This window comes from Microbacterium testaceum, assembly GCF_003075375.1.
In the GTDB taxonomy this organism is placed as follows: Bacteria; Actinomycetota; Actinomycetes; order Actinomycetales; family Microbacteriaceae; genus Microbacterium; species Microbacterium testaceum_E.
Genome location: NZ_QDFT01000002.1, coordinates 1 through 56,114 on the forward strand (window position 1 = coordinate 1; position 56,114 = coordinate 56,114).

55 protein-coding genes and 1 tRNA gene are annotated in these 56,114 nt (G+C 71.7%); 38 read left to right on the forward strand and 18 right to left on the reverse strand.

The genetic code is table 11. The annotated features are described in order from the left end of the window. From DC432_RS00770 to DC432_RS00790, 5 genes are all read right to left on the reverse strand, one after another. On the reverse strand, positions 1–547 hold a 547-nt coding region (locus DC432_RS00770), incomplete at its 3' end, for a TetR/AcrR family transcriptional regulator (protein ID WP_133177861.1). A 12-nt stretch (positions 548–559) separates the two neighbouring features. Further along, complete coding sequence (locus DC432_RS00775) at positions 560–1,969, reverse strand: dihydrolipoyl dehydrogenase family protein (RefSeq protein ID WP_116536270.1); 1,410 nt, start codon at positions 1,967–1,969, stop codon at positions 560–562. 76 nt (positions 1,970–2,045) lie between these two features. After that, on the reverse strand, positions 2,046–2,336 hold the full coding sequence (locus DC432_RS00780; RefSeq protein WP_108320266.1) for a hypothetical protein: 291 nt from the start codon (positions 2,334–2,336) through the stop codon (positions 2,046–2,048). A 34-nt stretch (positions 2,337–2,370) separates the two neighbouring features. Then, entirely contained in the window at positions 2,371–3,213 is an 843-nt protein-coding gene (locus DC432_RS00785) for an NAD-dependent epimerase/dehydratase family protein (RefSeq protein WP_116536271.1), read from the reverse strand. Positions 3,214–3,345: 132 nt separating this feature from the next. Next, the gene (locus tag DC432_RS00790) at positions 3,346–3,759 is read right to left on the reverse strand and encodes an Asp23/Gls24 family envelope stress response protein (RefSeq protein ID WP_116536272.1); all 414 of its coding nucleotides are present in this window, start codon (positions 3,757–3,759) and stop codon (positions 3,346–3,348) included. Between the two features lie 121 nt (positions 3,760–3,880). Here DC432_RS00790 and DC432_RS00795 point away from each other — a divergent pair, with 121 nt between their 5' ends. From DC432_RS00795 to DC432_RS00820, 6 genes are all read left to right on the forward strand, one after another. Next, entirely contained in the window at positions 3,881–4,423 is a 543-nt protein-coding gene (locus tag DC432_RS00795) for an RNA polymerase sigma factor (protein WP_116536273.1), read from the forward strand. Continuing rightward, positions 4,420–5,001 (forward strand): Asp23/Gls24 family envelope stress response protein, encoded by a 582-nt coding sequence (locus DC432_RS00800; RefSeq protein WP_133177862.1) that lies wholly within the window; start codon positions 4,420–4,422, stop codon positions 4,999–5,001. Before DC432_RS00795 ends, DC432_RS00800 begins: the two co-directional genes overlap by 4 nt. After that, on the forward strand, positions 4,998–5,318 hold the full coding sequence (locus DC432_RS00805; RefSeq protein WP_116536275.1) for a hypothetical protein: 321 nt from the start codon (positions 4,998–5,000) through the stop codon (positions 5,316–5,318). Before DC432_RS00800 ends, DC432_RS00805 begins: the two co-directional genes overlap by 4 nt. A 69-nt stretch (positions 5,319–5,387) precedes the next feature. Next, positions 5,388–6,236 (forward strand): SDR family oxidoreductase, encoded by an 849-nt coding sequence (locus tag DC432_RS00810; protein ID WP_116536276.1) that lies wholly within the window; start codon positions 5,388–5,390, stop codon positions 6,234–6,236. A 147-nt stretch (positions 6,237–6,383) separates the two neighbouring features. Beyond that, positions 6,384–7,388, forward strand: coding sequence for a pyridoxal-phosphate dependent enzyme (locus DC432_RS00815; RefSeq protein ID WP_116536277.1), 1,005 nt, complete (start codon positions 6,384–6,386; stop codon positions 7,386–7,388). Beyond that, a complete protein-coding gene (locus tag DC432_RS00820; protein ID WP_116536278.1) occupies positions 7,385–8,545 on the forward strand; it encodes a cystathionine gamma-synthase in 1,161 nt (386 codons plus the stop codon). Before DC432_RS00815 ends, DC432_RS00820 begins: the two co-directional genes overlap by 4 nt. A 742-nt stretch (positions 8,546–9,287) precedes the next feature. On the opposite strand, the gene DC432_RS00830 is transcribed toward DC432_RS00820, so the two are convergent. Next, entirely contained in the window at positions 9,288–9,923 is a 636-nt protein-coding gene (locus DC432_RS00830) for an NADPH-dependent F420 reductase (protein WP_108318899.1), read from the reverse strand. A gap of 343 nt (positions 9,924–10,266) precedes the next feature. On the opposite strand from DC432_RS00830, the gene DC432_RS00835 reads away from it, so the two are divergent. The 4 genes from DC432_RS00835 (at position 10,267) to DC432_RS00850 (ending at position 13,135) form a co-directional block, all read left to right on the forward strand. Further along, positions 10,267–11,064, forward strand: a complete 798-nt coding sequence (locus tag DC432_RS00835) for a sulfite exporter TauE/SafE family protein (protein WP_116536280.1) — start codon at positions 10,267–10,269, stop codon at positions 11,062–11,064. 84 nt (positions 11,065–11,148) lie between these two features. Next, entirely contained in the window at positions 11,149–11,598 is a 450-nt protein-coding gene (locus DC432_RS00840; protein WP_116536281.1) for an FAS1-like dehydratase domain-containing protein, read from the forward strand. Then, entirely contained in the window at positions 11,595–11,999 is a 405-nt protein-coding gene (locus DC432_RS00845; protein ID WP_116536282.1) for a MaoC/PaaZ C-terminal domain-containing protein, read from the forward strand. Before DC432_RS00840 ends, DC432_RS00845 begins: the two co-directional genes overlap by 4 nt. Beyond that, entirely contained in the window at positions 11,999–13,135 is a 1,137-nt protein-coding gene (locus DC432_RS00850; protein WP_116536283.1) for a UDP-N-acetylmuramate dehydrogenase, read from the forward strand. Before DC432_RS00845 ends, DC432_RS00850 begins: the two co-directional genes overlap by 1 nt. A gap of 75 nt (positions 13,136–13,210) precedes the next feature. Here DC432_RS00850 and DC432_RS00855 read toward each other — a convergent pair whose 3' ends face one another. Beyond that, positions 13,211–14,410, reverse strand: a complete 1,200-nt coding sequence (locus DC432_RS00855) for a pyridoxal phosphate-dependent aminotransferase (RefSeq protein WP_116536284.1) — start codon at positions 14,408–14,410, stop codon at positions 13,211–13,213. Between the two features lie 79 nt (positions 14,411–14,489). Between DC432_RS00855 and DC432_RS00860 the strand changes: the two genes are divergently transcribed. From DC432_RS00860 to DC432_RS00895, 8 genes are read left to right on the forward strand one after another with little or no spacing between them, the layout of a single operon-like run. Further along, the gene (locus tag DC432_RS00860; protein WP_116536285.1) at positions 14,490–15,785 is read left to right on the forward strand and encodes a chloride channel protein; all 1,296 of its coding nucleotides are present in this window, start codon (positions 14,490–14,492) and stop codon (positions 15,783–15,785) included. Between the two features lie 47 nt (positions 15,786–15,832). Continuing rightward, a complete protein-coding gene (pnuC, locus tag DC432_RS00865; RefSeq protein ID WP_108318915.1) occupies positions 15,833–16,441 on the forward strand; it encodes a nicotinamide riboside transporter PnuC in 609 nt (202 codons plus the stop codon). Further along, complete coding sequence (locus tag DC432_RS00870; protein ID WP_116536401.1) at positions 16,434–17,504, forward strand: AAA family ATPase; 1,071 nt, start codon at positions 16,434–16,436, stop codon at positions 17,502–17,504. The genes pnuC and DC432_RS00870 overlap by 8 nt, the downstream gene beginning before the upstream one ends. Positions 17,505–17,513: 9 nt before the next feature. Further along, positions 17,514–19,085, forward strand: a complete 1,572-nt coding sequence (locus DC432_RS00875) for an AAA family ATPase (RefSeq protein WP_116536286.1) — start codon at positions 17,514–17,516, stop codon at positions 19,083–19,085. Then, positions 19,082–19,735 (forward strand): potassium transporter Kef, encoded by a 654-nt coding sequence (locus DC432_RS00880; RefSeq protein ID WP_116536287.1) that lies wholly within the window; start codon positions 19,082–19,084, stop codon positions 19,733–19,735. Before DC432_RS00875 ends, DC432_RS00880 begins: the two co-directional genes overlap by 4 nt. Before the next feature lie 5 nt (positions 19,736–19,740). After that, a complete protein-coding gene (locus DC432_RS00885) occupies positions 19,741–21,549 on the forward strand; it encodes a VWA domain-containing protein (RefSeq protein WP_243392978.1) in 1,809 nt (602 codons plus the stop codon). Further along, on the forward strand, positions 21,542–22,150 hold the full coding sequence (locus DC432_RS00890; protein WP_116536289.1) for a phosphohydrolase: 609 nt from the start codon (positions 21,542–21,544) through the stop codon (positions 22,148–22,150). The genes DC432_RS00885 and DC432_RS00890 overlap by 8 nt, the downstream gene beginning before the upstream one ends. Next, positions 22,143–23,555, forward strand: coding sequence for an AMP-binding protein (locus DC432_RS00895; RefSeq protein WP_243392970.1), 1,413 nt, complete (start codon positions 22,143–22,145; stop codon positions 23,553–23,555). The genes DC432_RS00890 and DC432_RS00895 overlap by 8 nt, the downstream gene beginning before the upstream one ends. A 46-nt stretch (positions 23,556–23,601) precedes the next feature. On the opposite strand, the gene aceB is transcribed toward DC432_RS00895, so the two are convergent. Together aceB and aceA are read right to left on the reverse strand one after the other, a co-directional pair. Next, positions 23,602–25,215 carry a malate synthase A gene (gene aceB / locus DC432_RS00900; protein ID WP_116536403.1) on the reverse strand — a complete coding sequence of 538 codons (1,614 nt, stop codon included), beginning with the start codon at positions 25,213–25,215 and terminating at the stop codon, positions 23,602–23,604. Between the two features lie 262 nt (positions 25,216–25,477). After that, complete coding sequence (aceA, locus tag DC432_RS00905; protein WP_116536290.1) at positions 25,478–26,794, reverse strand: isocitrate lyase; 1,317 nt, start codon at positions 26,792–26,794, stop codon at positions 25,478–25,480. 129 nt (positions 26,795–26,923) lie between these two features. Here aceA and DC432_RS00910 point away from each other — a divergent pair, with 129 nt between their 5' ends. Beyond that, positions 26,924–28,399, forward strand: a complete 1,476-nt coding sequence (locus DC432_RS00910; RefSeq protein WP_243392971.1) for an XRE family transcriptional regulator — start codon at positions 26,924–26,926, stop codon at positions 28,397–28,399. A 225-nt stretch (positions 28,400–28,624) separates the two neighbouring features. Here DC432_RS00910 and DC432_RS00915 read toward each other — a convergent pair whose 3' ends face one another. After that, positions 28,625–29,452, reverse strand: a complete 828-nt coding sequence (locus tag DC432_RS00915; RefSeq protein WP_116536291.1) for a type IV toxin-antitoxin system AbiEi family antitoxin domain-containing protein — start codon at positions 29,450–29,452, stop codon at positions 28,625–28,627. Between the two features lie 651 nt (positions 29,453–30,103). Next, on the reverse strand, positions 30,104–31,633 hold the full coding sequence (locus DC432_RS00925; RefSeq protein ID WP_116536293.1) for a PucR family transcriptional regulator: 1,530 nt from the start codon (positions 31,631–31,633) through the stop codon (positions 30,104–30,106). Positions 31,634–31,725: 92 nt separating this feature from the next. Here DC432_RS00925 and gabT point away from each other — a divergent pair, with 92 nt between their 5' ends. The 8 genes from gabT to nusG all read left to right on the forward strand — a co-directional run bounded on the left by gabT (position 31,726) and on the right by nusG (position 40,186). Beyond that, the gene (gene gabT, locus DC432_RS00930) at positions 31,726–33,075 is read left to right on the forward strand and encodes a 4-aminobutyrate--2-oxoglutarate transaminase (protein WP_207770719.1); all 1,350 of its coding nucleotides are present in this window, start codon (positions 31,726–31,728) and stop codon (positions 33,073–33,075) included. A 91-nt stretch (positions 33,076–33,166) separates the two neighbouring features. Beyond that, positions 33,167–34,627, forward strand: a complete 1,461-nt coding sequence (locus DC432_RS00935) for a flavin monoamine oxidase family protein (protein WP_116536295.1) — start codon at positions 33,167–33,169, stop codon at positions 34,625–34,627. Beyond that, complete coding sequence (locus DC432_RS00940) at positions 34,624–35,496, forward strand: universal stress protein (protein ID WP_116536296.1); 873 nt, start codon at positions 34,624–34,626, stop codon at positions 35,494–35,496. Before DC432_RS00935 ends, DC432_RS00940 begins: the two co-directional genes overlap by 4 nt. Then, the gene (locus tag DC432_RS00945; protein WP_116536297.1) at positions 35,493–37,058 is read left to right on the forward strand and encodes an APC family permease; all 1,566 of its coding nucleotides are present in this window, start codon (positions 35,493–35,495) and stop codon (positions 37,056–37,058) included. Before DC432_RS00940 ends, DC432_RS00945 begins: the two co-directional genes overlap by 4 nt. A 22-nt stretch (positions 37,059–37,080) precedes the next feature. Beyond that, on the forward strand, positions 37,081–38,442 hold the full coding sequence (locus DC432_RS00950; RefSeq protein WP_116536298.1) for an NAD-dependent succinate-semialdehyde dehydrogenase: 1,362 nt from the start codon (positions 37,081–37,083) through the stop codon (positions 38,440–38,442). Positions 38,443–38,613: 171 nt separating this feature from the next. Further along, positions 38,614–38,686: transfer RNA gene (locus tag DC432_RS00955), tRNA-Trp, on the forward strand. A gap of 42 nt (positions 38,687–38,728) precedes the next feature. Continuing rightward, entirely contained in the window at positions 38,729–39,004 is a 276-nt protein-coding gene (gene secE, locus DC432_RS00960) for a preprotein translocase subunit SecE (RefSeq protein WP_108319121.1), read from the forward strand. Positions 39,005–39,064: 60 nt separating this feature from the next. After that, complete coding sequence (gene nusG, locus DC432_RS00965) at positions 39,065–40,186, forward strand: transcription termination/antitermination protein NusG (protein ID WP_116536299.1); 1,122 nt, start codon at positions 39,065–39,067, stop codon at positions 40,184–40,186. Between the two features lie 666 nt (positions 40,187–40,852). Here the strand turns inward: nusG and DC432_RS00970 are convergent. Then, entirely contained in the window at positions 40,853–41,812 is a 960-nt protein-coding gene (locus tag DC432_RS00970) for a hypothetical protein (RefSeq protein WP_116536300.1), read from the reverse strand. 331 nt (positions 41,813–42,143) lie between these two features. Between DC432_RS00970 and rplK the strand changes: the two genes are divergently transcribed. The 6 genes from rplK to DC432_RS01000 all read left to right on the forward strand — a co-directional run bounded on the left by rplK (position 42,144) and on the right by DC432_RS01000 (position 46,881). Next, positions 42,144–42,575 (forward strand): 50S ribosomal protein L11, encoded by a 432-nt coding sequence (rplK, locus tag DC432_RS00975; RefSeq protein ID WP_058232721.1) that lies wholly within the window; start codon positions 42,144–42,146, stop codon positions 42,573–42,575. 11 nt (positions 42,576–42,586) lie between these two features. Continuing rightward, positions 42,587–43,279, forward strand: a complete 693-nt coding sequence (rplA, locus tag DC432_RS00980) for a 50S ribosomal protein L1 (RefSeq protein ID WP_108319386.1) — start codon at positions 42,587–42,589, stop codon at positions 43,277–43,279. Positions 43,280–43,473: 194 nt separating this feature from the next. After that, the gene (locus DC432_RS00985; RefSeq protein ID WP_108319388.1) at positions 43,474–44,280 is read left to right on the forward strand and encodes an amino acid ABC transporter substrate-binding protein; all 807 of its coding nucleotides are present in this window, start codon (positions 43,474–43,476) and stop codon (positions 44,278–44,280) included. A 108-nt stretch (positions 44,281–44,388) separates the two neighbouring features. Then, positions 44,389–45,054: an amino acid ABC transporter permease gene (locus DC432_RS00990; RefSeq protein WP_108319390.1), complete on the forward strand. Its 666-nt coding sequence runs from the start codon at positions 44,389–44,391 to the stop codon at positions 45,052–45,054. Next, on the forward strand, positions 45,041–45,832 hold the full coding sequence (locus tag DC432_RS00995) for an amino acid ABC transporter ATP-binding protein (protein ID WP_116536301.1): 792 nt from the start codon (positions 45,041–45,043) through the stop codon (positions 45,830–45,832). Before DC432_RS00990 ends, DC432_RS00995 begins: the two co-directional genes overlap by 14 nt. A gap of 14 nt (positions 45,833–45,846) precedes the next feature. Then, positions 45,847–46,881: an NAD(P)H-dependent flavin oxidoreductase gene (locus DC432_RS01000; protein WP_116536405.1), complete on the forward strand. Its 1,035-nt coding sequence runs from the start codon at positions 45,847–45,849 to the stop codon at positions 46,879–46,881. Here the strand turns inward: DC432_RS01000 and DC432_RS01005 are convergent. Both DC432_RS01005 and DC432_RS01010 read right to left on the reverse strand, forming a co-directional pair. Further along, positions 46,878–47,153, reverse strand: coding sequence for an acylphosphatase (locus DC432_RS01005; RefSeq protein ID WP_116536302.1), 276 nt, complete (start codon positions 47,151–47,153; stop codon positions 46,878–46,880). The two genes, DC432_RS01000 and DC432_RS01005, sit on opposite strands and share 4 nt — an antisense overlap. Positions 47,154–47,181: 28 nt before the next feature. After that, the gene (locus DC432_RS01010; RefSeq protein WP_116536303.1) at positions 47,182–47,826 is read right to left on the reverse strand and encodes a LysE/ArgO family amino acid transporter; all 645 of its coding nucleotides are present in this window, start codon (positions 47,824–47,826) and stop codon (positions 47,182–47,184) included. Positions 47,827–47,896: 70 nt separating this feature from the next. Between DC432_RS01010 and DC432_RS01015 the strand changes: the two genes are divergently transcribed. Further along, positions 47,897–48,781, forward strand: coding sequence for an ArgP/LysG family DNA-binding transcriptional regulator (locus DC432_RS01015; RefSeq protein ID WP_116536304.1), 885 nt, complete (start codon positions 47,897–47,899; stop codon positions 48,779–48,781). On the opposite strand, the gene DC432_RS01020 is transcribed toward DC432_RS01015, so the two are convergent. The 4 genes from DC432_RS01020 to DC432_RS01035 all read right to left on the reverse strand — a co-directional run bounded on the left by DC432_RS01020 (position 48,782) and on the right by DC432_RS01035 (position 52,877). Then, a complete protein-coding gene (locus DC432_RS01020; RefSeq protein WP_116536305.1) occupies positions 48,782–49,801 on the reverse strand; it encodes an NADP-dependent oxidoreductase in 1,020 nt (339 codons plus the stop codon). 144 nt (positions 49,802–49,945) lie between these two features. Then, entirely contained in the window at positions 49,946–50,407 is a 462-nt protein-coding gene (locus DC432_RS01025; protein ID WP_165801155.1) for a MarR family winged helix-turn-helix transcriptional regulator, read from the reverse strand. Positions 50,408–50,411: 4 nt separating this feature from the next. Further along, a complete protein-coding gene (locus DC432_RS01030; protein ID WP_116536306.1) occupies positions 50,412–52,106 on the reverse strand; it encodes an MDR family MFS transporter in 1,695 nt (564 codons plus the stop codon). Between the two features lie 96 nt (positions 52,107–52,202). Next, a complete protein-coding gene (locus DC432_RS01035; RefSeq protein WP_116536307.1) occupies positions 52,203–52,877 on the reverse strand; it encodes a YqaJ viral recombinase family protein in 675 nt (224 codons plus the stop codon). A 102-nt stretch (positions 52,878–52,979) separates the two neighbouring features. Here DC432_RS01035 and DC432_RS01040 point away from each other — a divergent pair, with 102 nt between their 5' ends. The 4 genes from DC432_RS01040 to rplL all read left to right on the forward strand — a co-directional run bounded on the left by DC432_RS01040 (position 52,980) and on the right by rplL (position 56,057). Beyond that, entirely contained in the window at positions 52,980–53,381 is a 402-nt protein-coding gene (locus DC432_RS01040; protein WP_116536308.1) for a hypothetical protein, read from the forward strand. 292 nt (positions 53,382–53,673) lie between these two features. Beyond that, positions 53,674–54,666, forward strand: a complete 993-nt coding sequence (locus DC432_RS01045; RefSeq protein WP_133177863.1) for a type IV toxin-antitoxin system AbiEi family antitoxin domain-containing protein — start codon at positions 53,674–53,676, stop codon at positions 54,664–54,666. A 450-nt stretch (positions 54,667–55,116) separates the two neighbouring features. Beyond that, on the forward strand, positions 55,117–55,632 hold the full coding sequence (gene rplJ / locus DC432_RS01055) for a 50S ribosomal protein L10 (protein WP_108317208.1): 516 nt from the start codon (positions 55,117–55,119) through the stop codon (positions 55,630–55,632). 38 nt (positions 55,633–55,670) lie between these two features. Continuing rightward, positions 55,671–56,057, forward strand: a complete 387-nt coding sequence (gene rplL / locus DC432_RS01060; RefSeq protein ID WP_108317207.1) for a 50S ribosomal protein L7/L12 — start codon at positions 55,671–55,673, stop codon at positions 56,055–56,057. Positions 56,058–56,114 lie beyond the last annotated feature (57 nt).

Sequence of the window (56,114 nt, forward strand, 5' to 3'; positions counted from 1 at the left end):
ACCACTCCACGACCGAGTTGATCATGCCGAACAGCAGGCGCGCGGCGACGGCGGCGTCGACGTCGTCGCGGACCTCGCCCTCGGCCTGCGCCGCGGCGACGAGGGCCGTGACGCGATGGTCGAAGACGCGCCGGCGCTCGAGCGCAGCCTGCTCGACCGCGCTGTTGCCGCGCACGCGCAGCAGCAGGGTCACCGCGGGCAGCTGCGCGACCAGGACGTCGGTCGCGCCGGTGAGGACGAACCGCAGGCGGTCGGATGCCGCTCCGGTACGGGCCGCGGGCTGGTCCAGCACCGCCTCGAGACCGCCCAGGGCCGCCTCGAGCGCAACCGAGAGCAGCTCCTCCTTCGAGGAGAAGTGGTGGTAAAGCGCGGACTTGGTCAGGCCGAGACGGCGGGCCAGGTCCGACACGCTCGTGGCGTCGTACCCTTGCTCATTGAACAGCTGGACGGCCACGTCCAGGATGCCGTCGCGGTCGTACCCGGGGCGTCCCCGCTTGGCGGGGGAGCCGGCGGGCGCGGTCGTCGGGACGGGATCGGCGGCGGTCACGGTCTCAGTGTGTCACTCCAGCAGCGCGGGGGCGTCGGCGTGCAGGAGCGCCCGCGCCGCGTTGCCGATCACCGCGCTGTAGGTCGGGTACGCGAAGCGGACCCCCGCGAGCGTCGCCACGTCGATGCCGGCGGCCATCGCCGTGGTGACCGACTGGATCACCTCGACCGCGTTCTCGCCGACGGCGTGCGCGCCGAGGACGAGTTCGCGACGCCGGTCGGCGATCAGCATGAGGAAGCCGTTCTCGCGATCGTCGATGACCGCGCGATCCAGCGCGGCGAACCGCACGGTCGCGACGACGCACGAGGGGTCGCGGTCGCGCGCCTGCTCCTCGGTCAGGCCGACTCCGGCGTAGTCGGGGTCGGTGAACCCGCCGGCGGGCAGCAGGTGATGGGGCGTGCGCCGGTTGGCGCCGAGGACGGCGTTCTCGGCCGCCGCCTCGCCCTCGAACTGGGCCGCCTGCACGAGCATGTCGCGGCCGTTCGCGTCGCCGACCGCCAGGATGTGCGGCACGATCGTGCGGAAGTACCGGTCGACGGGGATCGCCGAGCGCTCCACCTCGACGCCCGCGTTCTCGAGGCCCAGGTCCTCGACGTCGGCGGGCCACCCGGTCGCCATGACGACGACGTCGACATCGACCGTGCGGGCGTCCCCGCCCTCGCGCCAGGTGAGTCGGATCGACCCGTCGTCCTGCCGGTCGAGACGCTCGACCGTGTCGATACCGGTGCGCACGTCGACGCCGTGACCCGTGAGGGCCTCGGCGATCGCCCGCGAGATGGAGGCATCGGATGCCATGAGCACCCGCGGAGCCACGTCGAGCAGCGTGACCTCGGAGCCGAAGGAGCGGAACACCGTCACGAGCTGCGCCCCGGTGTTGCCCGCGCCGATCACGGCGACGCGGTCCGGCAGCTCGGACAGTGACAGGACGTCCTCGGGGACGGTGGCCAGCTCCGCGCCGGGGATCGGCAGGCGGCGCGAGTGTCCGCCGACGCACACGAGGATCGACTCGGCGCGCACGCGGCGGCCGCTGTCGAGGACGAGCGTGTGGTCGTCGGCGAAGCGCGCGCGGCCCTCGTGCACCAGGTCGACGCCGGCTGCCGCGAAACGCTCGGCCTCGCGCTTGATGGAGCGCACGGCATCCACCCGTTCGTGCACGCGCGCGACGACGGCCGTCCAGTCCACGCGCGGTTCGTCCACGACGATGCCGTAGTCATCGGCGGAGCGGGTCTCGCGCATCAGACGCGCGGCCTTGGCGAGCACCCGCGTGGGGACGCACCCGGTGTTGACACACGTGCCGCCCACGCGCCCGGCCTCGAGGACCACCACCGACGCGCCGAGTTCGGCGGCGCGCAGGGCGGCGGCGGTTCCGGCCGGGCCCGCGCCGATCACGGCGATGTCGTAGGTGTCGGCGTCGTGGCTCACGGTGGTCCTCCCGGCAAGTCGAGGACCCCAGTCAAACCGGGGCGACCCGGCTGACGGCGGGGCTTGCGCGCGCGGGTCAGAACCGTTCGTACAGATCGGTGGCGGTCAGACCCGTGCCGCCGATCGCGTGCACGCCGGGTGCCGGGTGCAGCGCGAATGTCTCGCCGTCGAAGAGCAGCACGGCGGTGTAGTCGCCGCGGGTGTCGAGCTTGACCTCGAAGCGGCCCGTGTCGATCAGACGCAGGGTCACCACCGCACCGCTGCGGGCGAGGTAGCTGACCTCTTTCTCGTGCGCGGTGGGCAGCGGGATCACGGGCTCGTCGTCGTGCGGTGCCGGAGGGGGCGTGGTGGGGTTCTCGGCATCCATCCGCCGAGTCTGTCACGCCCCCGCCGGGCCGGGGTCAGCGCTCGTCGCGCCAGGAGTGCTGCGGGTCGTAGCCCAGCAGGCGTCGCGCCTTGTCGATCGACAGCAGGGTCGTGTTCTCGCCGAGGTCGCCGTGCACGGGGGTGTCGGGGAACACCTCGGCCACCAGCTCGGCGTTGGGCCGGGTCATCACGGTGTCGGCCGCGGCGATGATGAAGGTGTCGAAGCCCGCCGGAGCGGTCTGCAGGGCGCGCTCGATCGCCTGGGCCCCGTCGCGGGCGTCGATGTAGCCCCACAGGTTCCACTTGCGGGTGCGGGCGTCGGCGTCGAAGGGGAACTCGGCGTAGTCCTCGGGCACCATGACGTTCGAGAACCGCAGTGCGGTGACCGACAGGTCGGGGTGCCAGCGCACGAGCTCGGTCGCCAGGCGCTCTTCGAGGGTCTTGACCAGCGAGTACACCGACTCGGGGCGCGGTGCGTACTCTTCGTCGACCGGGATGTAGGGCGGCGGCACGTCGAAGGGCAGCCCCAGCACGGTCTCGCTGGACGCGTAGACGATGCGGCGGATGCCGAGCCGCACGGCCGCCCAGAAGACGTTGAACGAGCTCGTCATGTTGTTGTGGAAGGTCGCGATGTCGGAGCGGATGCCGGGCGCCGGGATCGCGCCCAGGTGGACGACCGCGTCGAATCCCTGATGCTGGTCGTTCACGCCCGCGAGGGCGTCGATCACCTGCCCGTAGTCGGTGAGCTCGACCTGGACGAAGCCGGGACCGCGCTCGCCGCGCACGTCGAGGCCGATCACGTCGTGGCCCGCGGCGCGCAGTTCGCGCGCGACGACGGTGCCGAGTTTGCCGGACGAGCCGGTGAGGGCGATGCGCATGGGACTCCTGGGGGTGAGAGGGAGGATGCCGCCGAGGCTAGCGGGCGGCTCCGACATCGCCCAGCGGATTGACGCCGGGTCGTGGGACGGCGAAGGCCCGCGAGCCGCAGCTCGCGGGCCGGGGACGGCATGTCAGTGGACGCGCGCCTCCTCCTGCTCGTCGTCGTCGTCGCCGGGGATGAAGACGTCGACCACCGTCACGTTGACCTCGACGGCCTTCATGCCGACGATCTCGCTGATCGCCTTCTCGACGGCCGCGCGGACGTTCGAGGCGACCCGCTGGATGCGCTCGGGGTAGTCGACCTGGATGGCGATGTCGGCGGCGACCTCGGTCTCGCCGACCTCGACGCTCACGCCCTGGGCGTAGTCCTTCGAGCCCACGGCCTGGCGGATGTTGCCGATGACACGGGCCGCGCCGCCACCGAGGGCGTGCACGCCGGGAACCTCGGCCGCGGCGATGCCGGCGACCTTGGCGACGACGGGGTCGACGATGACGGTCTTGCCGCCGTTGGCGCGGGCGTCGGTGGAGGAGGTGGTGTTTGCCATGAGGAGCGTCCTTTCGTCAAGATCCCGGACCGAAGACGTACCGGGGTGTTTCGCTATGTGGACGGGACGGGTTCGTGAAACGTCACGACCCGTCGCTGAAAGATTGCTGACAGGAACCGCGATGCCCTCTTTGTCTTCCGCCACCGACGCCTTTCTCGCGTCGCGCGCGGCCGACGGCGACCAACTCGCGTTCGGCGTCCTCGTGCGCCGGCACGCCCCCTTCCTCGTCGCCTTCGCGACGCGCCTCACCGGCTCGCGCGCGGACGCCGACGACTGCGTGCAGGAGGCGCTCATCACGGCGTGGCGCCGTCTGCCGGACCTGACCGATCCCGAGAAGGTGCGAAGCTGGTTGACGACGATCGTCTCGCGCAAGGTCACCGATCGGATGCGCTCGCGGAAGATCTCGGATCAGATCGACGAAGAGATGGTGTCCGCGAAGGACGACCCGGAGCGTGCCGCGGTGGCGTCGTCGCAGCTGGACGCCCTCAAGAGGGTTCTCGCCGATCTGCCCGAGGAATTGCGCGTGGTCTGGGTGCTGCGCGAGGTCGGCGGTCACAGCTACGACGAGATCGCCGTCGAGGTGGGCGAATCGGCGGCGACCGTGCGCGGTCGTCTCGCCCGTGCCCGAAAGACCGTGTTGGAACGCATGCAGGAGTGGAGGTGACCATGATGAGCGAGAACGGCGACGACATCGGAGGCTCCGGCTACTCCCTCGAAGACCTCTCGGCCTACCTCGACCGCGGACGCACCCCCCGCATCCCCGCGATCGAGCGCAACGCCGAGTGCCAGGCCATCCTGGCGTCCATGGACCGGATGGGGCGCCTCTCCCGAGAGATCGTCGAGGAGCAGGCGGCCGAGCCCCTGGCGGAGTCCTGGTACGACGACATCATGCGCGAGGTCATGCGCGAGTTCCGCGCGGGGCGCGACATCCCCCTCGCGCGCACCGCGGACGGCACCGAACTGGTGGTGACCGAGGGGGCGCTCTACGAGCTGATCCGGAGCGTCGGAGACGGCATCGACGGTCTGTTCGTCGGGCGCGTGCGCGTCGATCAGGCCGAGCCCGAGGCCCCGCTCGACGTCCGCGTGACCGTGAGCGTGCGTTTCGGGCGGCCGATGGCCGCCGTCGTCGAGCAGATGCGCGACGGCATCCGTTCCGCGATCGAACAGCACGGCGATCTGAGGGTGGGCCGGGTCGACGTGACGGTCGGCGACGTCCACATCGACGAGGGGGAAGACCGATGACCACCATCACCGCGGCCGAACTGGCCCCGCGCATCGATCTGGCCGTCACCGCGGTCGAGGGCGTGCGCGAGGTGTACTCCGCTCGTCCCGTCGTGGCGCGGGCGTTCGAGCACGTGACCGACGCCGACGGCTCGCTGACCGCGGTCGACGAGACCGCCGGAGCCCGGGCGATCACGGTGTGCATCGGCGTCTCGCGCGACGACGATGCGGCGGCCGTGGCGGCGGCCGTGGCCGCGGCGGCGCGGGGCGCGGGCGACGACGAGACGCCCTCGAGCGTGCGCGTGCGCGTGTCTCGCCTGATCGTTCCGGCTTCTTAGCCGGTTCCCGGCCGACGGCGGCGGCCAGGTCCTACGCTGAGAGGACCGCCCACTCGTCCCGGAGGCCGCATGTCCCAGTCGCCCGTCGTCGCCGTCACCGGCTCCACCGGAGCCGTCGGAGGTCGTGTCGCCCGCGATCTCGCCGCCCGCGGCATCCCGCAGCGACTGGTGGTGCGCGACGCCTCGCGCGCTCCCCGCCTGGACGGTGCCGAGGTGCACGTCGCCCGCTATTCCGAGGGGGATGCCGTCCGCGCCGCCCTGCAGGGCGTGGACACCCTGCTGATGGTCTCGGCGTCCGAGACCGCCGACCGCGTCGAGCACCACCGCACCTTCGTCGAGGCGGCCGCGTCCGCGGGCGTCCGGTCGATCGTCTACACGTCGTTCCTCGCGGCCGCGCCCGACGCGGTCTTCACGCTGGGGCGCGACCACGCCGCGACCGAGGAGATCATCCGGGCATCGGGCATGTCGTGGACGTTCCTGCGCGACAACTTCTACATGGACATGATGGAGCTCTTCGCGGGGGACGACGGCGTCATCCGCGGACCGGCCGGTGAGGGCCGCTGCTCGCTCGTCTCGCGCGCCGACGTCGCCGCCACCGCGGTCGCGGTGCTGCGGGATCCCGCCGCGCACGCCGACACCGCCTACGACCTGACCGGCCCCGAGGCGTTGAGCCTGGCCGAGGTCGCCGAGAAGATCTCGGCCGTCCGCGGGCACCCGGTGCGCTTCCACGACGAGACGGTCGACGAGGCCTACGCCTCGCGCGCCGCCTTCGGCGCGCCGCGCTGGCAGGTCGACGCGTGGGTCAGCACCTACACCGCGATCGCCAGCGGCGACCTCGCGGGGGTCTCCGACGACGTCGAGCGCGTGACCGGTCGCCCGGCGCAGAGCTTCGAGGAGTTCCTCGGCGCGGTCGCGTGATCGGCCGCGCGGGCGCGACCGGCCGATCCCTCGGGTATGCTGGCCGCGTGCTGACCTGTCGCTGTTGTCGCTGAACGCCCCCGCGTTCTTCTTCGACGACCCCGTCAGCCGCGCCGTTCCGGCGCATCGACCCCACAGGATCACACCGTGCGTTACGCCCAGAGCGTCGCCGACCTCGTCGGTGACACCCCCCTCGTCCGCCTCTCCCGCGTCACCGACGGCATCGCCGCCACCGTGCTCGCGAAGATCGAATACTTCAACCCCGGAGGCTCGGCGAAGGACCGCATCGCCGCGAACATCGTCGACGCGGCCGAGCGCGACGGCCACCTGCGACCCGGCGGCGTGATCGTCGAGCCCACCAGCGGTAACACCGGGGTGGGACTCGCCCTCGTCGCGCAGCAGCGCGGGTACCGCTGCGTGTTCGTGGTGCCCGACAAGGTCGCCGAGGACAAGCGCGCGGTGCTGCGCGCCTACGGTGCCGAGGTCGTCGTCACGCCTACGAACGTCGAACCCGACGACCCGCGGTCGTATTACAGCGTCAGCGATCGGCTCGTGCGCGACATCCCGGGGGCCTTCAAGCCCAACCAGTACGCCAACCCCAACGGCCCCCGCAGCCACTACGAGACCACCGGTCCCGAGATCTGGCGCGACACCGACGGTGCGCTGACGCACTTCGTCGCGGGCGTCGGAACCGGCGGCACCATCACCGGCACGGGACGCTACCTGCGCGAGGTCGCCGGGTCGTCGGTGCGGATCGTCGGCGTCGACCCCGAGGGGTCGATCTACTCGGGCGACGACATCCACGGCTACGACGTCGAGGGCGTCGGCGAGGACTTCTGGCCCCCGGCGTTCGACCCCACCCTCGTCGACGCGTACGAGCGCGTCTCCGACGCCGAGTCGTTCGCGATGACCCGCCGCCTCGCCCGCGAAGAGGGCCTGCTCGTCGGCGGGTCCAGCGGCATGGCGGTCGTGGGCGCACTGCGCGTGGCGCGGGAGCTCCCCGCCGACGCCGTGGTCGTGGTGGTCCTGCCCGACCACGGGCGCGGCTACCTCAGCAAGATCTTCGACGACGAATGGATGACCGCGCGCGGCTACGAGGTCGAGGCCGTGGCATCCCTTCTTCCCCCCACCACCGAGGAGCACTCCGCATGAGCACCCACGACGCCGCCCGCGGCTTCGACAGCCTCGCCGTCCACGCCGGCCAGGCGCCCGACGAGACCACCGGCGCGGTCATCCCGCCGATCCACGTCTCGACGACGTACGCGCAGGACGGCATCGGAGGTCTGCGCGGCGGGTACGAGTACGGGCGCAGCGGCAACCCCACCCGCACGGCGCTCGAGACCCAGATCGCGGCCCTCGAGGGCGGGGCACGCGCCCTGTCGTTCGCCTCGGGCCTCGCGGGCGAGGACGCCCTGCTGCGCGCGGCCCTCGTCCCGGGCGACGAGGTCCTGCTCGGAAACGACGTCTACGGCGGCACCTATCGCCTGCTGGCTCGGGTGCTCGGCCCGTGGGGTGTGAAGCTGCGGGTGGTCGACATGAGCGATCTGGATGCCGTGGCATCCGCTATCCAGGAGCGCGCGCCGAAGATGGTCTGGGTCGAGACGCCCAGCAACCCGATGCTGCGCATCACCGACATCGAGGGTCTCGCCCGCCTCGGCCACGCGGCCGGTGCCCTGGTGGTCGTCGACAACACCTTCGCGTCGCCGGCCCTGCAGCGTCCGCTCTCGCTGGGTGCCGACGTGGTCGTGCACTCCGCGACCAAGTACCTGGGCGGCCACAGCGACGTCGTCGGGGGCGCGCTCGCGTTCGCCGACGCCGGCTTGGCCGAGAAGGTGCAGTTTCTGCAGTTCGCCGCGGGCGCGGTGTCGGGTCCGTTCGACGCGTACCTGACCACGCGCGGCATCAAGACCCTCGCGGTCCGCATGCAGCGGCACAGTTCGAACGCGCAGGCGGTGGCCGAGCACCTGCTCGCGCACGACCGCGTGGCGACGGTGTACTACCCGGGACTGCCCTCGCACCCCGGTCACGAGCTGGCCGCGCGGCAGATGAGAGGCTTCGGCGGCATCGTCTCTCTCGAGCTCGCCGACGCCGCAGCCGCCCGCCGCTTCGCGGAGTCGACCCGCCTGTTCACGCTCGCGGAGTCGCTCGGCGGTGTGGAGTCCCTGGTGAACTACCCGGATGCCATGACCCACGCCTCGGTGCGCGGGACCGAGCTGGCGGTTCCCGAGACGATCGTGCGCCTGTCGGTGGGCATCGAGTCGGTCGAGGATCTCGTCGCCGACGTCGATCAGGCGCTCGCCGCGCTCTGACCGCGGGGCGCCGTCGTCGGCCGTCGACGTCGGGGCGCCGCGTCGACGGCATCTGTATGCCGTCGTCGGCCGTCGAGGTCGGGGCGCCGCGTCGACGGCATCCATAAACGCTCTTCCTGCCGAGGAACGCGGCAGCGCGGCGTGTTTCGGCACGGAGAGCGTTTATCAAGGTGTCCCGGCGCCGTGCGCCCAGCGCACGGCACCGGACACACGGCACCGGACACACGGCACCGGACACACGGCACCGGACACACGGCACCGGACACACGGCACCGGACGCACGGCACCGGACGCCGACGTCGACCAGGTGCTCGCCGCGCACTGATCGCCGGGGTGCCGCGTCAACGGCATCCATAAACGCTCTTCCTGCCGAGGAACGCGGCAGCGCGGCGTGTTTCGGCACGGAGAGCGTTTATCGAGGCGTGCCAGCGCCCAGCGCCCGGCGCCGGGCGCCCGGCGCCGATGTCGACCAGGCGCTTGCCGCGCTCTGACCGGCGGGGCGACGCGTCAACGTCGCCCATAAACGCTGTTCGTGCCGAGGAACGCGGCAGCGCGGCGTGTTTCGGCACGGAGAGCGTTTATCGAGCTGTCCTGGCGCACGGCGCGGGGCGCCCGGCGCCGGAGCTCAGCCCCAGGCGCTGGCGCCCAGCGTCCGACGCCCGGCGCCCGACGCCCGGCGCCCGACGCCCAGCGCTCACCGCCCGACGCCCGGCGCCCAGCGCCGGACGCCCGGCGGCGGAGCTCAGCGCTCGGCGCGGGCCAGGTTCTGCGTCAGCTCGTCGGCGTTCTGACGGACGACGTACGCGGGCTGGTCGCGCTCGACGCGCCAGCTCTCGGACAGGGGTCCGACGTTGACGGTGTCGAAACCGAACTCGTCGTAGATGCGCGTCACGAGGGCGACGGCCTCGTCGGTGTCCGCCGAGGTGGCGAGGGCGCGTCGGTTCTCGCTGCCGGCGGGGGCGCCGTCGGTCAGGATGTCCGCGGCGGGGATGTGGTTGAACGCCTTGACGACGACCGAGTCGGGCAGGCGCTGCTGCAGCATCTCGGAGGTGGTCGTCTTCTTCTCGTCGAGCTCGGCGATGCGGCCGTCGCGCTCGAAGTAGTAGTTGTTCGTGTCGAGCACGGTCTTGCCGGCGAGCGGGGCGACGGGGAGGTCGTCGATGGCCTTCAGCGGCACCGTCACGACGACGATCTCTCCGGCTTCGGCCGCTTCCTGAGCGGTCGCGGCGCGAGCGCGCGACCCGACCTCGGCGACCAGGTCGCTCAGGGTCTCGGGGCCGCGGGAGTTCGCGATCACGACGTCGTAGCCGTTCTGCGCGAAGCCCTTCGCGAGGGCCGAGCCGATGTTTCCTGCTCCGATGATTCCTACGGTTGTCATGAGCGACCGGAACCGCGGCGGCGGGGCGACTATTCCCGGGAGCGCTACCAAGAGTTCATCGGTCTAAATAGTTAGCAGTTCTAGTTATCAGTGTCAACCGGTCCCGGGCGAGGGGGAGGGGTGCTTATCGTTTCTTCTGTCGCACCCTCACGCGAGTGGTCGCAGTCCGGTGTTCGGGTCACCGTCCTGCTTGACCTGTGAGGGCGACGGCCCCCGGTGGACGCGGCTTCGGACCACCGGGGGCCGCTTTCTTTTCTCCGGGCGTCTGTCGTGACGCCCGACGTCCACCGGGTGGGAGACTGGTCTGTCGGCCGCCCCCGCCCGGCCGCTATCAGAGGACACCATGACGACCGACACCCGCCCGCCCCGCACCGCCCGGCTGTACCTGGTCTGCGTGGGCGTCGGATTGCTCGCCGGCCTGATGTCGGGACTGTTCGGCGTCGGCGGCGGCACCGTGATCGTGCCGCTGCTGGTGCTGCTGCTGGGCTTCGATCAGCGACTCGCGGCCGGCACTTCGCTCGCGGCGATCGTGCCCACGGCATCCGTCGGCGTCGTCACCTACGCCATCGACGGTCACGTCGCGTGGATCCCCGCCCTGATCCTCGCCGCCGGCGCGGTCGGCGGCGCGCAGATCGGGACCTGGCTGCTGCCCAAGCTCTCGCAGACGGCGTTGCGATGGGCCTTCGTGACGTTCCTGCTGGCGGTCATCGTGAGCCTGTACTTCGTCATCCCCTCGCGGGACGCCGCCCTCGAACTGACCTGGCTCACCGGCCCGGGCCTCGCGCTGCTCGGCGTCGTCACCGGCATCCTCGCGGGGCTGCTCGGGGTGGGCGGGGGGATCGTCGTCGTTCCGGCCCTCCTGCTGCTCTTCGGCACCAGCGACCTCGTCGCCAAGGGCACCTCGCTGCTGATGATGATCCCGACCGCCGTGTCCGGGACCGTGGGAAACCTGCGGCGCTCCAACGTCGACCTTCGCGCCGCGCTGTGCGTCGGCGTCGCCGCGTGCGCCACGACCGCGGTGGGGGCGCAGATCGCGAAGGCGGTGGATCCGTTCGTGGCCAACGTGCTGTTCTCGATCTTCCTCGTCTTCATCGCCACGCAGATCGCCGTCAAGGCCGTGCGCGGTCGGCACCAGCGCTGAGCGACGGTTCTCGCGGGCCGCGCCCTCCCGCGCCGGCATTCCGCGAGCCGGGGCGCGACACCGCGCCCTCGGTAGACTGAGCCGGTGCCCGTGAATCCTGAACTCGTCGGTCGTGCCTTCGCGCCGACCGCGCCGTACCTGGTCGGCCGGGAGAAGGTGCGCGAGTTCGCCCGCGCGGTCTTCGCCGACGCCCCCCAGCACACCGACCCCGAGGCCGCCCGCGCGCTCGGGTACGCCGACGTCGTGGCTCCGCCCACGTTCGCGATGGTCGTGCAGGACCTCACGCTGCAGCAGCTGCTCGGCGACCCCGACTCCGGCATCGAGTTGTCCCGCCTGGTGCACGCCGAACAGCGATTCCGCTACAGCCGCCCCATCGTCGCGGGCGACGAGCTGGTTGCGACGCTGTCGGTTACCGGCATCCGTTCCATGGGCGGCAACGCCATGATCACCAGCGAAGCCGAGATCGTGGATGCCGACGGCGCCCACGTCGTCACGACCACGAGCGTCCTGCTCGCGGGGGAGGCCGGAGCATGAGCGCGTTCACCGTCGGCGAGGTCATCGCCGAGCGTTCCGTCCACCTCACGCGCGAATCCCTCGTGCGCTACGCCGGGGCCTCGGGCGACTTCAACCCGATCCACTACCGCGACGACGTCGCCGCCGCCGTCGGGCTGCCGGGCGTCCTCGCGCACGGCATGCTCACCATGGGCATCGCCGTCGGCGCACTCGGCGAGGCCCTGGGCGACTCCGGCCGGATCCTCGAGTACGGCGTCCGCTTCACGCGTCCCGTCGTGGTCGATCCCGAGACCGGGGCCGACCTGCACGTGAGCGCCAAGGTCGGCGCCGTCGACGACGAGACCGCCCGCATCGACCTCACCGTGACGTTCGCCGAGACCACCGTGCTCGGCAAGGCGCAGGTGCGGGTGCGGGTGCGCTGATGCCCGAGGTCGATGCCGTCCCGCTCGCGCGGCTGACGACGCTGCGCACCGGCGGTCAGCCCGCCCGCCTCATCGAGGCGACGACGACCGACGAACTGGTCGCCGCCGTCCGCGAAGTCTGGGCCGAGGGCGGCGCGTGGTTCGTGCTGGGCGGGGGATCGAACCTCTTCGTGGGCGACGAGCCGTTCGACGGCACCGTCATCCGCGTGCGGACCACCGGCATCGACGAACTCCCCGGTTCGCGGCCCGACACCGTCCGGCTGCGCGTGCAGGCCGGCCACGACTGGGACGCCTTCGTCGCCGAGACCGTCGCGCGCGGCTACGCCGGCGTCGAGGCCATGTCCGGCATCCCGGGCACCGTGGGCGCGGCTCCCGTGCAGAACGTGGGCGCTTACGGACAGGAGGTCGTGCAGACGCTCGTCGAGGTCGAGCTGCTCGACGAGTCGACGGGCGAGGTCTCGACGGTCCCCGCCGCCGAGCTGGGTCTGGGCTTTCGCACCTCGGTCTTCAAGCACCACTACGGCTCGGTTCCCGAGCGTCCTGCGGTGATCCTGTCGGCGACGTTCGAGCTCGAACGCGTCGGCGACGACGCGCGTCCGATCGCCGGTGCGCAGCTGCGCGGAGCTCTCGGACTGGATGCCGACGAGGCGGTGTCGCTGCGCTGGATCCGCGACCATGTGCTCGCGACCCGCGCGCGCAAGGGCATGGTGCTCGACGCCGAGGACCCCGACACCTGGAGCGCGGGGTCGTTCTTCCAGAACGCGATCGTGTCGGAGTCCTTCGCCCGCACCCTTCCCGAGGCGTGCCCGAAGTGGCCGATGGCGCCCGAGATCGATCCGGTGACCGTCATCCCGCTCGCCGCGTTCGACGGCATCCTGCCCCCGCCCCCGGTCGAGCGGCGCGAGGTCAAGGTGAGCGCGGCGTGGCTCATCGAGAACGCCGGGCTGTCGCGCGGGTTCCGCTTTCCCCGCTCGCGCGCCGGGCTGTCGACCAAGCACACCCTCGCGTTGACGAACCGCGGTGAGGCGACCGCCGCCGAGATCGCGCAGCTCGCCCGCTTCGTGCAGCAGCGGGTGCAGGCCGAGTTCGGTCTGCTGCTGCAGCCCGAGCCCGTCCTGGTCAACGTCGAGCTGTAGGCGCGCCCCCGGCCGCGCGAGTCGCCGGGATTTGCCGTCAGTGCGAAACGTTCCGGCGACTCGCGCGGGGGAGGGTCAGGAGAACAGGCGCTGGAGGCGCTGTACACCCTCGAGGAGCTGGTCGTCACCGAGGGCGTACGACAGGCGCAGGTAGCCGCTCGGGCCGAAGGCCTCGCCGGGGACCACGGCGACCTCGGCCTGCTGGAGGATGAGGTCGGCCAGCTCGAGCGAGGTCGTCGGGGTGACGCCACCCCACTCGCGGCCCAGCAGGCCCTGCACGTCGGGGTAGACGTAGAACGCGCCGAGCGGGTTGGGCACCTCGACGCCGTCGATCTTCGACAGCTCCGACACGATCAGCTGGCGGCGGCGGTCGAAGGCGAGGCGGAACTGCTCGGCTTCGTCCTGCGGGCCGTTCAGCGCGGCCGCGGCGGCGATCTGCGCGACGTTGTTGACGTTGCTCGACAGGTGCGACTGCAGGTTGCCGGCGAGCTTCATGGCATCCGCGGGTCCCACCATCCAGCCCACGCGCCAGCCGGTCATGGCGTAGGTCTTCGCGACGCCGTTGACGAGGATCGTCTGCGCCGCGAGCTCGGGCACGGCCTCGACGATCGACACGGCGCCGACGCCCTCGTAGGTCAGGTTCTGGTAGATCTCGTCGGTCACGACCCAGATGCCGTGCTCGAGCGCCCAGCGACCGATCTCAGCCGTCTCTTCGGGGGTGTACACCGAGCCCGTGGGGTTGGACGGCGACACGAACACCAGCACGGTGGTCTTGTCGGTGCGGGCGGCTTCGAGCTGGGCGACGGTGACCTTGTAGTCCTGGTCGGCGCCGGCGAACACCTCGACGGGCGTGCCGTCGGCGAGGGCGATGGCCTCGGGGTAGGTGGTCCAGTAGGGGGCGGGCAGCAGCACCTCGTCGCCGGGGTTCACCACCGTCTGGAACGCCTGGTACACGCTCTGCTTGCCGCCGTTGGTCACGATGACCTGCGAGGGCGACACCTCGAGGCCCGAGTCGCGCAGCGTCTTCGCGGCGATCGCCTCGCGCAGCACGGGCAGGCCCGCGGCGGGGGTGTAGCGGTAGTTCTTGGGGTCCTGCAGCGCCTTCGCCGCCTCGTCCACGATGAAGGACGGCGTCGCGAAGTCGGGCTCGCCGGCGGCGTACGAGATGACGGGACGGCCGGCGGCCTGGAGGGCCTTGGCCTTGGCGTCGACTTTGAGGGTCGCGGACTCGGCGATGGCGGACAGCTTGCGGGAGAGCGGAGCACGGGAGGTCACGGGACCGAGCCTAGTATTTCCGCCCTCACGGGCCGAGGGTCGTGACGACTCCGAAACACGGCTCCACTAACGTGGCCGGGTGACCGCCCCCCTTGCTCCACCCGTGCGCTCCCGACGTCGCGGATTCGGCACCCTCGTCCGCCTCGGCCTCGCGACGCTCGTCGCCGGGGTCGCCACGGGACTCGCCGTGCTGTTGCTGGTGTGGATCGTGCACAGCCTCGAGCACCTCGTCTGGGGTCACGAAGAGGGCCCCTTCCTCGACGGTCTCGCCTACCCCGAGGTCTGGTGGCTGCCGATCGTCACGGTCGGCGGCGCGGGCGTCGTGGCGGCGGTGGGCTGGTACCTGCTGCGCCGTTTCGGTCGCAGGATCGCCACCGTCGAGCAGGGTGTGGACGGGGCGCGGATGCCGTGGTGGGAGACCCTCGTCGACACCGTCCTGCAGGTGGGGTCGGTGGCCATGGGCGCCGCGATCGGCAAAGAGGTCGCGCCCCGCGAGCTCTCGGCCATGGCGGGGTCGAAGATCGTGCGGTGGTTCCGCCTCGACGCGCGGTGGAGCCGCATCCTCATCGCCTCGGCCGCCGGCGCGGGTCTCGGCGCGGTGTACAACGTGCCGTTGGCGGGCGCGCTCTTCGCCGTCGAGATCCTGCTGGCGCAGTTCAGTGTCGGCGCGGCCGTGGTCGCCCTGACCGTGAGCACGGTCGCGACGCTCGTCGCACGTCCGCTCGTGGGCGACGGCTCGCTCTACACGGTGGGGGCGCTCGAGGTGAACGCGTCGCTCATCGTCGCCGCCGTCCTCATCGGTCCCCTCATGGGGTGGGGGGCGACGAGCTTCTCGGCGGTGACGAAGAAGCTGTCGCGCTTCCGGCCCGAGGGCTGGAAGCTGCTGGTCGTCCTGCCGCTGACCTTCACGGCCGTCGGTGCCCTCGGCGCGGCGTTCCCCCTCCTCCTCGGAAACGGTCGGGCCCTCGCGACGGCCGGGTTCGACCTCTCGCAACCCGCCCTGCTGCTGCTCGCTCTCGCGGTGATGCGCTACGTCGCCACGGCGGTCTCTCTCGGCGCCGGCGCGATCGGCGGAACCCTCCAGCCCTCGGTCGCGATCGGTGCGGCGCTCGGAGCCGCCGCGGCGGCGGGGTGGGCCTTCGTCTGGCCCGGCGCCGACGGCACGGCGCTGGCGATCGTCGCGGCGGCGGCGTTCCTGGCATCCAATATGCGGGCCCCGTTCACCGCGATCGCGCTCATCATCGAGTTCACGAACACGGGTTTCGACCTGCTGCTGCCAATCTTCCTGGCCGTGGCGGGCTCGCTCGTCGCCTCGCGGTTGACCTCGCGCGAGAGCCTGCGCGGGTTCGCCCCGATCGACCCCGCGCGTCCGTAGCGGACGGGTGCGCGGGATCGGCGCGCGCCTCGCCCTAGGCTCGACGGGTGATCGAGTGGATTCTGGCCGAGTGGACGCAGATCCTGGGTTTCGCGACGGGGGCCGCCTGCGTCCTCCTGGCGGCCCGGCGCAACGTGTGGACGTACCCGATCGGCATCGCCAACAACCTCGTCTTCCTCGCGGTCTTCGTGCCCGCGGGGCTCTATGCGAGCGCCGCACTGCAGATCGTTTACCTGGTGCTCGGCGTGCACGGCTGGCTGCGGTGGACGCGCGGCGTCGAACACGACCGGGAGTACGTCGCGCGCACGCCCCGTCGCGTCGTCCCCTGGCTGGTCGTCGCGGCCCTCGCGGGCACCGCCGTGCTGACCGTGGTCCTCACGGTCTTCACCGATTCGCAGGTCGCTCTCGCGGACGCCGCGACGACCTCGGCGAGTCTCGTGGCGCAGTACATGCTGAACCGCAAATGGATCGAGAACTGGTGGGTCTGGATCGGCGTCGACGTCGCCTTCGTCGCGCTGTCGATCGCGACCGGGTTGTGGATCATCGCCGCCCTCTACGCCCTGTTCGTCGTGCTCTGCGTCGGTGGTCTGCGCTCGTGGCGCCGCGTGGAACGCGAGTCGACGGATGCCGGGATCCCGGCCGACGCGCGTGCCTGAGCGCCGGTACCGCCACGGGGTGGTGGTCGGCAAGTTCTACCCCCTGCACGTGGGTCACGACCATCTCATCCGCTCGGCGGTGCGCGCGTGCGAGCGCGTGACGGTCGAGGTGATCGCGGCATCCGTCGAGTCCATCCCGCTCGAGCGGCGGGCCGCCTGGGTGCGGGAGAACCACCCGACCGTGCGCGTGGTCGACCTGCTCGACGACACCCCGGTCGATTTCGCCTCCGACACCGCGTGGCAGGCGCATACCGCGACCATCGCCGGTCTCGTCGACGAGCCGGTCGACGTCGTCTTCACCTCCGACGAGTACGGGGCCGAGCTGGCGCGCCGTCTCGGTGCCGCGTGGGAGCAGGTCGATCCGGGCCGGCGGCTCAACCCGGTGTCGGGCACGGCGATCCGCGCGGATCCGGACGCCCACTGGCACGAGCTCTCGCCCGCGGTGCGTGCCGATCTGATCGCCCGCGTGGTCGTCCTCGGAGCCGAATCGACCGGGTCGACCACGCTCGCCGAGGCGCTCGCCGCCGAACTCGGCACGCTGTGGGTCCCCGAGTACGGCCGCGAGTTGAGCGTGACGCGCGAGGGCGGACTGGACGCTCCGTGGCGCAGCGACGAGTTCGACCTCGTCGTCGACCGTCAGATCGCGTGGGAACGGGATGCCGCGCGCCGCGCCCCGCGACCGGTGCTGGTGTGCGACACGGACGTGCTCGCCACGGCGCTGTGGCACGAACGCTACGTGGGCTCTCCGGCGCCGCGGATCCTCGCGCGGGCCGCCGCTCACCGCCCCGCGCTGTACATCCTCACCGGAGACGAGATCCCCTTCGTCCAGGACGGGATGCGCGACGGCGAGCACATCCGCGCGGGGATGCAGGAACGCTTCCGCGAGGTGCTCGCGGCCCAGCCCGTGCCGTGGTTCGAGGTGCGCGGCTCGGTCGCCGAGCGGGTGGCATCCGCTCTGCCCGCCATCCGTCGGGCGGTGGCGGACGCGAGCTCGTTCGCGGCCCCGATGGAGGGGCGGCCGTACGCCGAGCAGCAGGAGCTGCAGCGGCGGGCGGCCGGTTAGGCTGGCGCGATGGCGGACCGCTGGCACAGGCTCTCGCAGTCACCCACCACCTCGGGCGTCGTCGACGGGGTCGCCCCGCTCACCGCGGAGGATCTGTTCCGCTCGCCGCCGGACGCGTCGGCCGTGCCCCTCGACGAGAAGCTGCGGCAGACCTACTACTGGATCGTCAACCGCGCCGTCATCTCGCCCTACTACGACGTCGAGTTCTCGAGCGGGGCGCCGTTGGCCTTCACCCTGGGCGATGCCGGGGCCGAGCTGACCCTGCCGAGCGAACCGTCGTTCTCGTCGAACGTGCTGCTGCCGCTGTTGAGCTTCGCCGTCGGCGGGAGGTGTCTGCTCATCGGCGGTCCGGGGCGTGGCAAAACGACCGTCGCCGTGCTCATGGGGGTCCTGTCGGGGTCGACGCCCGACGACGTGCGGCGCGGCGTGCAGCAGGGTCAGCCGCAGCTCACGATCAGCGATCTGGTCGGCATCCCCCTTCCCCGCGACCTGATGAACGCGTCGAGTCTCGCCGAGGTGGGCGTCGCGTGGCGCGACTGGCTCTCGCGACCGGTGAAGATCGTCGACGAATACAACCGCATCCCCACCAAGACCCAGTCGGCGCTGCTGACGATGGTGGCCGAGGGGTACGTCGAGAGTCACGACCAGATGCGGCGCACCGCCCCGGCGGAGGGCGTCGAGAGCTGGTTCTTCACCGCCAACGACGACGCGGGCGGCGGGACCTTCCCGGTCATCCAGGCGCTGCGCGACCGCATGGACGTGACGGTGCCGGCGGCGGGCTTCAACAGTCGGTTCCTCGACGAGCTCATCACGCGCGTCGAGGCGGGCGAGAAGCCCGAAGAGCACGTTCCGGCCGAGCTGGTTTTCGGCCCCGACGAGCAGACCGCGATGCGAGCGGCGATCCGGGCGGTGCCGGTGCCGGCCGAGGTGCGACGACGCCTGGAGTTCTTCCTCAGCCACTTCGAGTTCGTCCAGGGCGGGGGGCGCCGGTTCGAGTACCGCACGAAGGACACCGTGACCACCGCGGGCGGGCGCGTGGCCGAGACCATCGAGGCGAATTCCGGAGCGGATCTGATGGCCGATCTCGGCGCGCAGACGTTGAACGGTCTGTCGGTGCGGGCGCTGCAGACCCTCATCGTCTACGCAAAGGCCGTGGCGTGGTTCCGGGGGCGCGACGCGGTCTCGCTCGCCGACGTCGCGGCGATGGTGCCCTTCGTCCTGCGCGGAAAACTCCTGCCCAACCCCACGCACCCGCGATTCGACGTGGGCGTCGAGCGCGAGTTGTCGACCGACACGATGAGCTGGCTGAGCGACGTCTTCGCCGAGTCGTGCCGTCAGTACGACGCCCTCGGCCGGGGCGCCGAGGATCCGGTGCGCGACCTGTTGACGCAGCTGGATGCCGGCCTCGACGGGGTCTCGGCGGTCGAGGCGTCGCGCCGGCTGACCTCGATCGAGGCGCGTCTGCGCGCGATGTCGACGACGGGCAAGCTCTACGGCCGCGACTTCGACGACCTCACCGCCCTGAAGTACCTGCACCAGCGCTACACCGCCTACCTTCGGTGGGTCGAGGGGCGCGCGTGATCCGTCGCCCCGGTCATCAGGCCGACGTGGAGCCCCCGCGCGGCGTGCCGACGCCGGTGCCCGGTCTCGACCTCGACCGCGCCGCGACCGCGGTGGTGGCGGCGGGTGGATCGGCGGCTCGCTTTGGGCACGCGCTCGCCGCCGGGCAGGCGCAGCTCGCCGCCGACGCACCCGTCGACCTCGTCGTGACGCTCGCCGGGATCGCCGGGTGGCGCGCGGGCGTCCTGGGGCTGCGCGACGACGCGCTGGCCCGCATCGTCGACGTCCCGCCACCGGCCGCGGCGGCCGCGCTCGGTCTCGCCGAGGCGGATCTGCGGGCCTTCACCGACCGTCAGCGGATCGATCGGTTCTGGTGGCCCGGCCGCACGGCGAGCCGCGGGTACGTGTGCGCGATCGGCGGCTTCGCGGGCTTCGGCGGCGCGTGGACGGCGCCCCCGGCCGATGCCCGGTCGCTCGCCGAGCCGGGCGCCTTCGCCGTGCGCACCGCGCGACGGTGGTGGCGAGTCGACGCCGATGTCTGGGGGTCGAGGCTGACGGAGCTCCCCGCGGAGCCGACCGCCGCCGCGCCCCGGGGCGGTGGGGCCACGGCATCCCTCGTCACCTTCTCGGAGTCCTACCTGGCCGGGGTCCACGTGGCGGAGTCCGCGTGAAGACGATGCCGCTCGCCGGGGACGACCGCCGCGCGTGGGAGAGCGCCCAGCAGCTGTGGGGCGTGCGGATGCACGACGCCACCCTGCGACCGGGCGCGGGGAGGGAGCACGGCGCACCCGCGTGGTTCACCTTTCCCCCGCAGATCGTCGTGGACCCGCGGATGGTCGCCGACCTCGGCGGCGCGGACGAGCTCGAGAGCGTCTTCGCGCACGAGCTCGGCCATCACGCCCTCGCCCCCGGCACACGGTTGGATGCGCTGAAGATCCGCCACCAGTTGGCGCGCACCCTCGTCGCCGCCGGAGCCACGTCGCTGCGCGACGACGACCTCGCGATGCTGGCGAACCTGTGGACCGATCTGCTCGTGAACGCGCGGGTGGCACTGCTGCAGCGGCGGCGGGACGGCCCCGGCGAACCGGGGATCACGCGGCTGTCGCGCTCGCTCTTCCGCGCCTCGCGCGACACGGGAGGGCGGCTGTGGTGGGTGTACCTGCGCACGTATGAGCTGCTGTGGAACCTGCCCCCGGGCACGCTCTGCGCGGTCCAGCCGCCGCCCGCGCCGCGGCTGCCGCAACCGAGGCGGGCCGACGTCGAGGCCTCGGAGCCGTACCGCCGCCGGGCCGACGACAGAGTGCGCGCCGCGCGGGTCGAGGCCGAGCGCGTGGCGCGGGAACTGGCCGAGGCGACGATCACGCGCCCCGTCCTGGACGCCGACCTCCTCGCCGAGCTCGTGCGGACCTTCGCGGGCGACGCGGTGTCGGGGGCGCTGCGGTTCGGTGTGCTGATGGCGCCCTACGTCGTCGCTGATCGCGCGACGCTCGAGCGCATGCCGAGCGGGGTGTGCGCGGCCGACGATTCCCCGCCCGGCGGGTCGGAGCTCGGGAGGGTGCTGGCCGATCGCAGACTGCACGAACCGCTCCCCGCGCGCGAGATGCCCGGGCGCGGGCCCGCGAGCGGCGTCACGCGTTCGGACGGGGGTGGGGCGGGACAGGCCCTGGGGATCGCCGAGACCCTCGAGCTCTACGATGCAGCGGACCAGGATGCCGTGCTCGCCGCGTGGTACCGCTCCGAGGCCGCGCGGTGGGTGCGTCCGCTGACGCGGCGCGCTCCGTCGACGCCGTCCGAGGAGCTGCCCGGACCGGTCGAGACGTGGGAGACGGGCGACGATCTGGCCGACCTCGACTGGCCGGCGACGCTCCGAGCCGGGGGAGTCGTGGTGCCGGGGATCACGACGCGGCGCCGCTCCTTCCTCGCCGACGAGCCGCTGCCGCGCGAGACGAGCATCACGCTCGACCTGTACATCGACTCGTCCGGCTCGATGCCGGACCCGCAGACCGGCTCGCCCGCGGTGCTCGCCGGCACCATCCTCGCGCTGTCGATCCTGCGGGGCGGGGGTCGCGTCCGCGTCGCGAGCTTCTCGGGGCCCGGCCAGGTGGGGGGCAGCGAGGACTTCTCGCGCGACCCGGTCCGCGTGGTGCGCGATCTCGCCCTGTTCTTCGGCGGAGGGACGACGTTCCCCCTCGATCTGCTCGAGCGTCGCTCGCTCGGGAGGCAACCGGCCACTCGGGAACGCCGCCATCTGGTCGTCCTGTCGGACGACGGGCTCGTGTCGATGTTCGGCGAGGGCGATCCCGATCGAGCCGGGGTCGCCGCGCAGGTGCGCGCGACGCTGTCGACGGGCACTCTCGTCGTCCTCGACAGCTCGCGGCAGGTGGAACCCCTCGCCCGGGCGGCGGGGTACGACCTGCTGTACATCGAATCGATGGACGACGCCCCCCGGGCGTGCGCCGAGCTGGCGGAGGTGCTCAATGGCTGACGCCGACGAACTCCTGCGGGTGTGGTCGACCCTCGCGCCCCCCGAGGCCGAGGCCTGGGCGCTCGCGAGCCCCGGCCCGGCGCTCGACGCGGTCGCCGTCCGACTGTCGAGCGTGCCGCGCCCGTTCCTCGACGACGAGGTCTCCCTCGCGGCCCTGTCGGGCGATGTGATCGGGGCGGTCTGCGCCTCGGCCGCCCACGCGGACGACCCGCGCGTGCGCCGCGGGGCGGCGATCGGTCTGTGGTTGCTGGCCAGCGAACAACTCGTCGAGCCGTTCCGACCGTCGCCGGCCGGTCCGCGGGCGATGCGCGCCGTCGACGCGTTGGCGCTCCGGCTCGCACCGGTGGTGGACCCGCTCGACTGGTTGTCCGACGACGAACGGCGAGAGGAGGCCGCGCGCACCTTCCTGCTGTGGGCGGGGTTCCTGCCCGCGGGTGAGGACCGTTCGACCGCGCAGGCGCTGTGGCAGGCGCGGGACTCCCTGCGCCGTAGCAGCGCCCTCGCCGAGGCCTACGCGGCGCACGAGCACCGTGCCGAGATCGCCCGGCGTCTCGCGGAGGCCCGAGCCAGAGAGGCTGCGGCGAGGTACTCGAGTGAATGACCACGGCACGTCGGCGCTGCCCGACCGCGACGGGACGACGGCGACCCACGATCCTGACGACCCTCTCGCGCTGGGGGAGTACCGCCCGGGTGCGACGGCGGTGCTGACGGATGCCGAACGCTGGCCGACCCTGGACGCCGCGGCCGCGGCCCGCCTGGACCGCTGGCGGTCCCACCCCGCCGCTCCCGCGTGGGTGCACGCGACCGGCGACCGGCTGACGGCGGAGGCGGTCGAACGGACGCGCCGGCCGCTGCCGCTCGCGGGGTGGATGGACGAGCATCTCGCCATCGCCCGGAGGCTGCCGTTCTACCGGGGGATGACGGGCCTGGAGTCCCTGGCGGATTTCCCCCTCATCGGTCGGTCCGACCTCGTGAGCGACGTCTCGGCGTTCGTCCCCCTCGACGCCGACCTCGACCGCTTGCTCCACGGCACGAGCTCGGGCTCCACCGGGGCGGCGCTCGTCATCCCCGACGACGTCGAAGAGGTCGCGCGGGGGTTCCATCTGCTCGTCGATCTCGTCCGCCGCGCCGGGGTCGAGTGGCGCCCGGACGCGGAGAGGATGGCCCTGGTGTGGGTGCTGCAGCAGCGTCAGGCGTTCACCTACGTCTCGGTGATCAGCGGGTTCGCGCACCGAGCCATGGCCCGGGTGAATCTCGACGAGCGTGCCTGGCGGGTGGCATCCGACCGCTCCCTCTTCCTCGCCGACGCCGATCCGCAGGTGATCTCGGGAAACCCGACGAGCCTGGCCGAGCTGCTGCGCGACGACCTGCGCTCCATCGTGCGTCCGCTCGCGCTCTTCTCGGGCGCGATGGCCCTGGCGGCGCCGCTGCGCGCTGAGCTCGAGGCCGCCTTCGCGTGCCCGGTGATCGACGTCTACGGTCTGCACGAGACGCGGCCGATCGCGGCGCGCACCGACGACGGTCCGTTCCGCGTGCTGGATCGCCGGGTCCATGTCGAGGTCGTGGATGCCGCGGGGCGGCCGCTGCCCGAGGGCGGCGTCGGAGAGCTCGTCGTGACGGCGGGCGAGAACCCCCTGCTGCCCCTGGTCCGCTATCGCACGGGAGACGTCGGGCGCCTGGTGCGGCTCGCAGACGGAGCGGTGGGCATCGCCGACCTCGAGGGCCGCGAGCACACCGAGTTCGTCACCGGGGCGGGAGGCCGCATCCCCTCGGTCGATCTCACGCAGCAACTGCAGACGTACGGCGCACGCGGCTGGGCCGTCGTGCAGGCCCCCGACGGTGCGGTCGAGGTCACGATCGCGGGGGGCGATGCCGCCCGGGTGCGGCGGGCGCTGCAGGCGCTGCTCGATCAGCGGGTCGTCGTCACCCGCGTCGAGCGGCTGATTGACCTGGGTGAGGGCAAGCCCCGGCGGTTCGTCTCGCACGCGGCCCCGCGGCCCGCATGACGCGAGCCCCCTCCCGTAGCGGGGAGGGGGCTCGCGCCGGCACCCCTCAGTCGAGGTACTTTGCGTAGGCCGGGAGCGTGAGGAACGCGGGGAACTCCTCGCGCAGGGCCACCTCGCGGAACACCGCGGCGGCGTCGTCGAAGCGGTCGCCCTCGGACCGCGGCGTCTCGGCGAGCATCTCGGTCACGATCCGCTCGACGAGGTCGCGCGTGATCGGGGTCCCCTCGACGGTGCGGTGGTCCTGGTGGATCCACTGCCAGATCTGCGAGCGCGAGATCTCGGCGGTCGCGGCGTCCTCCATCAGGTCGTCGATCGCGACGGCGCCCAGACCCCGCAGCCACGCCTCGATGTACCGCAGGGTCACCGACACGTTGCCGCGCACGCCCGCCTCGGTCACGGGCCGGCCGATGCGCACGTCGAGCAGGTCGGCCGGTTCGACCGTCACCTCGTCGCGGGTGCGGTGCAGCTGGTTCGCCGCCGTCCCCAGCACCGCGTCGAACTCGGCGCGGGCCACCGGGATGAGATCGGGGTGGGCCACCCACGTGCCGTCGAAGCCGTCGCCCGCCTCGCGCCGCTTGTCGGCGGCGACCTTCTCGAACGCCGCCTCGGTCACCTCGGGCTTGCGCCGGTTGGGGATGAACGCGCTCATGCCGCCGATCGCGTAGGCGCCGCGCTTGTGGCACGTGCGCACGAGCAGCTCGGTGTAGGCCCGCATGAAGGGCACCGTCATCGTCACCTCGCTGCGGTCGGGGAGGACGAAGCGCGCCCCGCGGCCGCGGTAGGTCTTGATGATCGAGAAGATGTAGTCCCACCGCCCGGCGTTCAGGCCCGCGCAGTGGTCGCGCAGGGCGAAGAGGATCTCCTCCATCTCGAACGCCGCGGGCAGCGTCTCGATCAGCACGGTCGCGCGGATCGTGCCGTGGGCCAGACCCAGCCGCTCCTCGGTGAACGAGAACACGTCGTCCCACAGCCGCGCCTCTTCGGCGGACTCGATCTTCGGCAGGTAGAAGTACGGACCCCGGCCCGCGGCGATCAGCGCGTGCGCGTTGTGGAACACGTACAGGCCGTAATCGACGAGGGAACCGGATGCCGGCAGCTCCCGCCCCGCCCGGTCGATGAACGTCACGTGCTTCTCGGGCAGGTGCCATCCGCGCGGGCGCATCACGATGGTGGGCGTGCGCTCGGCGGTGACCTCGTAGCGCTTTCCCTCGGCGCTCGTGAACGACAGCTGCCCGCGGATCGCGTCGAACAGCGACACTTGTCCGCCGATGACGTTCGCCCAGGTGGGGCTCGTGGCATCCTCCTGGTCGGCGAGCCAGACCCGCGCTCCGGAGTTGAGCGCGTTGATGGTCATCTTCGGGTCGGTGGGGCCGGTGATCTCGACCCGTCGGTCCTCGAGGCCGGGACCCGCTCCGGCCACGCGCCACGAGGGGTCCTCGCGGATGTGCGCCGTGTCGGCGCGGAAGTGCGGGTCGTCCCCCGTGCCGATCTCGAAGCGGCGGCGCAGGCGCGCAGCGAGCCGGTCGTGGCGACGCCGGGCGAAGCGGTCGTGCAGCTCGGTGACGAAGGCGAGCGCGGCGGGGGTCAGGATCTCGCCGTCGCGTCCCTCGAGGGGGCGCTCGAGACGCAGATGGGGGAGGGATGCCGAGGGTGCCGGCATCCGGGATTCTTCGGCGTCGGTACGGCTCCCGGTCGGCGGGGTCGCGGCGGTGGGCGGGGGAGAGGTGATGAGGGTCATGGTCGTGGCTTTCTGTGCGGTGCGCCCCAGCCCGTGGCCCGTCACCCGCTCGCGGCCCGCCGCAGATGTCGAGTGTCCAGAACACGCCGCGAGAGTCGAGGCGGTTACGGCGTGTCCAGGACAGTCGACGGGCTGACGAACGGGTGGGCGGGGAGGGGCGGACGGACGGGGCGTGAAAGTGAGGTCAGTGGAACTGGGCGGTCTCGGTCGAGCCGGCCAGGGCGAGCGTGGCGCTGTCGGGGTTGAGCGCGGTCGAGACGACGTCGAAGTATCCGGTGCCCGCTTCGCGCTGGTGGCGCGTGGCGGTGTACCCGTTCGCTTCGGCGGCGAACTCGGCCTCCTGCAGCTCGACGTACGCGCTCATGGCGCGCTCGGCGTAGCCGCGGGCGAGGTCGAACATCGAGTGATTCACGGCGTGGAAGCCGGCCAGCGTGATGAACTGGAAGGCGTAGCCGAGAGCGGCCAGGTCGGCCTGGAACGTGGCGATCTGCTCGTCGTCGAGGTGGCGCTTCCAGTTGAAGCTCGGCGAGCAGTTGTAGGCGAGCTTCTTGCCCGGGTAGCGGGCGTGGATCGCCTCGGCGAAGCGGCGGGCCAGCTCGATGTCGGGTTCGCCCGTCTCGACCCAGATCAGGTCGGCATAGGGGGCGAAGGCGAGACCGCGCGAGATCACGGCATCCAGTCCGGGTCGCACCCGGTAGAAGCCCTCGCTGGTGCGCTCGCCGGTGAGGAACGCCGCGTCGCGCTCGTCGACGTCGCTGGTGAGCAGGTCGGCGGCCAGGGCGTCGGTGCGGGCGATGATCACCGTCGGCACCCCCGCGACGTCCGCGGCCAGGCGGGCGGCGTTCAGCGTTCGGATGTGCTGCTGCGTGGGCACGAGCACCTTGCCGCCGAGGTGACCGCACTTCTTCTCGCTGGCGAGCTGATCTTCCCAGTGGATGCCGGCGGCCCCCGCCGCGATCAGCGACTGCGCCAGCTCGTAGGCGTTCAGCGGCCCACCGAACCCCGCCTCGGCGTCGGCGACGATCGGCGCGAGCCAGTCCTGCGTGATCTCTCCCTCGGCGCGCTCGATCTGGTCCTGGCGCAGCAGCGCGTTGTTGATGCGCCGGACGACCGCGGGCACGCTGTTGGCGGGGTACAGGCTCTGGTCGGGGTAGGTCTGCCCCGCGAGGTTGCCGTCCGCGGCGACCTGCCAGCCGCTCAGGTAGATGGCCTTGAGCCCGGCGCGCACCTGCTGGACGGCCTGGCCGCCGGTGTAGGCGCCGAGCGCGCGGACGTACTCCTCGGTGTGGATGAGGTTCCACAGGTTCTCCGCTCCCCGGCGCGCGAGCGTGGACTCCTCGCGGACGCTCCCGCGGAGGCGGACGACGTCCTCGGCGGTGTATGTCCGCTCGATGCCGTCCCAGCGCGGGTCGTTCTGCCACGCGGCGCGGATCTCATCGGCGGTCTCGGTCTGGTCGCCGGGGCGCAGGGGCTGCTGGGCGGGGGTGGCCTGGATCGTCATGTCGTCCTCCTTCGGGTGCCGGGGCGTCGGTGCCCCGTGCAGACCACTGTCCGCGAAGAACCACCCCCTGCAAGAGAAATGTCGCAGTGAAGTTCGACCGATCTTCTGTTCGTGTGAGAACCTTCCGGTATGGACACCGGCGTCTCCCTCCCCGCGGCACCCCTCCCGCTCGACCATGAAGAGGTGGACACCCTCACCATCGGTCGGCGCATCCGGCAGCTGCGCACCGCGCGCGGTCTGACCCTCGACGACCTCGCCGCGGCCGTCGGGCGCGCGCCGAGCCAGATGTCGATGATCGAGAACGGCCGCCGCGAAGCGAAGCTCACCCTGCTGCAGGCGATCGCGCGGGCGCTGGAGTGCCGGCTCGATCAGATCCTGGATGCCGAACCCCTCGACGCCCGCGCGGCGCTCGAGATCTCGGTGGAACGGGCCATGCGGGGCCAGACGTTCCAAGCGCTCGGGATCGAGCCGTTCCGTGTCGGCCGGTCCGTCCCCGACGAGGTGCTGTCCGCGATGCTCGCGCTGCAGGGCGAGATCGAACGCCTGCGCGAGGAGCGGTCGGCCACCCCCGAAGAGGCCCGCCGCGCCAACGTCGCGCTCCGGCGGCTGATGCGCACACAGGACAACCATTTTCCCGAGCTGGAGCGCGTGGCATCCGGGATGCTCGCGGCGATCGAGCATCCGGGCGGGCCGCTGACGCAGCGCGGGGCGAGCGACATCGCCGCGCACCTCGGGTTCACGCTGCACTACGTCCCCGACCTGCCGTCGTCGACGCGCAGCATCGCCGACGTGAAGAACGGACGGCTGTACCTGTCGACGCGGGTCGCGAAAGGCGACCCGCGCGCCGCGGTGCTGCAGGCGCTGTCGAGCCGCATCCTCGGCCACGGCGAACCGACGAGCTACGACGAGTTTTTGCGCCAACGCGTCGAGACGAACTACCTCACGGGTGCCCTGCTCATGCCCGAGGAGCACGTCGTCCCGACCCTGCACGAGGCGAAGGAGCGACGCGCGCTGAGCATCGAGGACCTGCGCGACGCCTACTCGGTGTCGTACGAGACCGCCGCGCACCGCTTCACCAACCTGGCGACGGTGCACCTCGGCATCCCGGTGCACTTCCTCAAGGTGCACGAGTCGGGCACGATCACGAAGGCGTACGAGAACGACGACGTGAACTTCCCCACCGACCGGCTGGGCTCCATCGAGGGGCAGATGTGCTGCCGGCGCTGGACGAGCCGCGTGGTCTTCGACGAGGACGATCTGTTCAACCCGTACTACCAGTACACCGACACGGGCAACGGCACCTACTGGTGCACCGCCCGCGTGGAGCAGTCGAGCGAGGGCGCGCACTCGGTCAGCGTGGGCGTGCGCTTCGACGACACGCGGTGGTTCAGAGGCCGCGACACGACCAACCGCGCCGTCTCGCGTCACGCCGTCGAGACCTGCTGCCGACGGGCGCCCGCCTCGCTCGAGAACGCCTGGCGCGGTCAGGCGTGGCCGAACGTCCGGACCCCGCGCACGCTGCTGGCGACCCTGCCGACCGGGTCGTTCCCGGGCGTCGACACGACCGAGATGTACGAGTTCCTGGAGGCGCACGCCCCCCGGTGACCCCGCCGGGGGCGGGGGCCCACCGCGGCGGGTCACCGGTGCTGTCGCGGCGACGGCGGCAGTGGTGCGGTGGTGGGGCCGGGCGTGCACAGCGGCGGGTTGCGGGTGCGACACGCCGGGGGAGGGATGCCGTGGCGCGGCGTGTCGGAGAAAGTCCCGCCGTTGTGCACGGGTGCGCGTCGGCCGGGGGTTTCGGCCGGGGCGCGGTGTCGGCCGGCGGGGACGTCAGCGGCCCAGGTGCAGACCGCGATCGACGTAGGCGAGGATGGCCGCTTCGACGGTCGGCCAGTCGTGCACGATCAACGCGTGATCGAATCGGAGTGTCACGAAGCCCCACGCGGCCGCCCGCGCGTCACGTCGGAGGTCACGGTGTCGTTGGTTTTCTCCCTCGTGAAACGGTGCACCATCGGCCTCCACGATGAGTCGGTCGCCGATGAGGAGGTCGACCCGGCCCCCCGAAACGACGCGCGTCTGCGTGCGTACGGCGAGCGCGTGCGTGCGGAGCCGCCACCTCATCAACGATTCGAGACCGCTGTCGGCATCCGATCGGGCAAAAGCCAGTGCCGCGCGTCCGGATTCGTTGATGTGACCGTGGAGCCAGGCTCGGTCCGCCGCCGTGAGCAGTCGCTTCCGCAGTGCCGACTCGACCGCCACGAAGAACTCCTCGACGCCGAGGCACCTCAGGATCTGGCGGAGGGCCACCGCGACCCGGGGGAGGTCGAAGAAACCGCCGGTGGGGAGGTCGTCCCAGTGCGGGCGGCACGCGCAGTCCTCGTGGGCGTGCGTGTGGCCTGAGCCGTGCAGCCACACGTGGACCACGTCGGTCGCGTCCAAGACCCACAGTCCGAGATGACGAGCCGCCGTCACGCAGGCGAGCGCGCCGCCGTGCCGTGCCGCCGATACGACCGGTCGGCACGCGCCCGCGTCGACGTAGACGCCGCGACGCAGATGAAGCAGGGAGCCCGACGACACGGCGGCGGCGAGGGCGCGGCGGGTCAGTCCCTCTGCGCGCAGTTCGGCGTAGGTCCGGACGGGGGTTCGATTCGTGCACATTCCTCCACCATCCGGCTGCGCATCCGCGCCGGAGGGCGTGCGGCCGCTGACCGTGGAGAACTCACCCCTGGGGAGAGGTCGCGACCGTCCGCGCCCCCGGCCCGGTGTCTCCCTCGCGCCGTGCACAACGGCGGGCCGATCGTCCGACACGCCGTGTTCGGCCGCCGTGTGGTCGGCGAGTCGTGAAAGTTCCCGCCGTTGTGTCCGGTGGAGGATCCGCCGAGTCCTGCCCGTCCGGTCAGGCCCCTCGTCGCCCCGGTCCTGGTCCTGTCACCCTCGCGCCGTGCGCAACAGCGGGCCGATTGTTCGACACGCCGTGTTCGGCCACCGTGTCGTCGGCGAGTCGTGAAAGTTCCCGCCGTTGTGTCCGGTGGGGGATCGGCCGAGTCCTGCCCGTCCGGTCAGGCCTCTCGTCGCCCCGGTCCTGGTCCTGTTCTCCCTCCCCGCCGTGCACAACGGCGGGCCGATTGTCCGACACGCCGTGTTCGGCCGCAGTGTGGTCGGCGAGTCGTGAAAGTTCCCGCCGTTGTGTCCGGCCGACCCCGGACCCGGGGCCCCGGACACCCGAGCCCGACCCCCGACCCCCGACCCCCGACCCTGCCCCCGACCCCGACCCCGACCCTGCCCCCGACCCTGCCCCCAAGCCCCCGCCTACTCCGCCAGCCGCAGCGCGGCCCACACCTCGGCGCGCGCGGCGAAGCCCGACAGGTCGCGCCCCAGGACGCGCTCGGCCTGCGCGATGCGGGCGCGCACGGTATGGCGGTGGATGCCGAGGGCCTGCGCCGTCGCCTCGTGCGAGCAGTCGTGGGCGAGCCACGCGTCAAGGGTGTCGAGCAGGGCGGACCCCTGGGCCGCGTCGTGGGTGCGCAGCGGCGTGAGCGCGCCGAGCGCGACCGTGCGGGCGGCCTCGGACCCGAGGGCGGCGAGCAGCCCCGCGCGCGCGGTGTCGGCGAAGTCGGCGACACCGGGGGTCGAGAGGCGGTCTCGGGCGGTCCGCGCCTGGGTGAGGGCGTTCGAGAATCCGTCGTACCCGGTGGGGGCCGAGCACCCGACGACCAGCTCGAAGCGCTCGGCGATCTCGTCGAGCGGCGCGCGGGCGCCCGCCGGGACGACGAGCACGATCCCGTCGTCGCCGCGACCGAAGAACAGTTCGCCCCGCCCCTCCTGGGCGCGTACCTCGAGCCACTCGGTCAGCGCCGTCGAGCGGAGGGATGCCGCGGGCGTCAGCGCCACCACGACGGGCGCCGCGGGCAGGGGGCCGAACAGGTCGCGGCCCGCGCGGCGCGCGAGCGCGGGGTCGTCCGTGCACAGCGACTGGATCAGGCCCGCGCGGAAGGTGCCGATCGCCCGTCCGAGCCCGTCCTGCTGCTCGAGGGCGAGGGCCGCCATCGCGACGACCGCGGTCACGACGCTGCGGGCCTCGTGGTCGAGGTCGTCCGCGGCGATCGCGAGCGCGCCGCGCAGGTGTCCGCCGCGGCCGAGGGTCTGCAGCGTCACCGACACGCCCTCGGCACGCAGGGGCGAGGCCGCGCGCGTCCCGCGCCGAAGCATGGCGATCACCTCGCCGGTCACCGCCTCGACGGCGCCCGCTTCGAGGCCGTCTCGGGGGTATTCCGTACGCAGTGCCCCGGCGGCGTCGAACAGCCCCACCCAGCAGCCGAGCTGGCGGGACAGCTCGGCGAGCGTGGCCGAGAGCCCGTCGGGGCGCAGAGCGGCGAGCGAGACGGCGCGCTGCGCGGCGAGAGACCAGCTGCGGCGGGCATAGGCGTCGGCGGCGATGGCCTCGGCGCCGGCCCGCGCCACCGCGATGAAGGGCGTGCGGTACGGGACCTCGAACAACGGCATCCCGCCCTCCAGGCAGGCTGTCGTCAGACCGGAGGGGATGCCGTCGCGCACGACCTCGGTGCCGAATCCGAGCGCGCGGACACCGCGGGCGAGCAGGCGACCGACGTAGGCGGGGTAGTCGGCCGCGTCGTCGAACTGCGTGCCGGTCGTCAGCAGGACCAGGCCCTCGCTGAGGAACGGCGTGGGGTCGACGAGGTCGCTGGAGTGCACCCAGCGCACGGGGCGGTCGATGCTCCCGGCGGGCAGATCGGCCTCGTCGACGACGAGGCGCAGGCGCAGGTCGGAGCGCGCGAGCAGCGCGCGCAGACTCGGCGGGGCGACGGCGGCGTCGGCCATGGACACTCCTGTACGACTCGTATACGACGGCGCCTGCGACTGTACACGCAGGAGAGTGCGGGGCGCGCCGCGCCGTCCGTAGCATCGCGGCCATGAGCCTCGACACCCTCCCCCTCGTCGGCGGTCCGTCCCTCGCCCAGGAGCGCCGCCTCGTCACCGCCATCCCCGGTCCGCGCTCGCAGGAGCTGCTGGAGCGCAAGGCCGCCGCCGTGGCATCCGGCGTCGGTCACACCGTGCCCATCCAGGCCGTCGCCGCCGGTGGCGGGGTCGTCGTCGACGCCGACGGCAACTCGCTCATCGACCTGGGTTCGGGCATCGCCGTGACCAGCGTCGGCAACGCCCACCCCGCCGTCGTCAAGGCCGTGCAGGAGCAGGTCGCCGCGTTCACGCACACGTGCTTCATGGTCTCGCCCTACGAGTCGTACGTGTCGGTCGCCGAGGCGCTGAACCGTCTGACCCCGGGCGACCATGCCAAGAAGAGCGCGCTGTTCAACTCGGGTGCCGAGGCCGTCGAGAACGCCGTCAAGATCGCCCGCAAGTACACCAAGCGCCAGGCGGTCGTCGCGTTCGACCACGGCTACCACGGCCGCACCAACCTGACCATGGCGCTCACGGCCAAGAACATGCCGTACAAGAGCGGCTTCGGTCCGTTCGCGGCCGAGGTCTACCGCGCCCCGCTGTCGTACCCCTTCCGCGACGGTCTGACCGGACCCGAGGCCGCGGCCAAGGCGATCTCGGTCATCGAGAAGCAGGTCGGCGCCGAGAACCTCGCCGCCGTCATCATCGAGCCCATCCAGGGCGAGGGCGGCTTCATCGTCCCCGCCGACGGCTTCCTCAACGCGATCGTCGACTGGTGCCGTGACAACGGCGTCGTCTTCATCGCCGACGAGGTGCAGTCCGGCTTCGCCCGCACGGGTGCGATGTTCGCCAGCGAGCACTTCGGCATCGTCCCCGACCTCGTCACCACCGCCAAGGGCATCGCGGGCGGCCTTCCGCTCGCCGCCGTCACCGGTCGCGCCGAGATCATGGATGCCACCCACACCGGCGGTCTAGGTGGCACCTACGGCGGCAACCCGATCGCGTGCGCCGCGGCTCTGGCATCCATCGACGCCTTCGAGAACGAGGGCTTCGTCGAGCGCGCCCGCGAGATCGGCGTCCTGCTCAAGGACCGCCTGCACGCGCTGCAGCAGAACGACCCGCGCATCGGCGACGTCCGCGGACACGGCGCGATGATCGCCGTCGAGTTCGTCGACCCCACCACGGGCGCGCCCGACGCGGCTCTCACGTCGGCGGTGGCCAAGGCCGCGATCGCCGAGGGCGTCATCGTGCTCACGTGCGGCACGTACGGCAACGTCATCCGGTTCCTCCCTCCGCTGTCGATCGGCGACGAGCTGCTGACCGAGGGCCTCGACGTCGTCGCGGCCGCCCTCGCCCGCAGCTGACCGGCGTCCCGACGGCGGCGGAGGACCCGAAGAGCCCGCCGCCGTCGGGGCCATCCCCTTGAACGCGAACGCGAAAGAGAAAGCAGATCCCATGGACGAGATCACCCGCGACGTCGTCGTGATCGGTGCCGGCGCCGCCGGCCTCACCGCCGCGAACGACCTGCGAAAGGCCGGCCTCTCGGTCGTCGTGCTCGAGGCGCGCGACCGCGTCGGCGGGCGCCTGTGGACCGACGTCATCGACGGCGCCATGCTCGAGCTCGGCGGGCAGTGGGTCTCTCCCGACCAGACCGCGCTGATCGACACCGTCGCCGAGCTGGGTCTGTCGACCTACAGCCGCTACCGCGAGGGCGACAGCGTCTACGTCGGTGCCGACGGCCAGGCCAAGCGCTTCACCGGCGAGATGTTCCCCGTCGCGCCCGAGACCGAGAAGGTCATCGACGAGATCACGGCGAAGCTCGACGCGATGGTCGCCGAGATCGACCCCGACAAGCCGTGGGAGCACCCCCGCGCGGACGAGTGGGACAAGATCTCGTGGGACGCCTGGCTGCGTCAGCAGACCGATGATGACGAGGCCGTGCGAAACCTCGCCTTCGCGACCGGTTCGGCGATGCTCACCAAGCCGACGCACACGTTCTCTCTGCTGCAGTCGCTGCTGATGGCGGCATCCGCGGGCTCGTATTCGCACCTGGTGGATGCCGACTTCATCCTCGACAAGCGCGTCACCGGCGGGCTGCAACAGGTGCCCGAGCTGCTCGCCGAGCGTCTCGGCGACGACGTGCTGCTCAACCAGCCCGTGCGCCGCATCATCTGGGGCGACGAGTCCGCCGCCACCGAGCGATCGGTCGACGCGGGTACGGGGCGGCGGGTCGAGGATCTGCGCGCCCTGACCGCGCGGGTCGAGACGGCGAAGACGGCGTCGGCGGGCGTCACGGTCGTCGCCGACGGCGTGACGGTACGCGCGCGCTTCGCCATTCTGGCGCTCGCACCCGTTCTCTACTCGCGCATCTCGTTCGAGCCGCCGCTGCCGCGCCTGCAGCACCAGATGCACCAGCACATCTCGATGGGCTTCGTCATCAAGGTGCACGCCGTCTACGACACGCCGTTCTGGCGCGAGCAAGGCCTGTCCGGCACCGCGTTCAGCCCCTACCAGCTGTGCCACGAGGCCTACGACAACACCAACCACGGCGATGAGCGGGGCACGCTCGTCGGTTTCGTCTCGGACCAGAACGCCGACGACCTGTTCCGCCTGACCGCCGAGGAGCGCAAGGAGCGCATCCTCGACTCCCTGGCGCGCTATTACGGTCCGCAGGCCAAGGACCCCGTCGTGTACTACGAGAGCGACTGGGGCACCGAGGAGTGGACGCGCGGAGCATACGCCGCGAGCTTCGACCTCGGCGGTCTGCACCGTTACGGCGCCGACCAGCGTCAGCCCGTGGGTGCGATCCACCTCGCGTGCAGCGACATGGCCGGCGCCGGCTACCAGCACGTCGACGGGGCGATCCGCCAGGGGCACCGCGCCGCCGACGAGATCCTCGAGCGGACGCGCGGATGAGCGGCGACCGCGTCGTCGTCGGCTACACGGCGACCGACGCGGGCGCGGACGCCCTCGCGTTGGGCGCCCGCCTGGGGGCGGCCCTCGAGACCTCGGTCCATGTCGTCGTCATCCTGCCGTCGGCGCAGGGCAACGTCTCGATTCCCAGCGACGCCTCGTACGACCGGCTCGTCGAGGACACCGCCCGCGGGTGGTTGCGCGACGCCCTGGCGCCGTTCCCCGGCATCCGGGGTCACGTCCGCTACGCCGCCGACGTGTCCGACGGTCTCGTCGCCGCCGCCGAGGAATTCGGGGCGGCCGTCCTGGTCGTCGGCACCGGCGGGGGAGGCCCGCGGGGTCGTCACCGTCTCGGCACGACCGCCGAGGAGCTCGTGCACTCGGCTCCCGTTCCCGTCGCCCTCGCCCCGGAGGGGGCGCGCCACGTCGATCCGTCGGTGGGGCTGCCGCGCATCACCACCGCGATCGGCACCCGACCCGGCGCCGACGTCCTGCTCGACACCGCGGTGGCGACGGCGCGGCGCGCGCATGCTCCGCTGCGACTGCTGTCGCTCGCGGGCGTCGACCTCCCCGGTCGCGTCGATGCGGGCCTGACCCGCCTGACCGCTCAGGCGCACGCGCAGGACGTCCTCGACACCGTGCGCGGCTCGTTGCCCGCCGAGATCGAGGCTGAGGCGCTCGTGGGCGCCGGCAGTGACATCGAGGATGCCGTGTCGCGCATCGACTGGCTGCCCGGCGAGGTCGCGCTGGTCGGGTCGAGCCGGCTCGCGCAGCCGCGCCGACTGTTCCTCGGCTCCACCGCAGGGCGAATCCTCCGCGCCCTGCCCGTCCCCATGATCGTGGTGCCGCGCACCTCGGAGACCTCCTCATGACCTCATCTCGCAACGACGCGAGCCCCGCCCCGGGCCCCGACGCCGCCGTCACCACCGGCATCTCCAACAAGGGCCTGCGGGTCGGGTCGATCGGCATGGTGGGCGCCGTCGTCATCGGCATCTCGACCATCGCCCCCGCCTACACGCTCACCGGCGCCCTCGGGCCCACCGTGTCCGCGGTCGGGTTCCAGGTGCCGGCCATCATCCTCGTCGGCTTCATCCCCATGCTCCTGGTCGCGCTCGGCTACCGGGAGCTGAATTCCCGGATGCCGGATGCCGGCACCTCGTTCACGTGGGCCGCGCGCGCCTTCGGGCCCTGGGTCGGATGGATGGCCGGGTGGGGGCTGGTCGCGGCGACGGTGATCGTGCTGTCGAACCTGGCCGGGATCGCGGTGGACTTCCTGTTCCTGCTCATCGCCCAGATCACCGGCAACGCCGAGATCGCGGAGCTCACCCGGGTCGTGCCGATCAACATCGCGGTGTGCCTGCTGTTCATGCTGCTCGCCACGATCGTGTCCTACCGCGACCTGCAGACCACGCAGCGCCTGCAGTACGGCCTGGTGGGCTTTCAGATCCTCGTGCTCCTGGTGTTCGCGGGTGCGGCCGTCGTCGAGATGATGAACGGCAACGCCTTCGATGCCAGCCCCGTGCAGGCATCGTGGTTCAACCCGTTCGAGGTCGACTCCTTCAGCTCCTTCGCCGCCGGCCTGTCGCTGTCGATCTTCATCTTCTGGGGGTGGGACGTCATCCTCACCATGAACGAAGAGACCAAGGACCCCGACCGCACCCCCGGTCGCGCGGCGACCGTCACCGTGTTCCTCATCGTGGCGCTGTACCTGCTGATCGCGGTCGCGCTGCTGATGTTCGCCGGCAACGGCACGGGCGAGCTGGGCCTGGGCAACGAGGACATCCAGGAGAACGTCTTCTTCCACCTCTCCGGACCGATCCTCGGCCCGCTGGCGTTCCTCGTCTCGCTCGCGGTGCTCACCAGCTCGGCGTCGTCGCTGCAGGCCACGTTCGTGGGGCCTGCCCGCACGCTTCTCGCGATGGCGCACTACGACGCCCTGCCGCGGACGTTCGCGAAGGTCAGCCCGCGGTTCTTCACCCCCGGCTACGCCACGATCGTGTCCGCGATCGTCGCCTCGGCCTTCTATGCGATCATGCGCGTGCTGAGCGAGAACGTCCTGACAGACACCATCACGGCGCTGGGCGCGATGATCTGCTTCTACTACGGCCTGACCGCCTTCGCGTGCGTCTGGTACTTCCGCAAGCAGTGGTTCGACTCGGTGCGCAACGTCTTCCTGACGCTGCTGGCCCCGCTCGTGGGCGGTGTCATCCTGGCCGTGCTGTTCGTGACCACCCTCATCGACAGCGCGGATCCCTCGTACGGCTCCGGTTCCGAGATCGGCGGTGTGGGGCTGGTCTTCGTCATCACGGTCGTCATCATCGTGGTCGGCGTCGTCCTGATGATCGCGCAGCGTGTGAAGAGCCCGGCGTTCTTCCGCGGTGAGACCCTGGGACGCGAGGCGCCCGCCAGCGCCCGCCGTCGCCGCACGTCCTGACAACGAAACGAAAAGGAGCACCATGAGCGACTACGCCGTCGTCAACCCCGCCACCGGTGAGACCCTCGCCGAGTACGACACGCTCACCGATGCCGGAGTGCAGGGTGCCATCGCCTCCGCCCACGACGCGTACCGCGCGTGGTCGCGCACGGCGCCCGCGGACCGTGCCGCGGCGCTGCGCCGAGTCGCAGAGCTGCACCGTGAGCGCCGTGACGAGCTCGCCGCGATCATCGTGCGCGAGATGGGCAAGCCGCTCGCCGCGGCCGAAGGCGAGGTCGACTTCGCCGCCGACATCACCGAGTACTACGCCGACAACATCGACAAGATCACCGGCGACACCCCGCTGGACATCCTGGCCGAGGGATCCGCCGTGATCCGGCGCTCGCCCCTGGGCGTGCTGCTGGGCATCATGCCGTGGAACTTCCCGTACTACCAGGTGGCCCGCTTCGCCGCGCCCAACCTGGCGGTGGGCAACACGATCCTCCTCAAGCACGCGCCCCAGTGCCCCGAGTCCGCCGAGGCGCTGCAGGCGATCTACCGCGACGCCGGTCTGCCCGAGGGCGCCTACGTCAACATCCGTGCGACCAACGACCAGGCGGCGACCATCATCGCCGACCCGCGCGTGCAGGGCGTGTCGGTGACGGGTTCCGAGCGCGCCGGGTCGGCCGTCGCCGCCCTCGCCGGCCAGCACCTGAAAAAGGTCGCCCTCGAGCTCGGCGGGTCCGACCCGTTCATCCTGCTCTCCACGGACGACCTGGATGCCGCCGTGCAGGCCGCCGTGGATGCCCGCCTCGACAACAACGGCCAGTCGTGCAACGCGGCCAAGCGCTTCATCGTCGCCGACGACCTGTACGACGGCTTCCTCGCGAAGTTCACCGCAGCGCTCGGTGAGGCGAAGGTGGGCGACCCGTTCGCCGACGACACCGTGCTCGGACCCCTGTCGTCCCTGGCCGCCGCCGAGCGCCTCGACGAGCAGGTCCAGCGCGCCGTCGCCCAGGGGGCGACGGTCGAGGTGGGCGGCCGGCGCGACGGCGCCTACTACCCCGGCACCGTGCTGACCGGGGTCACGAAGGACATGGACGCGTACGGCGAGGAGTTCTTCGGCCCCGTCGGCACCGTCTACCGCGTGTCGAGCGAGGAGGAGGCGATCGAGATCGCCAACGGCACGGGCTACGGCCTGGGCTCGTACGTCTTCACCACGGATGCCGAACAGGCCCAGCGCATCGCCGACCGCATCGAGGCCGGCATGGTCTACGTCAACGTCGTGCTCGCCGACTCGCCCGAGCTGCCGTTCGGTGGGGTCAAGCGCAGCGGCACCTCGCGCGAGATGGGCCTTCTGGCGGCGGACGAGTTCGTCAACAAGAAGCTCATCCGCTCGGCCTGATCCGTGTCGCGTCCCCCGGCCGGTTCGCCTCGCCGGGGGACATGACATAGACTGGGACGTGCAGTCGAAATCTGCATTCTTTCGCTGTGCCCCCCGGGTACACGGCATCCCTCCCCGAGAGATTCCAGGCGATAGCGTGCGGATCTCGCTTCCCGGATCCTTCGGGATCTTAGGGCGGTAGCTCAATTGGCAGAGCAGCGGTCTCCAAAACCGCAGGTTGCAGGTTCGATTCCTGTCCGCCCTGCGCACAGCGCACGCTGGCACAGACACAGACCTAGGTGGTTCGATGACGCAGGACGAGGCGCAGGGCGAGATCGTCGCCGAGCGCGGTGCGCCCCGCGAGAAGAAGCTCAACTTCTTCGCGCGGATCGCCCTCTTCATTCGTCAGGTCTTCGCGGAACTGCGCAAGGTCGTCACCCCGACGCGGCAGGAGCTGTTCAAGTTCACCGCCGTCGTCCTCGGGTTCGTCGTCGTCATGATGGCGATCGTCTACGGCCTCGACGTGCTGTTCGTGTGGATCACCACCGCCGTCTTCGGCGTCCCCGGTACCGCCGGCGCCTGACCGGCGTCTGGGCGGACGCGCGGCGCCAAGGGCGGCCGCCTCTGAACGGAAGAGATCACAGTGTCTGAAAGATATGTCGACGACGCCGATTGGGCGACGGCAGCCGAGCAGTCCAGCGAGGACGACGAAGCCCAAGAGGGCAACGTGCTCCAGTCGCAGGAGCGCGCCTCCGACTCGGCCGAGCACTCGGCCGTCCACATCGTCGATGACGAGACCGACGCCGATGACGCCGACCTGAGCGACATCGACATCACCGACCCGGAGGCGGACGCGATCGTGAACGACGCTCTCGAGATCGACGAGGCCAGCGAGGCCGAGGCCGCCGCCGAGGTGCTGAACGACTCCCTCGCCGAGGAGCAGGCCGAAGAGGCCGCCGAGGCTGCCGACGAGGTCACCCCCTACGACGGCCCCGACGTCAACGGCGAGCCCGACGAGCCCGTTCTCGACGAGGACTTCGTCGACGAGGTCTCGGCCGCGGCATCCGTCGTCGACGAGGTCGAGTCCGACGAGTCGCCCGCCGATGCGCCCACCGACGTCGACGCGGCCGACGACGAAGACCTCGACCCCTACGACGCGTTCCGCGCGGAGCTCCGCTCGCTTCCGGGCAAGTGGTACGTCATCCACTCGTACGCCGGTTTCGAGCGCAAGGTGAAGGCCAACATCGAGCAGCGCAAGTCGACGCTCGAGGTCGAGGACGACATCTACCAGGTCGAGGTCCCCATGGAGGACGTCGTCGAGATCAAGAACGGCCAGCGCAAGATGGTCAACCGCGTGCGCATCCCCGGCTACGTGCTGGTGCGCATGGACCTCAACGAAGACACCTGGTCGGTCGTGCGCCACACCCCCGGTGTCACCGGCTTCGTGGGCAACGCCCACAACCCCACGCCGCTGCGCTTCGAAGAGGCCTTCAACATGCTGAAGAGCCTCGTCGAGGTCAAGGAGTCCGCTCCCGCCAAGGCCGGAGCCGCCAAGGGCGCCCCGACCGCTCAGCGCGTCATCCCGGCCGAGGTCGACTTCGAGGCCGGCGAGACGATCACGATCAAGGAGGGCTCGTTCGCGGGCCTGCCCGGCACGATCAGCGAGATCAAGCCCGAGAGCGGCAAGCTCACCGTGCTGGTGTCGCTCTTCGAGCGCGAGACCCCCGTCGAGCTGTCGTTCGACCAGGTCACCAAGATGGTGTGACGCCCCGCGCGTCCCCGCGAACGCCCCGCCCGGCTCCTGCCGCGCGGGGCGTTCGCCGTTCTCCCGCGCCCTCCCCACCGATAAACGCCGTGTGTGCCCAAACACGCGGCGGCGGACCGTGTCTCGGCACGAACGGCGTTTATCGCCGTCGAGCGCGCCGCGCGGGGCCGCTTGCCCGCGGTGCCGCTCACCGCGCCGCACCGGGCCGCTCGCCCGCTGCGCCGGTCGCCGCGCCGGGCCGCTTGCCCGCTGCGCCGGTGCGCCGGGCCGCTCGCCCGCTGCGCCGGTGCACCGCGTTCCGGGCCTGACACCGCTCGATAAACGCCATCTGTGCTCAGACACGCGGTGGCGGACCGTGTCTCGGCACGGACGGCGTTTATCGCCGCTCGCCGCTCTGCCGCCCGCCTCCCCGCCGACCGCGCCAGTACGCCGCGTTCCGGGCCCGACACCGCTCGATAAACGCCATCCGTGCTCAGACACGCGGTGGCGGCCCGTGTCTCGCACGAACGGCGTTTATCGCCGTCGAGCGCGCCGCCCGCCGCCCGCCCCGCTGTCCGCCGGGCCTCGCCGCAGCGCGCCGTGCCTCCGCGAGCGCGCGCGTCTCGCTCCGGCGCCGCGCCGCAAGCAGCGTCCGCCGCGCCGCAAGCAGCGTCCGCCGCGCCGCCGCTACTCGGAACGCGGGTTGAGGCCGACGCTGCGGAGGTTGCGCCCGTCGACCCGCGACACCACGGGCAACCCCGCTGCCCTCAACGCATCGCGGAGGCCGTCGACCCTCAGTGCACCGGCGAAGTCCCACCGCGCGATGCGCCATCCCGCCCGCCGCAGCGCGTCTTCGCGCGTCTTCTCCGCCCGGACGGCCGTGGCGGCGGCCTCCGGGTCGTGCCCGTCGTACTTCGCCCAGCCGTCGAACTCGCCGATGACGCGATGCTCCGGCCAGCAGAAATCGGATCGATAGGTGCGGCCGGCGACGCGGTGTTCGGTCTGCAGGTCGGCCGCGGGGAACCCGCACCACTCGACGACCGCCCGGCTCACCGATTCGCCCACGGATTCCGACCGCAGATCGCCACGGGCCAGGACCCAGTCGAGCTTCCTCCGACCGCGCGGATTGCGCCGGGACGCGGCGAGGTCTTTCAGCTCGGTCGAGGTGATCCCATCGGTCCGGAGGGCGGCATCCGCCATCGCCAGGGCGAACGCGGGCGGTAGGACGCGCGCGAGGTCCACCACGACGTCCGCGAGAGGAGAGCATCGGATGCCGTCGCGCTCGAGGGTGCGGCGACGGTCGGCGCTCGTGTGCACGCGCACGTCGCCGTAGGCGAGCGAGCGTGCGCGTCGTCCGTCGAAGAGGTGGATGTGCCGGGGGTGGCCGAAGACGGGCAAGCCGTGAAGAACCGCTGCCGACTCGTGGGAGAAGACCGCACCGGCGTTCACGAGCCGGAACGCGTGCACGCGCAGGAGATATCGGTCCCACGGCGGCAGCGCAGCCCACCCGGCCGCATCCGTGTACACGCCCGTCCGAATGCGATGCAGGTGCGGGTCGCGCGACGGGTGCGACCCGAGGGAAGGAGTCTCAGCCGCGGCGAACAAGGGCAGGGGCGCGCCGCGGAACGCGGGAGGATCGGCATCCATCCGCCGAGGGTGCCGCAAACGGCGCACCCGCGGTGACCGGGTGTGCATAACCCGGGCGCCCGGCGCCTCCGCCGATAAACGCCGTTTGTGCCGAGACTCGCGGCGGCGCACCGTGTCTCGACACGGACGGCGTTTATCGGGGAATGGGGCGACGGGACAAGGGCGCCGGGGGACAGGGCGACGGGGAGGGAGCACCGGGATGACGGGGCGGCCGGCATCGCGTATGATGAGGAGGTTGCGTGCGTCCGCGCGCGCGACGACCGCTGCCCGGAACCGCCGGGTCGCGGGAGAGAGGGAGCCGCGAGGCCCCCGCTCGAGAGAGGAAAAGGATATGGCACCCAAGAAGAAGGTGACCGGCCTGATCAAGCTCCAGATCAAGGCGGGTGCGGCCAACCCCGCGCCCCCGATCGGTCCGGCGCTCGGTCAGCACGGCGTCAACATCATGGAGTTCTGCAAGGCGTACAACGCGGCGACCGAGGCCCAGCGCGGCAACGTCATCCCCGTCGAGATCACCGTCTACGAGGACCGCAGCTTCACGTTCATCCTGAAGACGCCCCCCGCCGCAGAGCTCATCAAGAAGGCCGCCGGCCTCGCGAAGGGTTCGCCCACCCCGCACACCACCAAGGTCGGCAAGCTGACCAAGGAGCAGGTCCGCGAGATCGCCACCACGAAGCAGCCCGACCTGAACGCGAACGACATCGAGGCCGCCTCGAAGATCATCGCCGGTACCGCCCGTTCCATGGGCATCACGGTCGAGGACTGAGGGAGATAACAATGGCTACCAAGTCCAAGGCATTCCGCGCCGCTGCTGAGAAGATCGCGGCCGACACGTTCTACACTCCCGCCGAGGCCGTCGCCCTGGCGAAGGAGACCGGCTCGAAGAAGTTCGACTCGACCGTCGAGGTCGCGCTGAAGCTCTCGGTCGACCCCCGCAAGGCCGACCAGATGGTCCGCGGCACGGTCATCCTGCCCCACGGCACGGGTAAGACCGCGCGCGTCATCGTCTTCGCCAACGGCCCCGCGGCCGAGGCGGCCCTGGCCGCCGGTGCCGACGAGGTCGGCGGCGCCGAGCTCATCGAGAAGGTCGCCGGCGGGTACACCTCGTTCGACGCCGCCGTCGCCACGCCCGAGCTCATGGGCCAGGTCGGTCGCCTCGGTAAGGTCCTCGGACCCCGCGGCCTCATGCCGAACCCCAAGACGGGCACCGTGACCCCCAACCCGGCCAAGGCCGTCGAGGAGATCAAGGGCGGAAAGATCGAGTTCCGCGTCGACAAGCACGCCAACGTGCACTTCGTCGTCGGCAAGGCGTCGTTCTCGGCCGAGCAGCTCGACGAGAACCTCAAGGCCGCGCTCGAAGAGATCGTCCGCCTCAAGCCGTCCAGCTCGAAGGGCCGCTACATCCAGAAGGGCGCCGTGTCGACCACCTTCGGTCCCGGCATCCCGCTGGACGTCAACGCCATCGTCTGACGTTCGTCACCGAAAGCCCCGCCGCGCCCCGTGCCGGCGGGGCTTTCGCGTTCCCGGGCGCGGTGTCGACGGCCCACCCCCGTGCACGGACGTGCAACACAGCGTCATGAGGGAAGACCATCGCGCCCGATCGTGTTGTGCTGGAGGGTCGCGCTTCGCGATCCGACCCCCGATCTCACATGTCTGGAACAGCTATGCCCCGTCGTCGTCTGACCGTCCTCGCCGCCACCCTGGGCCTGAGCGCCCTCGCGCTGACCGCCTGCAGCGGCGGTGCGACCTCTTCGGCCGACCCCGCAGCTGGTGCCGACTACGGTCTGGTGTCGGGCGGCACCCTCACCGTCGCCACCGAGGGCACCTACCGCCCGTTCTCTTACCACGAGGGCGCGGGCGACCTCACCGGCTTCGACGTCGAGATCGCGAAGGCCGTCGCCGACAAGCTCGGCCTCGAGGTCAAGTTCCAGGAGACGCAGTGGGACGCGATCTTCGCGGGCCTGGATGCCGGTCGCTTCGACGTCATCGCGAACCAGGTGTCGATCAACCCCGAGCGGCAAGAGAAGTACACCTTCAGCGCGCCCTACACCGTCTCGCGCGGTGTCATCGTGACCCCCGAGGACGACAGCTCGATCTCGAGCTTCGCCGACCTGTCGGGCAAGACCACGGCCCAGTCGCTCACCAGCAACTGGTACGAGCTCGCCACCTCCAGCGGCGCGCAGGTCGAGGCCGTCGAGGGATGGGCGCAGGCCGTCGCGCTGCTCAAGCAGGGTCGCGTGGATGCCACCGTCAACGACCAGCTCACCTACCTCGACTACGAGAAGACGAACAGCCCGACGGGCTTGAAGATCGCCGCCGAGACCGAGGACACGTCCGAGAGCGCCTTCGCGTTCAAGAAGGGCCAGGACAAGCTGGCCGAGGCCGTCGACGGCGCCCTCGAGGAGCTGCGCGCGGACGGGACGCTGACCCAGATCAGCGAGAAGTACTTCGGCGCCGACGTCACCCAGTAAGCGTCCCGCTGTAAACCCCGCGGATCATCCGCCTCGCACCCCCTAGCGTGAGAGGCGGATGATCCGCTCCCGCGTGCGCGCGTTCGTCCGTCAGGCAAGAGGAGGCCCATGAACGACCTGTGGACGCTGCTGCTGGATTCGTTCTGGCCGATGGTCCTGGCCGGCATCACGGGCACGATCCCGCTGTCGCTGGCATCCTTCGCCATCGGCCTGGTGATCGCCCTGCTGATGGCGCTGCTGCGACTGTCGCCCAACGTCGTGCTGTCGGGGTTCGCCCGTTTCTACATCTCGATCATCCGCGGCACGCCGCTGCTCGTGCAGCTCTTCGTGATCTTCTACGGTCTGCCCGCGGTGGGTCTGACGATCGATCCGTTCCCCGCCGCGATCATCGCCTTCTCGCTGAACGTGGGCGGGTACGCGGCGGAGGTCATCCGCGCGGCGATCCTCTCGGTCCCGCGGGGGCAGTGGGAGGCCGCGCACACCGTCGGCCTGTCGCGCGGCAAGACCCTCTCGCGGATCATCCTGCCGCAGGCCGCACGGGTGTCGGTGCCGCCGCTGTCGAACACGTTCATCTCGCTCGTCAAGGACAGTTCGCTGGCATCCCTGATCCTCGTGTCGGAGCTGTTCCGGCAGGCGCAGAACATCGCGGCCTTCTCGTACGAGTTCATGGCCGTCTACCTCGAGGCGGCGTTGATCTACTGGTTGTTCTGCCTCGTGCTGTCGTTCGCCCAGAACGCCCTGGAGAAGAGGTTGGACCGCCATGTCGCCCACTGACCCCACCGCGCCCCTGCTCGCCGCCCACGGGCTCGAGAAGAGCTTCGGCACCAATCGCGTGCTCGACGGCGTCGACCTCGAGGTGCGCCGCGGCGACGTGCTCGTCCTGATCGGCCCCTCCGGCTCGGGCAAGACCACCGTGCTGCGCTGTCTGAACGGGCTCGAGACGCCCGACGCCGGGGTGGTCTCGTTCGACGGCGGTCCGCGCGTGGACTTCGCGCAGAAGGTGTCGAAGGCCGATCGCACCGCCCTGCGGGACCGCTCGGCGATGGTGTTCCAGCACCACAACCTGTTCCCGCACCTGACGGTCCTGCAGAACGTCATCGAGGGGCCGGTGCAGGCGCACGGCGTGCCGAAGGCGGAGGCCGTGGCCCGGGCCGAGCGACTGCTGGCCCGCGTGGGCCTCGCCGACAAGCGCGACGCCTACCCCTCCGAGCTGTCGGGCGGGCAGCAGCAGCGCGTCGGTATCGTCCGCGCCCTGGCGCTCGAGCCGCAGCTGCTGCTCTTCGACGAGCCGACGAGTGCGCTCGACCCCGAGCTGGTGGGCGAGGTGCTGACGGTCCTGCGCGAACTCGCGAACGAGGGCTGGACCATGGTCATCGTCACGCACGAGCTCGGTTTCGCCCGGCAGGTCGCCGACGAGGTGCTCTTCTTCGACGGCGGGGTGATCGTCGAGCGCGGCGCTCCCGCGCAGCTGTTCACCGCGCCGCAGAAAGAGCGCACGCGCCGGTTCCTCGATCGTCTGCTGCGTCCCCTCGACGGTCCCGACCCCGCCTGAGCGCCGTGGACCGCCTGACCGATCTGCTGGGCGTCGACGCCCCCATCGTGCTCGGCCCGTTCGGCGGGTTGTCGTCGGTGGCGCTCACCGCCGCGGTCAGCGACGGGGGAGGACTCGGCTCCTTCGGCCTCTACGGCTACGCGCCGCCGCGCATCCACGACACGATCGCCGCGCTCCGGGCCGCGACGGATCGTCCGATCGCGGTGAACCTGTGGATGCCGCGCGGCGACGAGGTCACCCCCGACACCGTCGACGCGACGGCGGCCCTGGACGCCGCCGAGCCGCTCTTCCGCCGCGCGGGCATCGCCCGGCCCGCCCTCCCCGCCGCGTTCCTGCCGGCCGTCGACGAGCAGCTGGACGCCGTCCTGGCGGCGAGGCCCGACGTGCTGAGCGTGGTGTTCGGGGTCCCGGATGCCGAGACCCTCGCCCGCGCGCGACAGCACGGCATCCGCGTCATTGGCACCGCCACTTCGGTCGCCGAGGCCGTCGCGCTCGACGCGGCCGGGGTCGACGCGATCGTCGCGACGGGCATGGAAGCCGGCGGCCACCGTGTGTCGTTCCTGCGCGATGCGGCGGCGTCGCTCGTCGGGACGTTCGCCCTCGTGCCCCAGGTGGTCGACGCCGTCGGCGTCCCCGTGATCGCCGCGGGAGGCATCGCCGACCGCCGCGGCGTCGCCGCCGCCTTCGCGCTCGGGGCGGCGGGCGTGCAGGTGGGCACCGCGTTCCTGCGGACGAGGCAGTCCGCGGCCACGGCCGCCCATCGCGCCGCGATCGCGAGTGCGGCGGACACCGACACCGTCCTGACCCGGGCGATGAGCGGCAGGCTGGCGCGCGGCATCCCGAACATGGCCGTCCACGAGCTCGAGGCGGCGGGCGAGATCGCGCCGTTCCCGGCGCAGAACTGGCTCACCGGGGTGTTCCGACAGGCCGCGGCCGCGTCGGGCGACCGCGAACTGCTGTCGCTGTGGGCCGGGCAGGCCGCGGGGCTCACGCGTTTCGACGACGCCGCCGACGTGCTCGCCGAACTGCGGGCCGGGGTGCCCGCCTAGGCGGTCGGTCGGATCTCGAAGCCGGTCGAGAGCTCGGACGCCTCGTCGAGCACGTCGACGTCGTCCACCTGCGCCGCGGGAGGGCCGTCGTGCGCCCAGGCGATGACGTCCTCGACGGCGTCGGCGTCGCCCGCGAGGCGGGCTTCGACCCGGCCGTCGCGCCGGTTGCGCACCCACCCGGCGACTCCTCGGCTCGACGCCTCCTGCTGCAGCGCGTAGCGGTAGCCCACGCCCTGGACGCGGCCGCTCACCGTGATCGTCACCGTTCTCATCACTCCATCATGCGCGCTGCGGCGGACGTCAGTGCGGCAGCACCAGCGACACGGCGAGGACGAGCATGACGACCGCGATGACGGCATCCACGATCCGCCACGCGCGCGGTGTATCGAGCCAGCGTCCGAGGTAGCGCGCCCCGTAGCCGAGGGCGGTGAACCACACGACGCTCGCCAGACACGCGCCCAGCGCGAACGCCCACCGCCCCTCACCGTGGGTGGAGGCGACGGATCCGAGTAGGAACACCGTGTCGAGGTAGACGTGCGGGTTGAGCCAGGTGAGGGCCAGGCAGGTCGCCACGGTCGCCGCCAGGCCGGTCCGGGTGCGCACCGCGACGGCGCCCGCCGCGGGGGAGGGGGAGTTCGCGTCGACGTGCAGGGTCCGGCCGCTCGGCCGCAGGGCTCGACGCGCCGCGAGCAGCGCGTAGCCGAGCAGGAAGGCGGCGCCCGCCCCGCGCACCGCGACGAGCAACCACGGCACGGCCTGGAGCGCCAGACCGACGCCCGAGACGCCGAGCAGGATGAGCACCGCGTCCGAGATCGCGCACACGGCCACGACGGCGAGGACGTGCTCACGACGGATGCCCTGGCGCAGCACGAACAGGTTCTGAGCGCCGATGGCGACGATGAGCGAGAAGCCGAGTCCGAGACCGGCGAGGACGGAGGGGAGCACGACGACGACGATAGGCGGGCCCGCGTCCGAAGCACAGCTCAGGATTCTGCAGCGGCGTTAGCATCGCTTCATGTCGATCCCGCTCGATCTCGCGCGCACCCTCGCCACGGTGGTGGAGGAGGGGACCCTGGATGCCGCTGCCCGCCGCCTGCACGTCAGCCCGTCCGCGGTGAGCCAGCGGATCCGGGCGCTCGAGGACCAGCTCGGGCGGGTGCTGCTCGTCCGCTCGAAGCCCGTCCGGGCCACCGAAGCCGGGGACGCGGTCGTGCGTCTCGCGCGCCAGCTCGCGCTGCTCGAGCACGACGCCCTCGCCGCGATCGGCGCGGAGGGCGGTGCCGTGGCATCCCTTCCGCTCGCCGTGAACGCCGACTCGCTCGCGACCTGGTTCCTGCCGCCGCTGGCGCGTGTCGCCGCGCGGCGCGAGGTCGTCTTCGACCTGCACCGCGACGACCAGGACTTCACGGCCGGCCTGCTGGAGTCGGGCACCGTCATGGCGGCGGTGACCTCGCGCGAGGCGCCGGTGGCGGGATGCCGCGTCAGCCGGCTCGGCATCCTGCGCTACGAGGCGGTCGCCACCGCCGCCTTCGCCGCCCGCTGGTTCGCGCGCGGCGCGGACGCCCAGGCGCTCGAGGACGCCCCGCTGGTCGACTTCGACCGCCGCGACGACCTGCAGACCCGCTGGCTCATGCGGCGCGGTGTCTCGGCCGCGGCACCGCCGCGGCACCGCGTGCCGGCCTCGCAGGACTTCGCCACCGCGATCGAGCTCGGCCTGGGGTGGGGGCTGCTTCCCGGCTTCCAATCCGAGCGGGGCCTCGCCGACGGATCCCTCGTGCGACTCGCCGCGGACCCGGTCGACGTGCCCCTGTTCTGGCAGCGGTGGAACCTCACCTCGCCGCTCCTGGACGAGGTGGCCGACGAGGTCGTCGACGAGGGGCGCCGCCGCCTCGCGGCCTGATCAGTCGTCGCCGACGTGCAGGACGATCTTGCCGCGCGTGTGGCCCCGCTCCAGCTCGGCGTGCGCGGCGGCGGCGTCCGCCAGGTCGAACACGCGATCCACGTACACCCGCACCGCGCCGGAGTCGAGCAGCCGCGCGATCGTCGCGAGGGCGCCGCCGTCGGGGATCGTCTTGTAATCGGTGGAACGGATGCCGCGCGCCGCGGCGGCCTCGCGGAACCCGGGCCACGCGCCGGTCGGCACCTCGATGAGCAGCCCGCCGGGCTTGATCACATCGAGCGAGCGGGTCCCGGTGTCGTCCGCCACGTTGCCGACCAGATCGACGACGACGTCGACGGGCTCGACGACATCCTCGAAGCGCTCCGACGTGTAGTCGACCACCTGCGCCGCGCCGAGCTCGGACAGCCAGTCCAGCGTGCGCCCCGAACCGGTCGCGATCACGTGGGCGCCGAAGTACGTGGCGAACTGCACCGCGAAGTGGCCCACGCCGCCCCCGCCGGCATGGACGAGGATGCGTTGACCCTGGTGGGCGAGGGCCGTCTCGACGATGACGCCCCACGCCGTCAGCGCGGCGACCGGGACGCCCGCGGCCTCGACGTGCGACAGCGACGAGGGCTTGCGCGCGAGCGAGAGGGTGGGCACGACGGCGTACTCGGCGTACGCCCCGGGCGTGCGGGGGACCGCGGCCATGCCGTACACCTCGGTGCCGACCGGGAACGGGTGCGCGTCGAAGGGCGTTCGCACGACCACGCCGCTCACGTCCAGGCCCAGGACGCACGGGCCCTGCTCGATCGCCGCCGACAGTCCACGGCCCGCGCGCGTCTTGGCGTCGATGGGGTTCACTCCCGCGGCGACCACCCGCACGAGCACTTCGCTCAGCACGGGCGTCGGCACGGGCACTTCCGCGGTGCGCAGCACCTCGGTCGAGCCGGGATCGTCGAACACGACGGCCCGCATCGAGTCGGGCACCGCCGGAGCGGGAAGAAGGGCTGTCTCGGGACGCGTCGATCGGAATCTCATCGTGCGCTCTCTCTCGCCGGGGCCGCCACGCGGCGACTCCGCCGCGCGTGCTCCCAGCTAAGCGCGCCATTGTCTCGGCGGTGTTTCAGCTCCGTCACCGTGGCGCGAAGCCCGGATCCGTGGGCGCCGCAGCCCCGGCGCCGCTCAGTCGCGCGCGGGCACTTCTCCGACCGCGAGCGCGTGCAGGAGCGTCGAGAGGTGGCGGATGTCGTCGATCGACCAGTCGGCGATGGCCTCGAACAGACGGCTCTCGTGCGGGGCCCGGGCCTCGGCGAGACGCGCGTGGCCGAGCTCGGTCACGGCGATGAGCCGTGAGCGGCCGTCGTTGGGGTCGGGCGTCCGGGTCACGAGACCGAGGTCCTCGAGTTCGCTGATCCCGCGGCTGAGGAAGCCCTTGTCGGCGGCCAGGCGCTCGGCCAGCGCCGAGAGCGTCAGCGGACCGAAGCGGCTGACGACCGACAGCGCCTTGAAGGTCGCGGGGAGCATGCCGGGACTGACCCGTTCCGCCGCCTCCGAGACGAAGCGGCGGAACACGGTCATGAGCTCCGAGAACGACGATTCCAGGGCCTGCACGGCCTCACGGCGGTCATCGTCCACGTCGCTCATCACGTCAGACATCTTCTCCCATCCCGGCGCTGCGGTGTGCACGGCGCGGGGATCCGGCATCCGGGGTCCGTACCGTGCCGGTCGCCGAGAGGGTGGCCATGGCCTCGGGGACCGACACCGTGGCGAGGTCGGCCTCGCTGGCGGCCACGCGCTCGCTCGTGGTCATGCGGGTGAGCGGACGGTTGGGCAGGAACAAAATCGCGATGAGACTGACGACGGCGACGGGCACCGCGATGAGGAACGAGTGCGCGATGGACTGGGCGTAGATGTCCTCGACGATGACCCTCACGCTCTCGGGCAGCATCGACACCTGCGGGATCGTGCCCGACTGCAGGCTCTCGGCGACAGCGGCGCCACCGGCGCCGAGGCCCATGATGGCCGTGCGCAGGTCGTCGGCGCGATCGGTGAACAGGCTCGTGGCCATGCTCGCCAGCGCCGCACCCATGACCGAGACGCCGATGGTGCCGCCGAGGCTCCGGAAGAACGTCACGCCCGAACTCGCCGCACCCATCTGGGCGGGGTTCGCGGTGTTCTGCACCACGAGGACGAGGTTCTGCATCGTCATGCCGACGCCGGCGCCCAGCAGAGCCATGTAGAGCGAGACGAGGGCGAAGTTGGTGTCGTAGTGGATGGTCGACAGCAGGAAGGACCCCGCGATCAGCAGCACCCCGCCGACGATGAGGAACGGCTTCCACCGACCGAAGCGCGAGATGAGCGCGCCCACGACGATCGACGACACCAGCAGTCCGCCGATCATCGGGATCGTCATGACGCCGGCCTCGGTGGGCGTGGCACCGCGGGCCATCTGCATGTACTGGCTGAGGAAGACCGAGGTGCCGAACATCGCCAGGCCCGTCGCGATCGACGCGATGGTGGCGAGGGTGAAGGTGGCGTCGCGGAAGAGGGTGAGCGGCACGAGCGGCTCGGACGAGCGCAGCTCGACCACGACGAACAGGACCGCGGCGACGACGGCGCCGCCGACCATCAGCAGGGTCTCGACGCTCGCCCAGTCGAAGGTCTTGCCGGCATTGGTGACCCAGATGAGCAGCAGCGAGACGGCCGCCGACAGCAGCACGATGCCGAGGTAGTCGATCTTGACCGCGCGCTTGGCTCGCGCGGGCAGGTGCAGGGTGCGCTGCTGGATGAGCAGGGCGGCGACGGCGAAGGGCAGGGCGACGAAGAAGTTCCAGCGCCAGCCGAACGCGTCGGTGATGACCCCGCCGAGGAGGGGGCCGCCCACGGTGGCGACGGCCATCACGGCGCCGAACAGGCCCATGTAGCGACCGCGCTCGCGGGGGCTGATGATGTCGGCCATGATCACCTGGCTGAGGGCGGCGAGACCGCCCGCGCCCAGGCCCTGCACGGCGCGGAACGCGATGAGCATCTCGGTGTTCTGAGAGAAGCCCGCGGCCGCGGTGGCGAGGACGAAGACCGCGATGGCGATCTGGATCAGCACCTTGCGGTCGAACAGGTCGGCGAGCTTGCCCCAGATCGGGGTCGAGATCGCGGTGGTGAGCAGGGTCGCGGTGATGACCCAGGTGTAGGCGTTCTGGTCGCCCGACAGGTCGTGCACGATGACGGGCAGCGACGTCGAGACGACGGTCGAGGCGAGCATCGACACGAAGGTGCCGAGCAGCAGCCCGATGAGGGCCGGGAGCACGCGCCGCGGGGCGGCGGTCTCGGGGGAAGCGGTGGTCATGCGGAACTCCACGGAGAAGAAGGATGCCGCGACGACGATGGCGCGATTAGTTGACTGATGTCAACGATACGCCTCTTACTTGACTTGCGTCAACCATTAATCGAGCAGAGCGAGCGCGCGATACCTCTCCGAGGGTTCGTGTCGAACCGGTGCCGGGCGACGCGCCTCCATGGTGCGCCGGTACAACTCGTCGATCAGCGAGGTGGCCAGGCCCACGAGCTTGGCGATCTCGCGCTCGTCGCGGTCGATCCACTGGCAGCGCGGTTCGTCGTGCAGGGGGACGAACCCGTCGTGCTGCTCCCAGGCGACGAGGGTGCGCTCGGCGCCGAGTACGTGCTGCTGCCACCAGATCTGCCGCATGTACGTCTTGGGGATGGACCGCCACGCCTTGTTCGTCGTCTTGATCTCGGCGAGCACGATGCGTCCCTCGCCGTCGACGACGACGCCGTCGGGGGTCGCCAGGTGACGCTTCTCGACGACCGCGTGGTACAGCGCGGAAGAGGGGCGGATGCCGTGCGTCGCGGCCACCCAGGCGGCGATCTCGGGCTCCCGGCGGCGTCCGTGCGCGGTGTAGGCGTTACCCGAGAAGCTCGAGCCCATCAGCTTCGCGTCCGCGGCTCGGGCGATCGCGTTCGCGCTGGTGAGGGCCGCGACGTCGGTCGCGGTGATGCCGCGCGAACGAGCGCGGATCCAGGCGACGCGGTCGCGGGAGTCGGCCACGATCCGGGCGTCGAGGTCGGCGCTGCGCGACGCGACGAGCTCGGGGGACATGCGTTCGACCCTAACCCCGCGACGCTCGGGAGTGCCTGCGAGGCGCGGCGCGTCGGCATCCGGGGTCTTGTCATCCAGGTAAGGGTGCCCTAAATTCGTCGCATGACCCTCGACCCCCGCGTGCTGCGCCGCCCCGACGGCGGCCTGTGGAGCGAGCTCGAGGGAGCCGTGCTGCTCGGTGGAGACGCGCGCAACGTGCCCGAGATGCAGCGGATCGCGGCAGCCCTGTCTCCCGCCGCGCACCTGACCGTGATCGTCGAGATCTGCGGGTCTGCGCAGCTCGGCGTGATCGACGCGGGCGAGGGCCGCGTGAGCTGGCTCGACCGCACGCTCGACGGCGAGCTGCGCCCCCGCGGCGAGCGGCTGGCGCAGGCGATCCACGCCTGGTGCGCCGAGTGGGCGTGCGGCGACGACGCCGTGTGCACGGTGTGGCTGGGGGCGCGCACCCCCGCGCGCATCGTGCGCATGACCCGCGCCCTGCTGCCCGAGCCGCGCGTTTCGTGAGGCGAGGCGGCGTCCGCTCGCCCGCCCTCCGCCCGCCCTGCCGTCGGCGGGTCCTCAGTCCGGTGTTCTCCCGCCCGCCCGTCCGCTGCCCGCCCGCCCACCCGGCGACCGCCCACCCGGCGAGGCCGCACACCATCGTCGAGACCGCACGTCTTTGCGAGCCAACGCATGCGGTTTCGCTGATCGCCTGCGGTCTGAATGGGTGGCCGTCGATGCCGCCCACCTTCCTCCCCAGGTGGGGGCCTGGAGATAGGCGCGGTGGCGCGTACGCGTAGGCGGGCAGTGTGGGCGGATGACGGACGCTCTGGACATCCCGCGGGCGCGACGGATGGTCCTCACCCGCGAGGAGTTGGAGAACCGCGAGGTCGGGCCGAGTGAGCTGCGGGCTGCGGGCGCGGACCAGGGCGGCAGGTGGTTGCGCATTCGGCCGGGTGCGTACATCGACCGGGCGGCGTTCGATGCGCTGCGACCCGTGGACCGCCACCTGATCGGTGTCGTGGCCGCGATAGGGCGGTCCCGGGGCTCGGCCGGCGTGGTCTCGCACCTCTCCGCCTCGGTCCTTCATGGCCTTCCCCACTATCGGTTCCGACCGCGGCCCATCTCGATGACGGTGCCGGATGCCACCCACCCGCCGAGTCGCGCGGGTCTGCGTCGACACACCGACGAGTTGCCCGACCAGGACGTGGTGGAGATCCACGGCATCCGGTGCACGTCCTTGGAGCGCACGATCTTCGACGTGGCGCGGACGGAGCCGTTCGAGACCTCCGTGCCGTGCGCCGATGCCGCATTGCGGCGCGATGTCGTGAGGGGCAGGGAGTTCGACGCCGAGGCGCAGGGCCTCTGGCGCGAGGTGCTCTCGCGTCGGGCAGAACGCGCCAGCGGTCGCCGCGGCGTGCGCCGAGCGTCCTGGGTCGGCGCCTTCGCCGACGGGCGGGCCGAGCTGCCCGGCGAGAGTGTGAGCCGTCTGCAGCTCCACCGGCTGGGGTTCCGCGACTTCGACCTGCAGGTCGCGGTCGAGGGACCGCGCGGTCGCGACTACTTCGTCGACATCGGGCTGCCCGGGGCGAAGACGTTCTGGGAATTCGACGGCGAGGGGAAGTACCGCGACGAAGCACTTCGCAACGGGAGGTCGCTCGAAGACGTGTTGCTCGCCGAGAAGCGGCGTGAGGACTGGATCCGCGGCCGCACGAGATGGGGACTGTGTCGTGGCGGGTTCGCCGACATCGCCTCGCCCGAGAGGCTCGCCGCGAGGTTGGCGGCGTTCGGCGTCCAGCCGCCTCGCTGATCCCGCGTCCCGCGTCCCGCGTCCCGAGTCCCGCGGCCCGAGTCGCGAGTCCCGCGAGGACGCACGTGATGGTCGAACCCGTAGTCGTCGGCGGCCAGGGGCGTGCGGTTTCGACGACCACGTGCGGTTTCGGCGACCGGCCGGCCCGTCCGGGGCGGGGGGCCCGGGTGGCCGGGGCGGGCCGGGGCGGGCCGGGGCGGGGCGGGGCGGGGCGGATTGGCGCGGCGGCGCGGGATCGGGTATAGTAGGGGCCAAGCCAAAGACCGTCGGTCATCGTCGTGCTCGCATGTCGATCGAAGCGTCTGCTGAAAAGCAGGGGACCTACGCAGGTAAAGGAAACTCTTCCGAGCTCCGTGCGCCTGCGCCGGAGCTCTTCTTTTTGTCCGGACCCCGGTGTCTTCGGCCGGCGCCCCGCCTCCGCGGAGCGCCTCGTTCACACAAGGAGTGGCCATGGCGCAGAAGGATGCATCGGTCGCCGAGCTCACGAAGAACTTCGAGAACTCGACCGCCGTTCTGCTGACCGAGTACCGCGGTCTGACGGTTGCCCAGCTCAAGCAGCTGCGCAACGACATCCGTCAGGACGCGGATTACGCCGTGGTGAAGAACACGCTGACCAAGATCGCCGCGAACAACGCGGGGGTCACGGGACTGGACGACGAGCTCAAGGGCCCGTCTGCCATCGCGTTCGTGCACGGTGACCCTGTCGCCGTCGCGAAGAGCCTGCGTGCCTTCGCCAAGGCTAACCCTCAGCTCGTGGTGAAGGGCGGCTACTTCGATGGCGCCCCCCTGTCCGCGGATGAGGTCAACAAGCTCGCCGATCTCGAAAGCCGTGAAGTCCTGCTGGCGAAGCTCGCCGGTGCGATGAAGGCGACGATGACCAAGGCGGCATACGTCTTCCAGGCGCTTCCGTCGAAGGCCGTTCGCACGGTCGACGCGCTGCGCGAGAAGCAGGACACCGCGGCCTGACCCGGCCCGGCTGATTAACCCGATCAAGGAGATACAACATGGCTAAGCTCAGCACCGAAGAGCTGCTCGACGCGTTCAAGGAGCTCACGCTCATCGAGCTGTCCGAGTTCGTCAAGGCGTTCGAGGAGACCTTCGACGTCACCGCCGCCGCCCCCGTGGCCGTGGCCGCAGCCGGCGCTGCCGGTGGCGCCCCCGCCGAAGAGGTCGAGGAGAAGGACTCGTTCGACGTCGTCCTCGAGGCCGCCGGTGACAAGAAGATCCAGGTCATCAAGGTCGTCCGCGAGCTCACCTCGCTCGGCCTCGGCGAGGCCAAGGCCGTCGTCGACGGTGCCCCCAAGGCCGTGCTCGAGGGCGCGAACAAGGAGACCGCCGAGAAGGCCAAGGCTGCCCTCGAGGAGGCCGGCGCCTCGGTGACCCTGAAGTAATTTCAGCAACACCGTCGCTTTCCGCGATACCGGAGACCCGGATGCCACTGGCATCCG

Bases quoted from the DNA above. Each gene is read 5' to 3' on its own strand.
- DC432_RS01005 (WP_116536302.1), bottom strand. From the start codon at position 47,153: ATGAGAACGGTGACGATCACGGTGAGCGGCCGCGTCCAGGGCGTGGGC.
- rplA (WP_108319386.1), top strand. From the start codon at position 42,587: ATGGCTACCAAGTCCAAGGCATTCCGCGCCGCTGCTGAGAAGATCGCG.
- aceA (WP_116536290.1), bottom strand. From the start codon at position 26,794: ATGACGATCCAGGCCACCCCCGCCCAGCAGCCCCTGCGCCCCGGCGAC.
- rplL (WP_108317207.1), top strand. From the start codon at position 55,671: ATGGCTAAGCTCAGCACCGAAGAGCTGCTCGACGCGTTCAAGGAGCTC.
- DC432_RS00835 (WP_116536280.1), top strand. From the start codon at position 10,267: ATGACGACCGACACCCGCCCGCCCCGCACCGCCCGGCTGTACCTGGTC.
- DC432_RS00795 (WP_116536273.1), top strand. From the start codon at position 3,881: ATGCCCTCTTTGTCTTCCGCCACCGACGCCTTTCTCGCGTCGCGCGCG.
- rplJ (WP_108317208.1), top strand. From the start codon at position 55,117: ATGGCGCAGAAGGATGCATCGGTCGCCGAGCTCACGAAGAACTTCGAG.
- DC432_RS00830 (WP_108318899.1), bottom strand. From the start codon at position 9,923: ATGACAACCGTAGGAATCATCGGAGCAGGAAACATCGGCTCGGCCCTC.
- DC432_RS00785 (WP_116536271.1), bottom strand. From the start codon at position 3,213: ATGCGCATCGCCCTCACCGGCTCGTCCGGCAAACTCGGCACCGTCGTC.
- rplK (WP_058232721.1), top strand. From the start codon at position 42,144: ATGGCACCCAAGAAGAAGGTGACCGGCCTGATCAAGCTCCAGATCAAG.
- DC432_RS00945 (WP_116536297.1), top strand. From the start codon at position 35,493: ATGACCTCATCTCGCAACGACGCGAGCCCCGCCCCGGGCCCCGACGCC.
- DC432_RS01035 (WP_116536307.1), bottom strand. From the start codon at position 52,877: ATGTCCCCCGAGCTCGTCGCGTCGCGCAGCGCCGACCTCGACGCCCGG.
- DC432_RS01020 (WP_116536305.1), bottom strand. From the start codon at position 49,801: ATGAGATTCCGATCGACGCGTCCCGAGACAGCCCTTCTTCCCGCTCCG.
- DC432_RS00805 (WP_116536275.1), top strand. From the start codon at position 4,998: ATGACCACCATCACCGCGGCCGAACTGGCCCCGCGCATCGATCTGGCC.
- DC432_RS00950 (WP_116536298.1), top strand. From the start codon at position 37,081: ATGAGCGACTACGCCGTCGTCAACCCCGCCACCGGTGAGACCCTCGCC.
- DC432_RS00780 (WP_108320266.1), bottom strand. From the start codon at position 2,336: ATGGATGCCGAGAACCCCACCACGCCCCCTCCGGCACCGCACGACGAC.
- DC432_RS00915 (WP_116536291.1), bottom strand. From the start codon at position 29,452: ATGTGCACGAATCGAACCCCCGTCCGGACCTACGCCGAACTGCGCGCA.
- DC432_RS01045 (WP_133177863.1), top strand. From the start codon at position 53,674: ATGACGGACGCTCTGGACATCCCGCGGGCGCGACGGATGGTCCTCACC.
- secE (WP_108319121.1), top strand. From the start codon at position 38,729: ATGACGCAGGACGAGGCGCAGGGCGAGATCGTCGCCGAGCGCGGTGCG.
- DC432_RS01040 (WP_116536308.1), top strand. From the start codon at position 52,980: ATGACCCTCGACCCCCGCGTGCTGCGCCGCCCCGACGGCGGCCTGTGG.
- DC432_RS01025 (WP_165801155.1), bottom strand. From the start codon at position 50,407: ATGAGCGACGTGGACGATGACCGCCGTGAGGCCGTGCAGGCCCTGGAA.
- DC432_RS00985 (WP_108319388.1), top strand. From the start codon at position 43,474: ATGCCCCGTCGTCGTCTGACCGTCCTCGCCGCCACCCTGGGCCTGAGC.
- DC432_RS00940 (WP_116536296.1), top strand. From the start codon at position 34,624: ATGAGCGGCGACCGCGTCGTCGTCGGCTACACGGCGACCGACGCGGGC.
- DC432_RS00845 (WP_116536282.1), top strand. From the start codon at position 11,595: ATGAGCGCGTTCACCGTCGGCGAGGTCATCGCCGAGCGTTCCGTCCAC.
- DC432_RS00875 (WP_116536286.1), top strand. From the start codon at position 17,514: ATGGCGGACCGCTGGCACAGGCTCTCGCAGTCACCCACCACCTCGGGC.
- DC432_RS01030 (WP_116536306.1), bottom strand. From the start codon at position 52,106: ATGACCACCGCTTCCCCCGAGACCGCCGCCCCGCGGCGCGTGCTCCCG.
- DC432_RS00995 (WP_116536301.1), top strand. From the start codon at position 45,041: ATGTCGCCCACTGACCCCACCGCGCCCCTGCTCGCCGCCCACGGGCTC.
- DC432_RS00810 (WP_116536276.1), top strand. From the start codon at position 5,388: ATGTCCCAGTCGCCCGTCGTCGCCGTCACCGGCTCCACCGGAGCCGTC.
- DC432_RS00970 (WP_116536300.1), bottom strand. From the start codon at position 41,812: ATGGATGCCGATCCTCCCGCGTTCCGCGGCGCGCCCCTGCCCTTGTTC.
- DC432_RS00820 (WP_116536278.1), top strand. From the start codon at position 7,385: ATGAGCACCCACGACGCCGCCCGCGGCTTCGACAGCCTCGCCGTCCAC.
- DC432_RS00790 (WP_116536272.1), bottom strand. From the start codon at position 3,759: ATGGCAAACACCACCTCCTCCACCGACGCCCGCGCCAACGGCGGCAAG.
- gabT (WP_207770719.1), top strand. From the start codon at position 31,726: ATGAGCCTCGACACCCTCCCCCTCGTCGGCGGTCCGTCCCTCGCCCAG.
- DC432_RS00885 (WP_243392978.1), top strand. From the start codon at position 19,741: ATGCCGCTCGCCGGGGACGACCGCCGCGCGTGGGAGAGCGCCCAGCAG.
- DC432_RS00935 (WP_116536295.1), top strand. From the start codon at position 33,167: ATGGACGAGATCACCCGCGACGTCGTCGTGATCGGTGCCGGCGCCGCC.
- DC432_RS00890 (WP_116536289.1), top strand. From the start codon at position 21,542: ATGGCTGACGCCGACGAACTCCTGCGGGTGTGGTCGACCCTCGCGCCC.
- DC432_RS00925 (WP_116536293.1), bottom strand. From the start codon at position 31,633: ATGGCCGACGCCGCCGTCGCCCCGCCGAGTCTGCGCGCGCTGCTCGCG.
- aceB (WP_116536403.1), bottom strand. From the start codon at position 25,215: ATGCCGGCACCCTCGGCATCCCTCCCCCATCTGCGTCTCGAGCGCCCC.
- DC432_RS00910 (WP_243392971.1), top strand. From the start codon at position 26,924: ATGGACACCGGCGTCTCCCTCCCCGCGGCACCCCTCCCGCTCGACCAT.
- DC432_RS01015 (WP_116536304.1), top strand. From the start codon at position 47,897: ATGTCGATCCCGCTCGATCTCGCGCGCACCCTCGCCACGGTGGTGGAG.
- DC432_RS00850 (WP_116536283.1), top strand. From the start codon at position 11,999: ATGCCCGAGGTCGATGCCGTCCCGCTCGCGCGGCTGACGACGCTGCGC.
- DC432_RS00990 (WP_108319390.1), top strand. From the start codon at position 44,389: ATGAACGACCTGTGGACGCTGCTGCTGGATTCGTTCTGGCCGATGGTC.